52 protein-coding genes and 4 pseudogenes (2 of these 56 cut by a window edge) are annotated in these 55,530 nt (G+C 70.3%); 18 read left to right on the top strand and 38 right to left on the bottom strand.

The genetic code is table 11. From position 1 onward, the window contains the following. The 4 genes from ACFYM2_RS12360 to ACFYM2_RS12345 all read right to left on the bottom strand — a co-directional run. On the bottom strand, positions 1–382 hold the beginning of the coding sequence (locus ACFYM2_RS12360; RefSeq protein WP_388835664.1) for an inositol monophosphatase family protein. 419 nt of this gene lie to the left of the window's left edge; the window shows 382 of its 801 coding nt (coding positions 1–382); it begins with the start codon at positions 380–382; the stop codon falls past the left edge of the window. Between the two features lie 38 nt (positions 383–420). Next, positions 421–1,269, bottom strand: a complete 849-nt coding sequence (locus ACFYM2_RS12355) for a carbohydrate-binding protein (protein WP_388835661.1) — start codon at positions 1,267–1,269, stop codon at positions 421–423. 164 nt (positions 1,270–1,433) lie between these two features. After that, the gene (locus tag ACFYM2_RS12350) at positions 1,434–2,351 is read right to left on the bottom strand and encodes a helix-turn-helix domain-containing protein (protein ID WP_388835658.1); all 918 of its coding nucleotides are present in this window, start codon (positions 2,349–2,351) and stop codon (positions 1,434–1,436) included. A 194-nt stretch (positions 2,352–2,545) separates the two neighbouring features. Continuing rightward, complete coding sequence (locus ACFYM2_RS12345) at positions 2,546–3,655, bottom strand: SMI1/KNR4 family protein (protein WP_388835655.1); 1,110 nt, start codon at positions 3,653–3,655, stop codon at positions 2,546–2,548. Between the two features lie 519 nt (positions 3,656–4,174). Between ACFYM2_RS12345 and ACFYM2_RS12340 the strand changes: the two genes are divergently transcribed. Further along, positions 4,175–5,410, top strand: a complete 1,236-nt coding sequence (locus ACFYM2_RS12340) for an acyl-CoA dehydrogenase family protein (protein WP_388835652.1) — start codon at positions 4,175–4,177, stop codon at positions 5,408–5,410. A gap of 101 nt (positions 5,411–5,511) precedes the next feature. Next, complete coding sequence (locus ACFYM2_RS12335) at positions 5,512–5,970, top strand: Rrf2 family transcriptional regulator (protein WP_358997747.1); 459 nt, start codon at positions 5,512–5,514, stop codon at positions 5,968–5,970. Between the two features lie 61 nt (positions 5,971–6,031). On the opposite strand, the gene uvrA is transcribed toward ACFYM2_RS12335, so the two are convergent. Then, positions 6,032–8,518 carry an excinuclease ABC subunit UvrA gene (uvrA, locus tag ACFYM2_RS12330; RefSeq protein WP_388835649.1) on the bottom strand — a complete coding sequence of 829 codons (2,487 nt, stop codon included), beginning with the start codon at positions 8,516–8,518 and terminating at the stop codon, positions 6,032–6,034. 179 nt (positions 8,519–8,697) lie between these two features. Here uvrA and ACFYM2_RS12325 point away from each other — a divergent pair, with 179 nt between their 5' ends. From ACFYM2_RS12325 to ACFYM2_RS12295, 7 genes are all read left to right on the top strand, one after another. Continuing rightward, a complete protein-coding gene (locus ACFYM2_RS12325) occupies positions 8,698–9,858 on the top strand; it encodes a mandelate racemase/muconate lactonizing enzyme family protein (protein ID WP_358997741.1) in 1,161 nt (386 codons plus the stop codon). Further along, positions 9,855–10,868 carry an alcohol dehydrogenase catalytic domain-containing protein gene (locus ACFYM2_RS12320; RefSeq protein ID WP_358997738.1) on the top strand — a complete coding sequence of 338 codons (1,014 nt, stop codon included), beginning with the start codon at positions 9,855–9,857 and terminating at the stop codon, positions 10,866–10,868. Before ACFYM2_RS12325 ends, ACFYM2_RS12320 begins: the two co-directional genes overlap by 4 nt. An 82-nt stretch (positions 10,869–10,950) precedes the next feature. After that, positions 10,951–11,937 (top strand): hypothetical protein, encoded by a 987-nt coding sequence (locus ACFYM2_RS12315; protein ID WP_388835646.1) that lies wholly within the window; start codon positions 10,951–10,953, stop codon positions 11,935–11,937. Further along, the gene (chvE, locus tag ACFYM2_RS12310) at positions 11,937–13,052 is read left to right on the top strand and encodes a multiple monosaccharide ABC transporter substrate-binding protein (RefSeq protein WP_388835643.1); all 1,116 of its coding nucleotides are present in this window, start codon (positions 11,937–11,939) and stop codon (positions 13,050–13,052) included. The genes ACFYM2_RS12315 and chvE overlap by 1 nt, the downstream gene beginning before the upstream one ends. A 32-nt stretch (positions 13,053–13,084) precedes the next feature. Next, a complete protein-coding gene (mmsA, locus tag ACFYM2_RS12305) occupies positions 13,085–14,605 on the top strand; it encodes a multiple monosaccharide ABC transporter ATP-binding protein (protein ID WP_358997732.1) in 1,521 nt (506 codons plus the stop codon). Positions 14,606–14,610: 5 nt separating this feature from the next. Next, on the top strand, positions 14,611–15,846 hold the full coding sequence (gene mmsB, locus ACFYM2_RS12300) for a multiple monosaccharide ABC transporter permease (protein ID WP_388835640.1): 1,236 nt from the start codon (positions 14,611–14,613) through the stop codon (positions 15,844–15,846). 37 nt (positions 15,847–15,883) lie between these two features. Next, on the top strand, positions 15,884–17,038 hold the full coding sequence (locus tag ACFYM2_RS12295; protein WP_388835637.1) for an aldose epimerase family protein: 1,155 nt from the start codon (positions 15,884–15,886) through the stop codon (positions 17,036–17,038). A 55-nt stretch (positions 17,039–17,093) separates the two neighbouring features. Here ACFYM2_RS12295 and ACFYM2_RS12290 read toward each other — a convergent pair whose 3' ends face one another. The 3 genes from ACFYM2_RS12290 to ACFYM2_RS12280 form a co-directional block, all read right to left on the bottom strand. Beyond that, positions 17,094–17,936, bottom strand: a complete 843-nt coding sequence (locus ACFYM2_RS12290; RefSeq protein ID WP_388835634.1) for an SMP-30/gluconolactonase/LRE family protein — start codon at positions 17,934–17,936, stop codon at positions 17,094–17,096. Continuing rightward, the gene (locus ACFYM2_RS12285) at positions 17,933–18,703 is read right to left on the bottom strand and encodes an IclR family transcriptional regulator (protein ID WP_388461867.1); all 771 of its coding nucleotides are present in this window, start codon (positions 18,701–18,703) and stop codon (positions 17,933–17,935) included. Before ACFYM2_RS12285 ends, ACFYM2_RS12290 begins: the two co-directional genes overlap by 4 nt. Positions 18,704–18,888: 185 nt before the next feature. Continuing rightward, a complete protein-coding gene (locus ACFYM2_RS12280; protein WP_388461869.1) occupies positions 18,889–19,404 on the bottom strand; it encodes a DUF1203 domain-containing protein in 516 nt (171 codons plus the stop codon). 138 nt (positions 19,405–19,542) lie between these two features. Here ACFYM2_RS12280 and ACFYM2_RS12275 point away from each other — a divergent pair, with 138 nt between their 5' ends. After that, positions 19,543–20,100: a DUF488 family protein gene (locus tag ACFYM2_RS12275; protein WP_388835631.1), complete on the top strand. Its 558-nt coding sequence runs from the start codon at positions 19,543–19,545 to the stop codon at positions 20,098–20,100. Positions 20,101–20,190: 90 nt separating this feature from the next. Here the strand turns inward: ACFYM2_RS12275 and ACFYM2_RS12270 are convergent, their stop codons facing one another. The 3 genes from ACFYM2_RS12270 to ACFYM2_RS12260 form a co-directional block, all read right to left on the bottom strand. Beyond that, positions 20,191–20,832 (bottom strand): carbonic anhydrase, encoded by a 642-nt coding sequence (locus tag ACFYM2_RS12270; RefSeq protein ID WP_358997712.1) that lies wholly within the window; start codon positions 20,830–20,832, stop codon positions 20,191–20,193. Positions 20,833–21,041: 209 nt separating this feature from the next. Continuing rightward, positions 21,042–22,106 carry a hypothetical protein gene (locus ACFYM2_RS12265; RefSeq protein WP_358997709.1) on the bottom strand — a complete coding sequence of 355 codons (1,065 nt, stop codon included), beginning with the start codon at positions 22,104–22,106 and terminating at the stop codon, positions 21,042–21,044. Between the two features lie 76 nt (positions 22,107–22,182). Next, on the bottom strand, positions 22,183–23,352 hold the full coding sequence (locus ACFYM2_RS12260) for a PP2C family protein-serine/threonine phosphatase (RefSeq protein WP_358997706.1): 1,170 nt from the start codon (positions 23,350–23,352) through the stop codon (positions 22,183–22,185). Between the two features lie 238 nt (positions 23,353–23,590). Between ACFYM2_RS12260 and ACFYM2_RS12255 the strand changes: the two genes are divergently transcribed. Further along, positions 23,591–25,462, top strand: a complete 1,872-nt coding sequence (locus ACFYM2_RS12255; protein WP_358997703.1) for an alkyl sulfatase dimerization domain-containing protein — start codon at positions 23,591–23,593, stop codon at positions 25,460–25,462. Here the strand turns inward: ACFYM2_RS12255 and ACFYM2_RS12250 are convergent. Continuing rightward, a complete protein-coding gene (locus tag ACFYM2_RS12250) occupies positions 25,452–26,657 on the bottom strand; it encodes a PucR family transcriptional regulator (RefSeq protein ID WP_388835627.1) in 1,206 nt (401 codons plus the stop codon). The genes ACFYM2_RS12255 and ACFYM2_RS12250 overlap by 11 nt on opposite strands. Positions 26,658–27,078: 421 nt before the next feature. Here ACFYM2_RS12250 and ACFYM2_RS12245 point away from each other — a divergent pair, with 421 nt between their 5' ends. Next, positions 27,079–27,582, top strand: a complete 504-nt coding sequence (locus ACFYM2_RS12245; RefSeq protein ID WP_388835624.1) for a MarR family winged helix-turn-helix transcriptional regulator — start codon at positions 27,079–27,081, stop codon at positions 27,580–27,582. A gap of 15 nt (positions 27,583–27,597) precedes the next feature. On the opposite strand, the gene ACFYM2_RS12240 is transcribed toward ACFYM2_RS12245, so the two are convergent. The 7 genes from ACFYM2_RS12240 to ACFYM2_RS12210 all read right to left on the bottom strand — a co-directional run bounded on the left by ACFYM2_RS12240 (position 27,598) and on the right by ACFYM2_RS12210 (position 34,055). Beyond that, a complete protein-coding gene (locus ACFYM2_RS12240; protein WP_388835621.1) occupies positions 27,598–28,797 on the bottom strand; it encodes a PP2C family protein-serine/threonine phosphatase in 1,200 nt (399 codons plus the stop codon). A 238-nt stretch (positions 28,798–29,035) separates the two neighbouring features. Beyond that, a complete protein-coding gene (locus tag ACFYM2_RS12235; RefSeq protein ID WP_388835619.1) occupies positions 29,036–30,295 on the bottom strand; it encodes a PP2C family protein-serine/threonine phosphatase in 1,260 nt (419 codons plus the stop codon). Then, positions 30,292–31,314, bottom strand: a complete 1,023-nt coding sequence (locus ACFYM2_RS12230; RefSeq protein ID WP_388835617.1) for a SpoIIE family protein phosphatase — start codon at positions 31,312–31,314, stop codon at positions 30,292–30,294. Before ACFYM2_RS12230 ends, ACFYM2_RS12235 begins: the two co-directional genes overlap by 4 nt. After that, positions 31,299–31,760 (bottom strand): ATP-binding protein, encoded by a 462-nt coding sequence (locus ACFYM2_RS12225; protein ID WP_388461882.1) that lies wholly within the window; start codon positions 31,758–31,760, stop codon positions 31,299–31,301. The genes ACFYM2_RS12230 and ACFYM2_RS12225 overlap by 16 nt, the downstream gene beginning before the upstream one ends. After that, entirely contained in the window at positions 31,744–32,148 is a 405-nt protein-coding gene (locus ACFYM2_RS12220) for an STAS domain-containing protein (RefSeq protein WP_358997682.1), read from the bottom strand. Before ACFYM2_RS12220 ends, ACFYM2_RS12225 begins: the two co-directional genes overlap by 17 nt. Then, on the bottom strand, positions 32,145–33,017 hold the full coding sequence (locus ACFYM2_RS12215) for an STAS domain-containing protein (RefSeq protein WP_388835614.1): 873 nt from the start codon (positions 33,015–33,017) through the stop codon (positions 32,145–32,147). Before ACFYM2_RS12215 ends, ACFYM2_RS12220 begins: the two co-directional genes overlap by 4 nt. A 516-nt stretch (positions 33,018–33,533) precedes the next feature. Continuing rightward, positions 33,534–34,055: a MarR family winged helix-turn-helix transcriptional regulator gene (locus ACFYM2_RS12210; protein ID WP_388461948.1), complete on the bottom strand. Its 522-nt coding sequence runs from the start codon at positions 34,053–34,055 to the stop codon at positions 33,534–33,536. A gap of 100 nt (positions 34,056–34,155) precedes the next feature. Between ACFYM2_RS12210 and ACFYM2_RS12205 the strand changes: the two genes are divergently transcribed. Then, positions 34,156–35,331 carry a PP2C family protein-serine/threonine phosphatase gene (locus ACFYM2_RS12205; protein WP_358997677.1) on the top strand — a complete coding sequence of 392 codons (1,176 nt, stop codon included), beginning with the start codon at positions 34,156–34,158 and terminating at the stop codon, positions 35,329–35,331. Between the two features lie 16 nt (positions 35,332–35,347). Here ACFYM2_RS12205 and ACFYM2_RS12200 read toward each other — a convergent pair whose 3' ends face one another. From ACFYM2_RS12200 to ACFYM2_RS12160, 9 genes and pseudogenes are all read right to left on the bottom strand, one after another. Then, positions 35,348–35,599, bottom strand: coding sequence for a hypothetical protein (locus ACFYM2_RS12200; protein WP_388461885.1), 252 nt, complete (start codon positions 35,597–35,599; stop codon positions 35,348–35,350). Between the two features lie 17 nt (positions 35,600–35,616). After that, positions 35,617–35,883, bottom strand: coding sequence for a hypothetical protein (locus ACFYM2_RS12195; RefSeq protein WP_388461886.1), 267 nt, complete (start codon positions 35,881–35,883; stop codon positions 35,617–35,619). After that, a pseudogene (locus ACFYM2_RS12190) lies at positions 35,880–37,330 on the bottom strand (sensor histidine kinase). Before ACFYM2_RS12190 ends, ACFYM2_RS12195 begins: the two are co-directional and overlap by 4 nt. Next, positions 37,327–38,024: pseudogene (locus ACFYM2_RS12185) on the bottom strand (response regulator). The pseudogenes ACFYM2_RS12190 and ACFYM2_RS12185 overlap by 4 nt, the downstream one beginning before the upstream one ends. Positions 38,025–38,182: 158 nt before the next feature. Continuing rightward, on the bottom strand, positions 38,183–38,659 hold the full coding sequence (locus tag ACFYM2_RS12180; RefSeq protein WP_388835611.1) for an acyltransferase family protein: 477 nt from the start codon (positions 38,657–38,659) through the stop codon (positions 38,183–38,185). Continuing rightward, positions 38,626–39,414 carry an acyltransferase family protein gene (locus ACFYM2_RS12175; RefSeq protein ID WP_388835608.1) on the bottom strand — a complete coding sequence of 263 codons (789 nt, stop codon included), beginning with the start codon at positions 39,412–39,414 and terminating at the stop codon, positions 38,626–38,628. Before ACFYM2_RS12175 ends, ACFYM2_RS12180 begins: the two co-directional genes overlap by 34 nt. Positions 39,415–39,428: 14 nt before the next feature. Beyond that, positions 39,429–40,313, bottom strand: coding sequence for an SGNH hydrolase domain-containing protein (locus tag ACFYM2_RS12170; protein WP_388835605.1), 885 nt, complete (start codon positions 40,311–40,313; stop codon positions 39,429–39,431). Between the two features lie 367 nt (positions 40,314–40,680). Beyond that, positions 40,681–40,938: a hypothetical protein gene (locus ACFYM2_RS12165; protein ID WP_358997665.1), complete on the bottom strand. Its 258-nt coding sequence runs from the start codon at positions 40,936–40,938 to the stop codon at positions 40,681–40,683. Positions 40,939–41,191: 253 nt separating this feature from the next. Then, positions 41,192–41,737: a helix-turn-helix domain-containing protein gene (locus ACFYM2_RS12160; protein ID WP_358997662.1), complete on the bottom strand. Its 546-nt coding sequence runs from the start codon at positions 41,735–41,737 to the stop codon at positions 41,192–41,194. A gap of 85 nt (positions 41,738–41,822) precedes the next feature. Between ACFYM2_RS12160 and ACFYM2_RS12155 the strand changes: the two genes are divergently transcribed. Next, positions 41,823–42,230 (top strand): nuclear transport factor 2 family protein, encoded by a 408-nt coding sequence (locus ACFYM2_RS12155; protein ID WP_388835602.1) that lies wholly within the window; start codon positions 41,823–41,825, stop codon positions 42,228–42,230. Positions 42,231–42,342: 112 nt separating this feature from the next. Here ACFYM2_RS12155 and ACFYM2_RS12150 read toward each other — a convergent pair. Together ACFYM2_RS12150 and ACFYM2_RS12145 are read right to left on the bottom strand one after the other, a co-directional pair. Beyond that, positions 42,343–43,002 (bottom strand): annotated as a pseudogene (locus ACFYM2_RS12150) (NADPH-dependent F420 reductase); the annotation flags it as partial. Between the two features lie 57 nt (positions 43,003–43,059). Further along, a complete protein-coding gene (locus ACFYM2_RS12145; RefSeq protein WP_388461893.1) occupies positions 43,060–43,860 on the bottom strand; it encodes an inositol monophosphatase family protein in 801 nt (266 codons plus the stop codon). Positions 43,861–43,990: 130 nt separating this feature from the next. Between ACFYM2_RS12145 and ACFYM2_RS12140 the strand changes: the two genes are divergently transcribed. Continuing rightward, on the top strand, positions 43,991–44,941 hold the full coding sequence (locus ACFYM2_RS12140) for a LysR family transcriptional regulator (RefSeq protein WP_388461895.1): 951 nt from the start codon (positions 43,991–43,993) through the stop codon (positions 44,939–44,941). A 152-nt stretch (positions 44,942–45,093) separates the two neighbouring features. Continuing rightward, positions 45,094–45,336, top strand: a complete 243-nt coding sequence (locus tag ACFYM2_RS12135; RefSeq protein ID WP_388461897.1) for a DUF5133 domain-containing protein — start codon at positions 45,094–45,096, stop codon at positions 45,334–45,336. Between the two features lie 132 nt (positions 45,337–45,468). On the opposite strand, the gene ACFYM2_RS12130 is transcribed toward ACFYM2_RS12135, so the two are convergent. The 6 genes from ACFYM2_RS12130 to lanL all read right to left on the bottom strand — a co-directional run bounded on the left by ACFYM2_RS12130 (position 45,469) and on the right by lanL (position 51,529). Beyond that, on the bottom strand, positions 45,469–45,897 hold the full coding sequence (locus ACFYM2_RS12130) for a MarR family transcriptional regulator (RefSeq protein ID WP_358997647.1): 429 nt from the start codon (positions 45,895–45,897) through the stop codon (positions 45,469–45,471). Continuing rightward, positions 45,897–46,313, bottom strand: a complete 417-nt coding sequence (locus ACFYM2_RS12125) for a polyketide cyclase (protein ID WP_388835599.1) — start codon at positions 46,311–46,313, stop codon at positions 45,897–45,899. The genes ACFYM2_RS12130 and ACFYM2_RS12125 overlap by 1 nt, the downstream gene beginning before the upstream one ends. A gap of 140 nt (positions 46,314–46,453) precedes the next feature. Beyond that, a complete protein-coding gene (locus ACFYM2_RS12120; protein ID WP_388835596.1) occupies positions 46,454–47,371 on the bottom strand; it encodes an ABC transporter permease in 918 nt (305 codons plus the stop codon). After that, a complete protein-coding gene (locus ACFYM2_RS12115; RefSeq protein ID WP_388461903.1) occupies positions 47,368–48,477 on the bottom strand; it encodes an ATP-binding cassette domain-containing protein in 1,110 nt (369 codons plus the stop codon). Before ACFYM2_RS12115 ends, ACFYM2_RS12120 begins: the two co-directional genes overlap by 4 nt. 125 nt (positions 48,478–48,602) lie before the next feature. Then, entirely contained in the window at positions 48,603–48,758 is a 156-nt protein-coding gene (locus ACFYM2_RS12110; RefSeq protein ID WP_189389786.1) for a VenA family class IV lanthipeptide, read from the bottom strand. Positions 48,759–48,829: 71 nt separating this feature from the next. After that, positions 48,830–51,529 carry a class IV lanthionine synthetase LanL gene (gene lanL, locus ACFYM2_RS12105; RefSeq protein ID WP_388835593.1) on the bottom strand — a complete coding sequence of 900 codons (2,700 nt, stop codon included), beginning with the start codon at positions 51,527–51,529 and terminating at the stop codon, positions 48,830–48,832. A 1,234-nt stretch (positions 51,530–52,763) separates the two neighbouring features. On the opposite strand from lanL, the gene ACFYM2_RS12100 reads away from it, so the two are divergent. Beyond that, positions 52,764–52,985, top strand: coding sequence for a hypothetical protein (locus ACFYM2_RS12100; protein WP_388835590.1), 222 nt, complete (start codon positions 52,764–52,766; stop codon positions 52,983–52,985). A 267-nt stretch (positions 52,986–53,252) separates the two neighbouring features. Here ACFYM2_RS12100 and ACFYM2_RS12095 read toward each other — a convergent pair whose 3' ends face one another. After that, complete coding sequence (locus ACFYM2_RS12095) at positions 53,253–53,882, bottom strand: hypothetical protein (protein WP_388835587.1); 630 nt, start codon at positions 53,880–53,882, stop codon at positions 53,253–53,255. 106 nt (positions 53,883–53,988) lie between these two features. On the opposite strand from ACFYM2_RS12095, the pseudogene ACFYM2_RS12090 reads away from it, so the two are divergent. After that, positions 53,989–54,436: pseudogene (locus ACFYM2_RS12090) on the top strand (nuclear transport factor 2 family protein). A gap of 412 nt (positions 54,437–54,848) precedes the next feature. Here the strand turns inward: ACFYM2_RS12090 and ACFYM2_RS12085 are convergent. Then, on the bottom strand, positions 54,849–55,530 hold the 3' portion of the coding sequence (locus ACFYM2_RS12085) for an alpha/beta fold hydrolase (protein ID WP_388835584.1). It continues 131 nt past the right edge of the window; 682 of the gene's 813 nt are visible here — the last part of the coding sequence; the start codon falls outside the window, past its right edge — the gene reads right to left on this strand; its stop codon occupies positions 54,849–54,851.

The following is a 55,530-nucleotide window of genomic DNA, read 5'->3' as shown; positions in this document are numbered from 1 at the left end:
CGGTGAAGAAAATCTCCCCGCTGAACGGATCGGCCACCGCCGCCGCCCCGCCGAGCAGCGCCACGTTGACGGCCACCAGCATGTTGCCGACGGCGTAATTCAGCGTGCCGCACAGAGGATCCACCAACCACTGGCGCGCGGCGTCGACGGCGCCCCGCCGGCCGCCTTCCTCGCCGAGCACCGCGTCATCGGGGCGGGCGGCACGGATGACGCCAAGGATCCTCGCCTCGGCCTCCACGTCGGCGGTGGTGGCGAAGTCCCCGGCACCCTTGTCGATGCGGGCCAGCCGCTGGCCGTACAGGTCGCGGATCACGTCCGCGCCGGCCCTCGCCCCGGCTATGGCGACCGCGGCGTCGTCGAAACCCGCGTATGAGTTGATCACGCCATGCAGACTATCGAGACGAGGCCGCCGCTTCGGCGTCAGTCGCGCTGCCAGAGGGCTGGGACGTTCGGCGGCTCCCAGCCGGTGATGGCGGTGTGGGCCTGGAGGCAGCGGTACGGGGAGCCGCCGTAGGTGACCATGTCGCCGGCACGGTAGGACGTGCCCGCCGTCCAGGTGCCCGACGGAGGTGTGGTGGGTGGGGTGGTGGGCGGGTTGGTGGGGCCTTGGGGCGCGTCCAGCACGAAGTCGTACGTGCCTTCCCGTGCGGGGCCGACCTGGCGGACGTTCATGAGCAGACGCGCGTCGAAGATGGTGTCCGTGCTGTTGCGGGGTTCCCCGGGGAAATACAGCTGGGTGGTGATGATCGGCCGGCCAGGGGATTGCAGCTTGACGTGGATGTGCCGGGTGCGGCCCGGGTAGAGCCCGGGCACGATGGTGGTCAGGCTGAACGCCCCCTGATCGGTGCTGAATTGATGGCCGCGGAACGCGTACCCGGTGTTGTCGTAGTCGCCGTTGTCGTCGGCCTGCCAGAAGTCGAGGAGGGCTCCGGCGATCGGCCGGCAGGTCCGGCTGAAGACGTATCCGGTGACCGTGAGGCGTGTGCCCGGGGTGCTGTCGGTGATCAGTGAGGCGCGCAGCGGGGAGTTGGGTTTGAAGTAGGGACCTTCGATCTGCTCGACGGTCGTCTCGTCCCCGTCATGGCACTGCGGAGTCACCTCAAGGGGCCTGGTGGCCGTGGCGCGGTCGCGGGCCAGGGCCACTCCCCCTCGGACCAGTAAGGGGGCCGCGCTCAGTGCGGCAGCGGCGCGTAGTACCGCTTTGCGGCTGATCCGGGGGGAGTTGGCGCTTTCGGCGGGTCCTTCGAGCGGCTTTTCGTCAGCAGGCATCGCAGGTCTCCTGTGGGAAGGGGGTGGGGCCGGGGGTGCTGCGCGTCGGCCGTCTGGCGCCTGTGGTCGTGGAGCGGCGCGCCACACGGCAGGAGCTGCCGCAGGGCGGTCGTGGCCCCTGCCAGTAGGACGGCGGGCCGGGCCGCCTGCGGCCTGCACTCACGTTATGAGCCGCCCCCACCGGCGGCGATGGACTCGATCCGGGGATCATGGTGATTTCCTCCGGTGCCGGACCGGAACGTGCCGGGCGACATGCCGGTTTCCCTCCGGAAGAACCGGCAGAAGTATGCGGGATCGCGAAATCCGATCGCTGCGGCGACCTGACGTATGGTCAATTCCGTTGCCACCAGGAGCCGTTTGGCCTCCAGGGTGCGGCGCAGACGGATCAGCCCGCCCGGGGTCAACCCCGTGGCCTGCCGCACCGACGCCTGGAGGTGACCTGGGGAGATGCGCAGCTCTTGCGCGTACGAGTCGACCGATCGGCGAGTGCCGCCCGGGAGTTCGAGGAGCCGGGTGAAGTCTGCCGCCACCTCCGTGGCCCGGTCGCGCGGAGTGGCTTCCACGCTGGGTGGGCAGGTTCGCAGGGCTCGTACGATGAGGATCTGCAAACTTGCGCGGAGGAGCAATGGGTAACCGGGGAGCAGGGCCCGGTACTCGGCCTCCATGTCCGCCAGGAGTGCTTCGATGGGTCCTGACTGGTCGCCAGGGCAGTGGCCGGGTTCGGCCGCCAGTGTGCGCAGTGACGTCACGTTCTGCGACCGGGAGGGGAGAAAGTCCTCGTTGAACAGAACCACTTGGCCGGTGAGCTCTTCGGCGTCAACCCAGTGGTGCACTTGGCCGGGAGCGATGACGCACAACTGCGGTGGGTGCAGGGGGCGGTGCACGGAATCCAGTACGTGGGTGCCCCGGCCGCCCGTGACGTAGACGATCTCGTAGAAGGTGTGACGGTGCGGGAAGTTGGCGCGTGACAGCGCTCCGATCGTGTCGAACGTGCCGATGGCGAAGGGCAGCAGATGCGGCAGAGGGACGTCCAGGCGATGCAGCGGGATTTCGAAGCGTCGGGTGTGGCGTGGCTCCTCCATCCCGGCAGTCTGGGACAACGCTCTCTGTCAGGTCCAGACCAACGGCGTAATCCGGCCGAAGTAGCGCGAACAGCTGGCGCGGCATACGTACCGGGCCCATCCGGCTGGGCAGCGGCGTTTGACGGTCAGGCCGCCGCCCAGGGGACAGACGAAGACCCCCCGCACGGGCCAGAAGAAGTGGAGGCCAATCCAAGCTAATCCGAGCCGCGGCGGCCGTTGATGACGGCGCGTACGGCGCGGTCGCCGCGTGGGTCGGCCATCAGCCGGGCGATGTCCCACCAGCGCAGGAGCAACGCCGGATAGTGCGGCAGAACCGCATCCATGAAATCCCGGTTGAACCGTGCGCGAACGCTTTCATGGCTCAGGGCGGCACTGATGTCGTCCAGGGACGGCGGAACGTGGCGGATGGCGGGCGGCAGCGCGGCCTCGTACTCCGGCGCCAGCTTGTGGCCCGGCTGGGCCATGATGTTGCCGCCCAGCGCTGCGGCGACCTCGTCCTCCAGCTCGTTCTGGACCTGCACGCAACGCTCCCACCAGCGGTCCCGAAAAGCGCCCAGGGACTCCAGGTCGGCCAGGTCGACGGCGTCGCGCTGCTCGTCGAACTCCGCGCGCTCATCACTGGGCAGAGCTGCCCGGATCGCGCCGAGAGTCTTCGCGGGGTGGCGCGGCGGAGCCTCGCCGAGGTGGCTCACCCACCGGTCAGCGCCCTCATCGTCAGAAGGTGGTCCCCACACCAGGGCGCCGCCCCTCATACCGGGCTTCTCCGGACCGGCGGCCGCCAAGGGGGCTTCCAGGCTGACCGCCATGAGCTCCAAGTAGGCGGGCAGCGACGCGTACTCCTTCTCACGCTCGCCGTACCTGCTCCACCGGCACACTTCCCCGGTCTCCCCGTCCAGGTAGAGGCCGGGGCCGGTTTCGTCAAAGTGGGAGGAGCAGAACGGTATCCACGACGGCTTCCACAGCACCAGGGGACTCTCGTCCTCGGCGGCGTCCTCGCCGTACTCCTCCTGGGACCGCGTCTGGATCTGGTGGGCCTCGATCACAGCGTCCAGCGGCATCAGGGTCCAATCGCCCAGCATGACCCCCGTACCCCGCACGCCGTCCTCGCCAGCAGAGAGCCGCCACAGCGCCTTCAACTCCTGCGGAACGCTTACGCCGAGGGTCGCTTCCAGGGCCGCGATCTCGTCATCGCGGGCGCCGGGTCTGAGCGCCGCGTACGACGGCGGCGCGTACTCGGCCAGCCATTCCACGATCCTGCTCCATGCCCGGGTGACGCGCACATCCGCTGGTGTGTCAGTGGTCATGGTCACCACGTTCGCACGATGTCCCGACTCGGCACTCAGCGGGGCTCGGACTCGTTGCGGGAGCCGTCCGCCGTCGATGCGTCCAAGTGCCGTCAGTGGCCGCCCCGTTGAGGTTCCATCACGGCGCCGACAGGTCGGCCTTGCGCTTTCGACAGCCGCACCGCCAGGGCAGCGCTGGTTCCCAAGCGCTGCGCCGGGCCCGTCCGCCGACCCGCCCCGACGCCCGGCGACACAACCTCCCTGGCCTGCATCCCCCATATTTCCCATTGAATTACTAGGAAAACGTTGACGGCCCGCCCGGCCGGTGCGCAGGATGGGCGCATGGGCCCCACGCAGCAGCGACTCATACGCCGCCGGCACGTCGACTTCGGTCGCGTCGTCAGCGCCGCCTGTCCCACATAGGGCGCGCCGCTCACACCTCCGCGCCGAGACCACGCATCGACGGCCCTGGCGCACCTGCCCGCGCGGCTCGTGAGCCCAACTCCGCTCCCCGCCGCCAACCTTGAGGAGACCACCGCCATGGGCGTTGCCACCGCGCCGTCCGTACCCGTCACGGAATTCGACCGGAACGAGCCCAGCCGTACGCACTGGCAACGAGTGGCCCGTGAGAGCGCGGACGACCTGGCCACGGACGCGGTGGCCAGGGAACAGGCGGGCAGGGCCCCCTTCGACGAGGTGTCCCGGCTGCGGGAGGCGGGGCTCCTGACGCTCCTCGTCCCGCGCGAGCTCGGGGGCGGCGGCGCCGACTGGCCGACGGCCTACGCCGTCGTCCGGGAGATCGCCGCCGCCGACGGCGCGGTCGGTCAACTGCTCGCCTGTCACTACTTCCTGTCATGGAGCGCCCGGTTGTTCGCCGAGCCGGCCCGCGCCGCCGAGATCGAGCGGAGGACCGTGGCGGAGCGGTGGTGCTGGGGCGGCGGACTCGGGCGTCAGGAGCTGCCGCTGACGCTGACCAGGAAGGCCGGCGGCTACGTGCTGGAAGGCCGCCAGAGCTATGCCACCGGTGTCCTGGTCGCCGACCGCCTCGCGGTGCGGGCCGAGCGGGCCGACACCGGACAGCCCTTCGCCGTCGTCGTCGATGCCACCCGTCTCGGCGTGCGGATCGACGAGGAGGCCGACACCTTTGGCCAGCGGCTCGCGGCCGGCGGAACCGTGGAGTTCGACGCCGTACCGGTCACGGCCCGCGACATACTGGGCTCCCTGTCGGCGGACGAGGACGTCCTGTCACCCCGGGCCGCCCTGTCCTCGCCGGTAGGGCGGCTCCTCTCGGTCCAGCTCCTCCTCGGCATGACCGAGGGGGTGCTCGCCGAAGCACGTGATTACAGCAGGGCGGGCCACTCCACCTGGCACCCGGACTGGCCGCTCGGCTCTCCCCAGGACCCGCAGGTACTGACCACCTACGGAGAACTCACCGTCCTGGCCCGCTCCGCGGCCGCCCTCGCCGATCAGGCCCTGAAGGCCGTGTGCGGTGGGCTGGCTCGCGGTGACGAGCTCACCTATGACGAGTACGCGGAGGTCTCCGTCCTCGTGGCCGTGGCCGAAGCCGCAGCTTCCAGGGCGGCGCAGGAGTCCACCGCCCGCGCTCTGGACATCATCGGCGCCCGCTCCGTCTCCTCGCGCCTGGGCTTCGACCGCTTCTGGCGCAACGCACGGGCCCACACGCTGTACGAGCCCGTCAGCCACCGGCTCCGCGACGTCGGGGACTACTTCCTCAACGACGCCCACCCGCCGTTCGTCCTGCCCCTGAGACCCTGACCGACGTCAGGGCGGCGTCGTACGGGCCGGCGGCAACAGCGCTCGGGCGCTTCGGCCACCTGCCCCGGACGCACACGCGAGCCACACGGAATACTGAGCACATGAGGATTTCAGCCAGGGCCGACTACGCGGTACGCGCCGCCTTGCAGCTCGCCGCGGCACCGGATGCCGGGCCATTGAAGGCCGAGGCCATCGCCGACGCCCAGAGCATCCCGCACAAATTCCTCGAAAGCATCCTCAACGACATGCGCCGGGGCGGTCTCGTGCTCAGCCGACGCGGCGGCAACGGCGGCTACCGGCTGGCCAGGGCCGCCGCGTCCATCAGCATCGCCGACGTCATCCGCGTCGTGGACGGTCCGCTGGTCTCGGTACGCGGTGTGCGCCCGCCGGAACTGTCCTACACCGGCCCCGCCGAGTCACTGCTCCCCCTGTGGATCGCCCTGCGGTCCAACGTGCGGGAGATCCTGGACGGTGTGTCCCTCGCCGATGTCGCCACGGCTCAACTGCCGGCGCCGGTATCGGAGTTGGCCGACTCTCCGGGAGCCTGGGTGAACCCCTGAACAGTGGTGTGCCGCCCCGCGCCCTCCGCCCGACCCGTGCTCTCTGCCCTTCGCACCGCCGTCAGGAGCGCGCGAGCCGGGCCGCGAGATAGGGCGCCGTGGCGCTGCGGCGGGACTTGGCCACCTTGGCCGGCGGGCCCGCCGCGACCACGCGGCCGCCGGCGTCGCCGCCGCCCGGTCCGAGGTCGATCACCCAGTCGGCGGTGGCGATCGTGTCCAGGTCGTGCTCAACGAGGACGACCGTGTTGCCGGCGTCGACGAGCCGGTGCAACTGCCGCAGCAGCAGTGCGACGTCCGCGGGGTGCAGCCCCGCCGTGGGTTCATCGAGCAGATAGAGCGCGTGCCCGCGCCGAGCGCGTTGCAGTTCGGTGGCGAGTTTGACGCGTTGCGCCTCGCCACCACTGAGCTCCGTGGCGGGCTGGCCAAGACGCAGATACCCGAGCCCCACCTCGCGCAGCGTCTCCAGACTGCGCGAGGCGGCCGGGACGGCGGAGAGGAATTCGGCGGCGGCGTCGACGGACAGCGCCAGCACCTCCGCGATGTTCTTGCCCTGGTAGGTGACTTCCAGTGTTTCGGTGTTGTACCGGGCGCCCCGGCAGGTGGGGCACGGCGCGTAGGTGCCGGGCAGGAACAGCAGCTCCACCGCGACGAAGCCCTCGCCCTGACAGGTCTCGCACCGGCCGTCGGACACATTGAAGGAGAACCGCCCGGCCGAGTAGCCGCGCGCCCTGGCCTCGTCCGTCGCCGCGTACACCTTGCGCACCGCGTCGAACAATCCCGTGTACGTGGCCAGGTTGGACCGGGGAGTCCGGCCGATGGGCCGCTGGTCGACCAGCACAAGACGGTCGAACGACTCGACCCCCGACGCGTCCTGGACATCGAGGACATCGACCTCGAGGCGCGTCCCATCGGGCTCGTCGGGCTCATCGGGTACGAGTCCGAGGTGCCCGCGGACGACCTCGGCGAGCACCTGGCTCACCAGGGTCGACTTCCCGGAGCCGGAGACGCCTGTGACCGCCGTCAGCACGCACAGCGGTATATCGACGGACACATCGCGCAGATTGTGCCGCGAGACGCCGCGCAGCCGCAGCCAACCCTGCGGTGTCCGGGGGCGATGATCGAGCGGTTGGGCGCGCCCGAACAGGTACTGACTCGTGGCCGAATCCCCGACCCGCTCGAGCCCGGCGACCGGGCCGCTGTACAGCACGCGGCCCCCGCCCTCGCCGGCGCCCGGGCCGATGTCGACCACCCAGTCCGCCCGCCGTACGACGTCCATGTCGTGCTCCACGACGAACAGCGAGTTGCCCGCCGCCTTGAGGCGGTCCAGCACGTCGAGCAGCGGTTCCGCGTCGGCCGGGTGCAGGCCGGCGGAGGGTTCGTCGAGGACGTAGACGACGCCGAAGAGACCGGAGCGCAGCTGGGTGGCGATCCGCAGGCGCTGCGCCTCGCCGGGCGACAGGGTGGTGGAGCGGCGCCCGAGACTGAGGTATCCAAGGCCCAGGTGAAGCAGTACGTCGATGCGCGCGACCAGATCGCCGCAGATGCGGACCGCGACCTCGGTGGTCTCCCCGGACCGGGCGGTCGACGTGGCGGCGTCGGCCTTGGCGCGCCTCGCGACGGGCCGCAGCGATGCCAGGACCTCGGCGAGCGGCATCGCGTTGATCTCGGCGATGGAACGTCCGGCGAAGGTCACGGCCAGCGCTTCGGGACGCAGCCCGCTGCCGTGACACTCGGGGCAGGGCACACTCCGGACGAACCGGAGCGCCCGTGCGCGTGTCTTCTCGCTCTTGGAGTCGGCGAGCACATGCATGACGTGCTTGCGCGCGCTCCAGAACGTGCCTTGGTACCCGTAGTCGACGCGCCCCTCCTCCGGCTCGACGTACACGGAGGGCTGCTCGTCCGTGTACAGCAGCCAGTCCCGGTCCTTCTTCCTGAGCCTGCGCCACGGTCGGTCGATGTCGATCCCCAGGCCGTTGACGACGCTGCGGAGGTTGGCGCCCTGCCAGGCACCCGGCCAGGCGGCGATCGCCCCTTCCCGGATGCTCAGCGAGGGGTCCGGGACGAGCAGGTCCTCGGCGACATCGTGCACGACGCCGAGCCCGTGGCACTGCGGGCAGGCGCCGGCCGCGGTGTTGGGGGAGAACGACTCGGCCTCCAGCCGTGCGGCGCCGGGCGGATAGGTGCCGGCCCGGGAGTACAGCATGCGCAGCAGGTTGGAGAGCGTGGTGAGGGTTCCGACCGTCGAACGCGAGCTGGGCGATCCGCGTCGCTGTTGCAGCGCCACGGCGGGTGGCAGCCCGGTGATCTCCCGCACGTGCGGTGCGCCGGCCTGCTGCAAGAGCCTGCGGGCATACGGTGCCACGGACTCGAAGTAGCGCCGCTGGGCCTCCGCGTAGAGCGTGCCGAAGGCGAGCGAGGACTTGCCCGAACCCGAGACGCCGGTGAAGGCGACCATCGCGTCTCGCGGAACGTCGACGTCGATGTTCCGCAGATTGTTCTCCCTGGCGCCCCGGACCTGCACGAAAGGGCTGCGCGCGTCCTTGTTCACCCCTCCTGATTACCCGATCGCGCCGGGGACCGCGCGACGGACGCCGTCATGTGCGGAGCGCGGCGGTTCCTGCGCGACCCATTGACACGTCCGGCCGCGCATCACTACGGTCGCGCCAGTATTTCGAACGTGTGACGAAATTTCGAACGTCACAGACAGCGGCCTCGGGAGCAACTGCCTTGCGAATCACGGGAATCAGCACCCATGTAGTCGGAACCCCCTGGCGTAACCTCACCTACGTACAGGTCCATACGGACGAGGGCCTGACCGGCGTCGGCGAGACCCGCATGCTCGGTCGCACCGACGCCTTGATCGGCTATCTCCGCGAAGCCGAGGCCAACCACATCGCGGGCTCCGACCCGTTCGCGATCGAGGACCTGGTCCGGCGGATGAAGTACGGCGACTACGGGCGGGCCGGCGAGATCGTGATGTCGGGCATCGCGGTGGTGGAGATGGCCTGCTGGGACATCAAGGGCAAGGCGCTCGGCGTCCCGGTGTGGGAGCTGCTGGGCGGCCGGGTGACCGACCGGGTCAAGGCGTACGCCAACGGCTGGTACACCACCGAGCGCACACCGGAGGCCTACCACAAGGCGGCGGCCGCCGTCGTGGAGCGGGGTTACCGGGCGCTGAAGATCGACCCGTTCGGCACCGGGCACTTCGAGCTGGACCGTCAGCAGTCGTTGTACGCGGTCTCGTTGATCGAGGCGGTACGCGACGCCATCGGGCCGGACACCGAGCTGATGCTGGAGATGCACGGCCGGTTCTCGCCCGCGACCGCCGTCCGTCTCGCCCACGAACTGGCGCCGTTCGAGCCCGCGTGGCTCGAGGAGCCGGTCCCGCCGGAGAACCTGAAGGCACTGGCGAAGGTCGCGCAGAAGGTCGACATCCCGCTGGCGACCGGCGAACGCGTCCATGACCGGATCGAGTTCCGCGAGCTCTTCGAGTCGCAGGCCGTGGACATCATCCAGCCGGACGTCGGCCACCTCGGCGGCATTCTGGAGACCAGGAAGCTCGCGGCGACCGCGGAGACCCACTACATGCTGGTCGCACCCCACAACGTGGGTGGTTCGGTCCTGACCGCGGCCTCGCTCCACGTCGCGGGCTGCACGCCCAACTTCAAAATCCTGGAGCACTTCAACGACTTCGCGGACGCGCAGATCAAGGAAGTGGTCAAGGGCGCCCCCCAGGTGGTCGACGGCTACTTCGAGCTGCCCCAGGGGCCGGGGCTCGGTGTGGAGCTCGACGTGGACGCGGCGGCCGAATTCCCCCAGCAGCAGGCCCGGTTCGACCTGTGGGCCGAGGGCTGGGAGAAGCGCGACCCCTCCGGTGCGCGGCGATGAGCAGCCGCGCCATCGTGGTCGACGCGCCGGGCAGCCACCGCCTGGTCACCGGTCCGCGCCCGGAGCCGGGCCCCGGCGAGGCCGTCGTGCGGGTCGCGGCCGCCGGGATCTGCCTGAGCGACCGCGAAGTGTACGAAGGCCGCCGCGCCCCCGGTTACGTGCGTTACCCGCTCACCCCCGGCCACGAGTGGTCGGGAACCGTGGAGGCGGTCGGGGCGGGTGTAGATCCCGGGCTGGTGGGGCGCGGGACGGTCGCCGAGGGCTTCCGCAGCTGTGGGACCTGCGAGCGGTGCCGCTGCGGCGAGACCTCGCTGTGCGACGCCGCGTACGCCGAGACCGGCTTCACGCACCCCGGCGGCTTCGCCGACCACGTGGTGGTCCCCGCCCGGCTGCTGCACCCGCTGCCCGACGACGCGGATCTGCGCGCGGCCGCCCTGCTCGAACCGGCCGCCGTGGTCGCCGCCGCCGTACGGGCCGGGGCGCCCGAGGCGGCCGAACGGATCGCCGTCGTGGGGGCGGGCACGCTCGGCCTGCTCGCGGTCCAGTTCCTCGCCGGGTACTCCCCCGTGGAACTGACGGTGATCGACCCCCGCCTCGAACGGGCCGAACGGGCCCGCGCCATGGGCGCCACCGAGGCCCGCGCGCCCGAGCGGCCGGCCGATGTGCGCGGCCGCTACGACCTGGTCGTCGAGACGGCCGGAGCGCCGCCCACCGCCGCCGACTCCTGCCTGCTCGCCCGGCGCGGTGGCCGCGTGGTCCTGACCGGGATGTTCGCGGCGGATGCCCGGGGAATCGACCCGGCGCACCTGTCGGTCAGCCAGCTCACCGTGCGCAGCGTCTTCGGGGCGTCCCGCGCCGCCTGGTCCTTCGCGGTCCGGGCGTACACAGCGGGGCGGATCGATCCTGCCGCGCTGATCACCCACGAGTTCCCGCTAGACCGGTACGCCGATGCCCTCGCGCTGGTCGGCGGCGGGGACCCCGCGACCGGAAAGGTCCTGCTGCGCCCGTAGGCGCGGCTTCATGCCCCATGACCCGAACCTTGTTCGAGATATCGAACCCACTCGCCTTCCACTCACGCAAGGAAGCCCGCCTGTGACCGACACTTCAGCCCCCTGCCCCCAAGAGACGCGGCCCCGCCGCCCCGGCGAGCGGGCCCTGACGGCGCTCGGCCTCGCCGCGCCCGCCGACGACCCCGCCGACTCCTCTCCCCACGTCTTCCCCGACGGCGGCGCCTGGCGCACCGAGATCCCCTCGGTCGAGGGGCCCGAGGCACTGAGTGTCGTCCTCAAGGAGTCCACCCGCCTGCATGTGCCCGTGCACCGCGTCAGTCAGGGCAGCGGAGTGTGGATGCTCTCCGACGCCGAGATCACCGACATGGCCGGGGCATGTGCGGCACGCGGTATCGAGCTCTGCCTCTTCACCGGCCCGCGTGGCACCTGGGACACCGGCGGCTCCACGCGCACCGGCTCCGGCGGCGCCGGACTGCGCGCCCGGGGCCACGACGCGCTCGCGGGATGCGTCGAAGACGCCCTGCGAGCAACGGAGTTGGGAGTTCCCTGCCTGCTCGTGGCCGACGAGGGCGTGCTGTGGACACTGCACCGGCTGCGCGAGCAGGGGCTGCTGCCGGCGGACACCACGCTGAAGGTCTCGGCGCTGATCGGCCCGGTCAACCCCGCGTCGGTCTCGGTGTACGAACGGCTCGGCGCGGACTCGGTGAACGTCCCCTCGGACCTGACGGGTCATCACCTCACCGAGATCCGCCGGGTGTCGGGCGTGCCGCTCGACCTGTACATCGAGGCCCCGGACGACCTCGGCGGCTATGTGCGCATGTACGAGACGGCCGAGCTGATCCGCAGGGCCGCGCCGCTGTATCTGAAGTTCGGCCTGTCCAGGGCGCCCGGCATCTACCCGTACGGCGCGCATCTGCGGGACACCGCCCTGGAAACGGCGCGCGAACGCGTGCGCCGGGGCCGCCTCGTGCTGGACCTGCTCGCCCGGCACGGCGCCGACGGCGGCATGTCCCCGCTCGGCTCCCGTCTGCCCGGCCCCCTCAACCGCTTCTTCCTCCAGAAGGACTGATGACCATGCGCCACACCCGCAGAGCAGCCCTCGCCCTCATCGCCGGCTCCCTGGCCCTCGCGCTCACCGCCTGCGGCCAGAGCGGCGACGGCGGCAGCAAGGACACCAAGAAGGGCGGCAAGGGCTCCACCATCGGCATCGCCATGCCCACCAAGTCCTCCGAGCGGTGGATCAACGACGGCGACAACATGGTCAAGCAGTTCCAGGCGCTCGGCTACAAGACCGACCTCCAGTACGGCGAGGACAACGTCGACCAGCAGGTGGCACAGATCGAAAACATGATCACCAAGGGCGTGGACGTGCTGGTGATCGCGGCCATCGACGGCCGGGCGCTGAGCGACGTCCTCAAGCAGGCCGCCGACCAGCACATCGAGGTGATCTCCTACGACCGGCTCATCCTCGGCACGCCGAACGTCGACTACTACGCCTCCTTCGACAACGAGAAGGTCGGCGTGCTCCAGGCCACCTACATCCTCGACAAGCTGGGCCTCAAGGACGGCAGCAAGAAGGGGCCGTTCAGCATCGAGCTGTTCGCCGGATCACCGGACGACAACAACACCCGCTACTTCTTCCAGGGCGCCATGAAGACGCTCCGGCCCTACCTCGACAGCAAGCAGCTGGTGGTGCGGAGCGGGCAGACCCAGCTCAACCAGGTGACCACGCTGCGCTGGGACGGCGCGACCGCGCAGAAGCGCATGGACGACCTGCTGACCAAGGCGTACTCCTCGGCGCGCGTGGACGCCGTGCTGTCACCGTACGACGGGATCTCCATCGGCATCCTGTCCTCGCTGCGTTCCGGCGGATACGGGACGGCGGCGAAGCCCTACCCCGTCGTCACCGGGCAGGACGCCGAGGTGGCATCGGTGAAGTCGATCATCGCCGGCGATCAGACCCAGACCGTCTACAAGGACACCCGGGCGCTGGCCAAACAGGCCGTGCAGATGGCCGATGCCGTCCTGAACCACAAGACCCCCGAGGTCAACGACACCAAGACGTACGACAACGAGAAGAAGGTCGTGCCCTCCTTCCTGCTCAACCCCGTGAGCGTCGACAAGTCCAACTACCAGTCGGTGCTGGTGGATTCGGGATACATCAAAGCGAGCGCCCTGAAGTGAGTGCTCCTGCTTCGGAGGCGCCGGTCCTCCACATGCGCTCCATCGTCAAGACGTTCCCGGGGGTCCGGGCCCTGTCCGACGTCTCGCTCACCGTCGCCGCCGGCGAGGTCCACGCCGTGTGCGGGGAGAACGGCGCGGGCAAGTCCACCCTGATGAAGGTCCTCAGCGGCGTCCATCCGCACGGGAGTTACGAGGGCGACATCCTGTTCCAGGGCGAGCCGTGCGCCTTCAAGGACATCCGGGCGAGCGAGGCGCGCGGCATCGTCATCATCCACCAGGAGCTCGCGCTCATCCCCTACCTGTCGATCGCCGAGAACATCTTCCTCGGCAACGAGCACGCCACCCACGGGGTGATCAGCTGGAACGAGACGCTGAAGCAGGCCGCCCGGCTCCTGAAACGGGTCGGTCTGAACGAGCACCCGGGAACCAGGGTCGCGGACATCGGCGTCGGCAAGCAGCAGCTGGTGGAGATCGCGAAGGCCCTCTCCAAGGAAGTCAGACTGCTCATCCTGGACGAGCCGACAGCCGCCCTCAACGACGAGGACAGCGCCCATCTCCTGGGCCTGATAACGGAGTTGAAGCAGCAAGGCATCACCTCGATCATCATCTCGCACAAACTCAACGAGATCGCCGCCGTCGCCGACTCGGTCACCGTCATCCGCGACGGGCGCACCATCGAGACCCTGGACGTGAGGGATCCCGCCACGACCGAGGACCGGATCATCCGGGCCATGGTGGGCCGCGACCTCGACCACCGCTTCCCCGACCGGACGCCGTACGAGGGGGATCCGGGCGCGCATCCGGCCCTCGAGGTACAGCACTGGAGCGTGCACCACCCCATCGACCAGCAGCGCAAGGTCGTCGACGACGTCACTCTGCGGGTCAACCGGGGTGAGATCGTCGGCATCGCGGGCCTGATGGGCGCCGGCCGCACCGAACTCGCTATGAGCGTGTTCGGCCGCTCCTACGGGCGGGGCATCAGCGGCACGGTGCGCAAGGACGGCCGCGAGATCCGCACCCGGACCGTGCCCGAGGCGGTCGGCCACGGCATCGCGTATGTCACCGAGGACCGCAAACAGTACGGCCTGAACCTCATCGACACCATCGCCCGCAACATCACCACCGTCGCACTCGGCAAGGTGTCCCGGGGCGGAGTGGTCGACGAGCACGAGGAGCGCCGCGTCGCGGAGTCGTACCGCGGGTCCATGAACATCAAGGCACCCACCGTCTTCGAGCAGGTGGGCCGGCTGTCCGGCGGCAACCAGCAGAAGGTCGTGCTCAGCAAATGGATCTTCGCGGATCCCGATGTGCTGATCCTCGACGAGCCGACCCGCGGCATCGACGTGGGTGCCAAGTACGAGATCTACACCGTCATCGACCAGCTCGCGGCTCAAGGCAAGGCCGTCGTCTTCATCTCCTCCGAACTCCCCGAACTGCTCGGCATGTGCGATCGCATCTACACGATGGCGGCCGGCCGGCTCACCGGTGAGATCGCGCGGGCGCAGGCGAGCCAGGAAGTGCTGATGCGCCACATGACCACGAACAAGAGGTAGTCGCCATGGGTCCGGTCTCCACCGACACCCCCCGGAGCGCCCCCTCGGCGCCCGGCTCCCCGCGTCCGGCGCCCGGTGCGCTGCTGCTTGCCGCGGCGCGCCGCAACATGCGCCAGTACGGCATGCTGGTCGCGCTCGGCCTGATCGTCGTGCTGTTCCAGATCTGGACCGGCGGGGTGCTGCTCAAGCCGAACAACGTCACCAACCTGGTGCTCCAGAACAGTTACGTCCTCGTCCTCGCCATCGGCATGATGATCGTCATCGTCGCCGGCCACATCGACCTGTCGGTCGGCTCGCTCGCGGCCTTCGTCTCGGCGGCCTGTGCGGTCATGATGGTCGAACACCATGTGCCGTGGGTGCTCGCCCTGGCCGTGGCGCTGCTCATCGGGGCGCTCGCCGGCGCCTGGCAGGGCTTCTGGATCGCGTACGTCGGGATTCCGTCGTTCATCGTCACCCTGGCCGGGATGCTGCTCTTCCGCGGCGGCACCCAGATCCTGCTCGGTTCGCGCTCGCTCGGCCCGTTCCCCGACGGCTTCCAGAAGATATCCACGGGCTACCTCCCGGCGCTCGGGCCGGACACCAACTACCACAACCTGACCGTGCTGTTGGGCCTTGTCCTGATCGCCGTCGTGGTGGTCCAGGAGTCGCGGTCGCGGCGGCGCCAGCGGGCGTACGCACTCGATGTGCTGCCCCGGGGCCTGTTCGTCGCCAAGCTGGTGGCCATGATCGCCGCCGTGCTCGCGTTCACGATGACGCTGGCCAGCTACCGGGGTGTGCCGGTGGTGCTGCTCCTGCTCGCGGCGCTGCTCATCGGCCTGGGCTTCGTGATGCGCAACGCGGTCGTCGGGCGCCATGTGTACGCGCTGGGCGGCAATCAGGCGGCGGCGAAACTGTCCGGCGTCAAGGACAAGCGGGTCACCTTCCTGGTCTTCGTCACCATGGGTGTGCTCGCGGCGCTGGCCGGCGTCGTCTTCGCGGCCCGTCTGAACGCGGGCACCCCCAACGCGGGCGTGAACTTCGAACTGGAGGCGATCGCCGCCTCGTTCATCGGCGGCGCCTCGATGAGCGGGGGCGTGGGCACGGTGTTCGGCGCCATCATCGGCGGCCTGGTCCTCGGCGTACTCAACAACGGCATGTCACTGGTGGGCGTCGGTTCGGACTATCAGCAGGTCATCAAGGGGCTCGTGCTCCTGGCCGCGGTGGGCTTCGACGTCTACAACAAGCGCAAGGTCGGTTCGTGAGTCCTTCCGATTCCCCTCTGCTCGAAGGAGCCGCACCATGAGCACCAGCAGACGCACCGTACTGGCGGCCGGCGCCGCTGTCGGACTGGCCACTACGGCCCTGGGCGCCACCGCCGCTCACGCCGCGCCCCGCCACTCCCCCTCCAGGAAGCACTTCGGCACCCTGGCCGACGGCACAGCGGTGGACGTCTGGAGCGTCTCCAACGGCGGCATCCGGCTCCAGGTCCTGTCCTACGGCGGCATCATCCACTCGCTCGAAGTCCCGGACGCGGACGGCCACTTGGCGAACATCGCGCTCGGCTTCGACAATCTCGCGGACTACGTCGCGAAGAGCCCGTACTTCGGCGGGCTCATCGGACGGTACGGCAACCGCATCGCCGCGGGCCGCTTCACTCTCGACGGCCACACGTATCGACTCCCGCTCAACGACGGGGCGAACAGCCTGCACGGCGGCACCCGGGGCTTCGACAAGCAGATGTGGCACGTGGAGCCGTTCACCCGCGGCTCGGACACCGGCCTCGTCCTGACCCGGACCTCGCCGGACGGTGAGATGGGCTACCCGGGCACCTTGAAGGTCCGCGTCACCTACACCCTGACCGCGCGCGGCGCCTGGCGGATCGACTACGAGGCGACGACCGACCGGCCGACCGTCGTCAACCTCACCAGCCACACCTACTTCAACTTGGCGGGCGAGGGCAGCGGTTCCGTGGACCACCACACCTTGGAAGTGGCCGCCTCACGCTTCACACCCATCGACGCGGGCCTCATCCCGACCGGCGAACTGGCCCGGGTCGCGGGCACGCCCTTCGACTTCAGGCGCGCCAAGCCGGTAGGACGCGACATCCGCGAGGGCCACCAGCAACTGGTCCGCGCCAAGGGCTTCGACCACAACTGGGTACTCGACAAGGGGATCACGTCCGCGCCGCGCCACGCCCTCACCCTCAGTGAACCGGCCTCGGGCCGCGTGATGCGGATGTACACCACCGAGCCGGGCCTCCAGTTCTACAGCGGCAACTTCCTGGACGCCACGCTGGTGGGCACGTCGGGCCGCGCCTACCGGCAGGGAGACGCCCTGTGCCTGGAGGCCCAGCACTTCCCCGACTCCCCCAACCAGCCGGCGTTCCCCTCGACGGTGCTGCGCCCCGGCACGACGTACCGGACCTCGACGGTGCACTCCTTCTCGACGCGCTGAGCACAACCGTGCGCCCCACCGGATTCCGGTGGGGCGCACGGTATGTGACGGTGACTCAGCCCGCGAAGGCGAAGCCCGGCAGCCCTCGTCCCGCGCCCGGGAGCACCAGCACCGACCCCGCGAGGGGATGCGGGGCGCTCTGCCCGACGCGGGCGGTGGTGATGTACAGGTCGGTGAGGTCGGGGCCGCCGAACGCGCAGGCGGTGGGGCAGCGCACGGGCAGGGGGACGATCAGGTCGAGAGTGCCGTCCGCCGCGTACCGCCGGACCGCGCCGCCGCCCCACAACGCCACCCAGACACCGCCCTCGCCATCCACGGCGAGCCCGTCGGGATGCCCGGCGGTCGCGGGTATGGCGGCGAACGGCCGCCTTTCGTCAGCGAGTTGGCCGTCGAAGTCGAAGACGTCGATGCGTCCGGTCGGGGTGTCGATGTAGTACATGAGCCGGCTGTCCGGGCTCCAGCCGATGCCGTTGCTGACGCTCGCGTCGCCCAGGACCTCGGTCACTGTGCCGTCCGGGCCGATCCGGGACAGTGTGCCGCCGCCCGGCGCCTCGTCATAGCGCATGGTGCCGGCCCACAGCGCCCCGTCGGGGGAGACTGCCGCGTCGTTGGCGCGCCGTCCCGCGACGGGGCCGCGCACCAGCCAGCTGAATCCGCCGTCGGGTCCGTACAGTCCCACTCCGTCCCGCAGGTTGACGACCAGACCGCCACCGGCCCTCGGCTTCGCCGCGCCGACGTGCTGTTCGGTGGCCATGACGGTACGCCGGCCGTCACTGGGCGCGTAGGTGTGGATGCGGGAGGAGAGGATGTCGACCCAGATCAGCCGCCCGGTCACGGGGTCCCAGGTGGGCCCCTCCCCCAGTACGGCCGCTTCCCGGACCGCGAGGTCCCACCTCATCGCATCCCCCGGTGGCCCAGGCGTTCGGACAGGTCGGCCGCGCCCTTCTGGGCGAGCTCGGCCAGCTCAGCCTCGCGCCGCTCACTCCACCTGACCATCGGCACGGAGACCGACAGCGCGGCGACGACCCGCCCCGCGCCGTCCCTGACCGGCGCGGCCACACAGCTGACGTCCGGATTGGACTCCTGGTGCTCGACGGCGACACCCCGGGCACGGATCGCGTCGAGAGCGGTGCGCAGGGCGGCGGGGTCGGTGATGCTGGCGGCGGTCATGGCGGTGAGTTCGCGCCCGGACAGGCGCGCGTCGAGTTCGGCCTCGGGCAGCGCGGCGAGCAGCATTTTGCCGACGGAGGTGCAGTGGGCGGGGAGCCTGCGGCCGGCGGCCGAGACCATGCGGACGGCGTGGGTGGAGTCGACCTTGGCGATGTAGATGACGTCGGCGTCCTCCAGGATCGCGACGTGGACGGTCTCGTCGCAGGTCTCGGCGACCTCGCGTGCCACCTGTTGCCCCTCGGCGGCGAGGTCGAGCTGTTCGGCGTAACGGCTGCCGAGCTGATAGGTGCGCACACCGAGGCGGTAGCGGCCGGGCTGCTCGGGCACGGGCGCGAGGTAGGAACGCGCGGACAGGGTGGTCAGCAGCTCATGGACGGTGGTGCGCGGCAGTCCCAGCCGACGTGTGACATCGGGCGCGGAGAGGCTGCCTTCGCTCTCCAGGAAGAGTTCGAGGACGTCCATCGCCCTGGTCACCGCGGGAACCAGTCGGCCCATGCTCGGCCACCCACCCTCTGTGTTCGAAACTACGATCATCGACCGACATGACGAACACAGGCTATCCACTGCGGTGTTCGCCCGGCAATGGCCCCGGCCGGGGATCCCCCACCCGGCCCAGGCCCCGGCAGCGGCCGGCCCCCGCCCCGCCGGCCCCTGACGGCCGACGCGACCACTCCGCACGACTACCCCTCGGCAAGCGGCCTTCGCACCTCGAAGTGGAAGCACCCGTATTCAAGGGCCCTGACGTGTACGAGCACGACGTCAGGATCGTTGAACGCGTCGTCGAGGGCCGCGTCGAAGGCAGTCGCGGCGTCGGCCGGAATCTCCAGAAGGCGGCCGCCCGCGATATGGCCCCGGGCGTCATAGCGCCGCACGGTCCGCAGAGCGCCCGGCCGCGCGAGGGGGTAGGCCTCACCCGGGGTGAACCCGTCGCAGGCGTCGGCGTGAATGAAGACGGGACCCTGCTCGTCGTACGCGCCCGGATCCACGCCCCTCATGGCGGTCCAGCGGCGCAACGGGGCGTACGAAACAAGGGCGATCCGCTCGCCGGGCGTGATGGACCGCAGGCAGCAGCGCAGTGGAGAGCCCTCGTCGTCGCTGGTCGCGAGGTACGGGGCGCAGGGACGGCCCGCGTCGTCGACGGACCGCAGTTCCTTCAGGACGGCTGTGTCAACGGGGAGCACGGTGTATTTGGTCATGCGCCCAGGCTGGATCGGCGCATGGGCTGTCGCTGGCGGGAATCGGACGTCACTTTGGTGTGTGCGCCCGCGCGCACCCCGAGTGGCCCTGCGGGCAGGCGGGCTCTCGCGCTGCGCCTTACGCGCTTTTTTGCAAGCATGAAGGGTGTGTCGGCCCACCCGTTGATCAGCTTCGGCCACAGCACGACGACTCGCGATCAGCTGACCGCCCTGCTCCTGGGCGCGGGGATCGAGTCTGTGGTGGACGTCCGTACCGCGCCCGGCAGTCGGCGCAACCCCGATGTGATGCGCGAGGAACTGGCTCGATGGCTGCCGGGACATGGCGTCGAGTACCGGTGGGAGAAGGACCTCGGCGGTTTCCGCACCGCCTCCCCCGATTCACCTGACGTGGTGTGGCGCAACGACTCCTTCCGGGGGTACGCGGGCTACACGCGTGACCCTCGTTTCCTCAGCGCGATGGACGATCTCCTGCCGCAGGCCGCCCTGCGCCGGACGGCTGTCATGTGCGGCGAGGCCGTCTGGTGGCGCTGCCACCGCAGGATCATCGCGGACTTCACGGTTCTGGCCCGAGGCGTACCGGTTCTCCACCTGATGCCGGACGGCAGGCTCACCCCGCACCGGCCGACCGCCGGCGTGCGCCTGCGCGACGACGGCCTCCTCGTCTACGACGACACGGCCGGCGCGGCTTCTGCCTGACGAGCCGGTGTGCTCCCTTCTCATCCCCTGCTTGCCCTGCTCGCACGACGCCACCCGGATCGGCTGGCACGGGCGCGTTCGCCGACAGGATCAGGAGGCGACGTTCTCCGGCACCTCCACGCCCCGCGCGGTGACCAGACGCGCCGTACCGTCGACCAGCCGGTAGGACAGGCCCACCACCGCGGTGCTGCCCGCGGTCACCGCGTCCGAGAGAACCCTGGAGCGGTCGAACAACAGGTCCACGGTGTGCCGTATGTGCTCGGCGATGAACTCCTCGTCCTGCGTGTGGCCCGCCGCATGCGAGGCCAGCACGCTGGGAGTGACCCGCTCGATGACATCACGGACGTACCCGACGGCCGTCGTGCCGTCCTGGACGGCGGCCCGGGCGGCCGCGACGGCGCCGCACGCGTCGTGACCGAGCACCACGACCAAGGGACACCCGAGCACGCTCACGCCGTACTCGACACTTCCCAGCACCTCCGGGCCCATGACGTGCCCGGCCGTGCGCACCACGAACAAGTCCCCGAGGCCCCGGTCGAAGATGATCTCGGCGGCCAGCCTGGAATCGGAGCACCCGAAGAGGACGGCGAACGGATTCTGCCCGGGTGCGACCTCCGTACGACGCGCGGCACCCTGATTGGGGTGCTCGGGCGAGCCGGTCAGAAACCGCTGGTTGCCGGCCAGCAGCATCTCGAGCGCGGCCCGGGGCGTTGGTGTCTGCACATGGGTCATGACACGCAGGCTATCGCCCGCCGTAGCAGACTGGATGGTCGAGCCCGTCGGGACAGGATGGTGGAGCCCGGTCGGCAGTGCGTCGAGGGCGCCAGGGAGTCAGTATGTACTCGGCCAGTCAGGCGACGCGACGCGCCTCGACACGGGCGTGATGGTTCGACGGGCGGCTCGGTGCGCATCGGCGAGGCACGTCCTCGGCACGCCACCGGTCAACCGCTGATGGTGGCGAGTCCGGCGATGCCGGCGGCGTACATGACTACGACGGCGAGGCTGTCGATTCCCATCCGCAGATACTGGCGTCGGGGCCTGAAGATGAGTCCGGCTACGTAGACGCTGGTGAGGACGGCGCCCAGGGCGGTGAGATAGATGTCGGTGTGGTGGGCGGCGGGCAGCACCGGCTTGCCCGAGATCAGGGTGGCCAGCAGGAACAGGACCGGAAGGAAGGCGTTGCCGCCGAAGATGTCGCTGATGGCCAGTTGGTAGTCACCCAGTTTCGTCGAGGTGAGGCCGGTGCTGACCTCCGGCAGGGAGGTGGCCGCGGCCAGCACGGTGGCACCGAACAGAATGCCGGACAGGCCCTGGCGGCCGAAGAACTCCTCGCCGCTGCGTTCGATGACCACGCCGGCGACCAGTGTCGCCAGGGCGGCGGCGGCGAAGACGAGAGCGGCACGAGTGGTGCCGACGCCCTTGGCGGTGGCGGACTTCTCCTTCTTTCCCTTGGAGTGACCGCGCGGCTCAGGCTGGGCGTCCGGGGCATCGCCGCCCGCGTGCCACGGCAGGCCCTTGCCGGCCCGGTTCGCCAGCAGCAGCCCGACGATCCACAGCGCGCCGATGGCCAAGGAGGCGGGGTCGAGGCGGGCGAACGACAAATCGCCGGGCAACTGCGTGCCCATCACGACAACGGCCAGCACGACGATCACCAGGACACCCTCAAGGACCAGGACCAGACTGGCCGCGAGCCGGGTCAGCGGGGCGCGGGGGCGCACTCCGGCAGCGTCGAGCACCACCAGGACCACGGTCTGGAGCGCGATACCGCCCAGGATGTTGCCCACCGCGACATCGAGCTGCCCGCTCATGGCGGCGCTCACGGTGATGGCGATCTCCGGGAGGTTGGTCGCGATGGCCAAGAGGATCAGCCCGCCCAACGCGCTGCCCAGGTGCAGCCGTTCGGACAGCACATCCGTCGTGTCGGACAGCTTGATGCCCGCGTACCAGATCACCGCCGCACTCGCGAGGAACAGCACCAGCAGCAACGGCGAACTCAAAGATCCCATGGCTCGACCGGTACCCGCAGCCAACGGTCCCATCACACCCGCACACGGCACCTGACCGTGCCGGCGGCGGCGTGCCTTACGGGGTGCGAGGACCGTGCCAGTCCAGGCACAGCACGGTGGCGTCGTCCTGTACGTGGCCGTCGCAGGCGTCGCTGACCGCCGCGACCATGGTCCGTACGACCTCACGCGGATGCTCCGTGACGGTGTCGCGCATGAGACCGCGCAAGTCGACGCTTGCCGCTTTGCGTTCCTGCATGCCGTCGGTGAGGAGAACGAGGCGGTCGCCGGGGCGCAGATCCAGGTCCTGTACGTCATAGGCGCCCTGCACCGGAACCCCGAAGGGGAGGTTGACGTGCAGTTTGACTTCCTCGACCACGCCGTCGCGCAACCTCAGCGGCCAGATGTGGCCGGCGTTGACGAGCTGGGCTCTGCTCCCGTCCAGGGCAATACGCAGCAGCTGACCGGTGGCGAAGGTGCGGCGACCGTGTTCGAGCAGGGCCAGGTGTGTCCGGCGGGCCTGTTCGGCGAGATCCAACCCGGCTCGGCGGGCGCCCCGGGAGGCGTTGACCAGGAGGGTGGCCATGAGAGAGGCGTCGACGTCGTGGCCCATGGCGTCGGTGATGGACAGGTGCAGCATGTTCTCATCGAGGCTGTAGTCGTAGGTGTCACCCGCGATGTCGGAGGCGGGAACCAGGGCGCCGGCGAGGGAGAACTCGGCGGACTCGCACGAGGGCGCCGACGGCAGGAGCTGGCGCTGGATCTCCGCGGCCAGGGTGACGGAGGTGGTGCGGTTCCCCCAGTGATACAGGTCGGTGAAGCGGCGATCGGTGACGATGATGTAGGCGAGCGCGTGGGCGACCTCTTCGACCTGCTCCAGGACGTCCTGGGTGACGTGGTCCAGGCGTACCTCCAGCACCCCTATCGCGTCGCCGCGGTTGGAGACCGGCGCGAACACCCGCTGCTCACGGGCACCGTTCGCCACCGCCACCACCTTCTGGGTGCGCAGGACCTCGTTGTAGACGCTGCCGTCCAGAGGAATCCTGTCGGCGCCACGCTCCTGAGGCGCCGTCCCCTCCTCGTTGACCCGCAGCAGGCGCCTGCCGACGACGTCGACGAACAGGAACGACACATAGCGCGCGCCGAACCGCTCCCGCAGATTCTGCGCCACGACGTCGAGCGAGCGCACGGGCGCCGCGGCCTCCGCCGCTGCCAGCACGTCGCCAAGTCCGATCCGATCACGCTCCACAGCGACCTCCCTGAGTTCAGATCAGTCTCCTTCCCCTCACCGCCCCGGGCATCACAGCCTCTACACATGCCGAAGGCCACACCGGCTCGACGCGGAGACTGATCACCAGCGCGTACGCGGCCATCGCCTGGCGTCCGGCGCTGCGGCTCCGGTCCCGGCTCCGGCTGTGACGTGTCAGCGGCTTCTCTGTGACGGGTCCTCGGGTGTTTTCCGCCCGGGGCCGTGACCATCGATGAGTATGAAAGGCAACGAGCATGCGCCCAGAGACCACCGTCTGGCCTGGGAGGACGATCAGGACTTCGCCGACGCGGACCGCGGTCTTCTCGGCCGGCTCGAGCCGGGCAGGGTGAGCGACACGGACGGAGGTTTGGTCTGGGACGCGGATGCCTACGGCTTCCTGGACGATGACTGTCCGCCCACCGCGCACCCCTCACTGTGGCGGCAGAGCCGCTTGGTGTCGCGGCAGGGGCTGTACGAGGTGGTGCCCGGGATCTATCAGGTGCGCGGCCTCGACCTGTCGAACATCTCCTTCGTGGAGGGCGAACGCGGTGTCATCGTCATCGACCCGCTGATCAGCGCGGAGGTCGCGGCCGCCGCGCTGGCCCTGTACCGCGAGCACCGCGGCGAGCGGCCAGTGACAGCGGTGATCTACACGCACTCCCACGTGGACCACTTCGGCGGAGTACGTGGCGTCGTCGACGCGGCCCAAGTGGCGGCCGGGCGGGTGCCGGTCATCGCGCCGGTCGGATTCCTCGAACACGCGGCGAGCGAGAACGTCTTCACCGGCACGGCCATGGCGCGCCGGGCCGGTTACATGTACGGGGCGTCGCTGCCCAAGGGGCCCGCCGGACAGATCGGGTGCGGTCTGGGGCAGACCACGTCCACCGGCAGCGTCGGCTTGATCGCGCCCACCCTGGACGTCACCCGTACCGGTCAGGAGGAGACCGTCGACGGGGTGCGCATCGTTTTCCAGCTCACTCCGGGCACCGAGGCTCCGGCGGAGATGAACTTCCACTTCCCCGAGCTGCGGGTGCTGTGCGCCGCAGAGAACGCCTGCCACACCCTGCACAACGTCCTCACTTTGCGCGGTGCCCTGGTCCGTGACCCGAGCGCGTGGGCCCGGTATCTGACCGAGACGATCCGGTTGTTCGCCATGGACATCGACGTCGTCTTCCGCTCCCACCACTGGCCGACCTGGGGACAGGAACGCGCCGTCCGCTTCCTGGAGGAGCAGCGCGACGCCTACGCGTACCTGCACGACCAGTCCGTACGGCTGATCAACGCCGGGCACACAGGTGCGGAGATCGCAGAAGAGCTGCGTTTCCCTCCCGGCCTGGAGCGCGCCTGGCACGCGCGGGGTTACTACGGCTCGTTGAGTCACAACGCCAAGGCGGTCTACCAGCGGTACATGGGCTGGTTCGACGGCAACCCCGCCCACCTGTGGCAGCACCCGCCGACGGAGGCCGCCCGCCGGTACGTGGAGTTCATGGGCGGCGCCGACGCTGTCGTCGCCAAGGCGCGTGCGTCCTACGACGCGGGGGATCCGCGGTGGGTCGCGGAAGTGCTGGGCCACGTCCTGTTCGCCGAACCCGAACACGCCCAGGCGCGCGCTCTTCAGGCCGAGACGTTCGAGCGGATCGGGCAGGGCTCCGAGTGCGGCCCGTGGCGCAACTTCTACCTCATGGGCGCCGCCGAGTTGCGCGAGGGCATCCTCGGCACGCCGACGCGTTCGGCGCCGGACATCCTGGCGGCGCTCACCGTCGAGCAGATCTTCCAGTCGATGGCGGTACGGCTGAACGGTCCGCGCGCCGCCGAGGCCGGGCGGCTGGTGCTGCGCTGGGAGTTCACCGATACGGGTGAGAACTGGACCCTGCTGCTGTCCAACGGCGCGCTGACCCCGATGCGGGGTGACGCACCGCGCGGCGAACGGCCCGTCGCCACCTTGCAGTTGGCGCGTACCACCCTCGATGCGGTCCTGGGCGGCCGCACGACGTTCGCCGCCGAGATCGCGGGCGGCCAGGTGGCGCTCGACGGCGACGCTCAGGCGCTGCTGACCTTCGCGGGACTGCTGGACGCGCCCGATCCCGACTTCGCGATCGTCACCCCGTAGCGTCGGCGGCTCGCACGGACAGGGCCGCGAGTGCGAGTGCCGTGTCCCTTGGTGAGCCGAGGTCGAGGCCGGTCAATTCCTGAATCCGGGTGAGCCGGTTGTCCACCGAATTGGGGTGGAGGCGCAGCACGCGCGCGGTGGCCCGGCGGTCCTGTCGCTGGCCCAGGTGGGTGCGGAGGGTCTGGAGGAGTTCGGGGCGGCCGTCCAGCGGGGTGAGGAGGGCCGCGATCCGGTCGCTGGCGTCGCTCGGCCGGGACACGTGGTACTCCAGCAGGACGTCGTCGAGCCGGTGCAGGCCTGCCGGCCGGCCGCACGCCCGGGCCACGCGGACCACCTCCGTCGCTTGCCGGGCGGCCGCCGGAATGTCCTGTGCCGACTGTGCCCGGGCGCAGGCCAGCCGTGCCTCCGGGCCCGCCGCCTCGCGCAGTGCGTCAAGAAGCCGCGGGGGTGCTTCGTCGCATCCGGGGACGACGACATGGCCGCCCCCGCCATCCAACAGAGCGAGGGTTTCGGTGCCGAACGCCCGGTCGAGCGCGGTCTGGGCTCGGCGAAGCAAACGCCTCACCGCCACCGGCGAGCGCTCGCCGGAGGGCGCCGGCTCTATGAAGTGCGCGTACAGCACCAGCGTGGGCCCGTCCACCACGGGGTCGTCCGGATGCCTGGCTCCTTCGAGCAGGGCGCGGGCGCGGGAACGGCGCTGCTCCTGCCGTTCCGCGACGAGAGCGGCCTGCTCATCGAGGTAGCTCTCGGTCACGGCGCCCACGACTCGGTCCTCCGCGGTGAACAGCGCCTCGGCCAGCTCGGCCAGGGCGTCCTGCTCCTCGGGGGCGGCAGTCTCCCGCAACACCCGCCACAACTCCCGCGCCCCCAGGCCGTACGTGCGCAGCAGCAGATGCAGCGGCATGCCCTCTTCGGCGCGCTGGGCGGCACGCTCCTGGAAGTACTCCAGGGCGTACGGGGCCGCTCCCGCGTCGGTGCCACGCAGGAACAACCGCATCGCGTGCCGGGCCGTCGCCGCGATCTCCACGTCTTTGACGTCGGCGGGCAAGCCGGAGTACCCGCGCAGTTGCTCGAACACCTCACGGGCCATGCGCCGGGCCAGTTCGTTCACCTTCGGCTCGCAGCGGGCGGCCAGGGCCACCGCGGCCGGGGAGAGGCCGGCCAACCGTCCGTGGTCGCGCGGATCTTCTCGCACCCTGGCCCACCTCGCCGCCGACTGTGAACGGTCACCGTACCCGCCGTACACGACCGTGGCCCTGCCGGGTGTCGTCCTGGTCGGCGCGGCCATGGTGTCCGTCCTCGTCTTCCCGCTCCTGGCCCTCAGGCTCCGCGCTCGGGGGGAGCCCCGGCCGTCCGGCTTGCAGGACGAAGCACCGCGTGTACGTTTGCGATGGCCCGATGGGGACATACGCACGAGCAGCGTGTCCGGCGGGGCGCGTGGCGGAATTTCACCTGACGGACGCGGCGCACGCTTCGACCGTGCGGCAAACAACGTGAACAGGCATGTATTCCTCAGCAGGGGCATATTGGGTGGAGACCGCTCGGGGAGCTCCTGTTGACGAGAGCGATGAGCCCCTGAAGGGGACGTGCACCTGCTCAGTGGGAGAGACGGCCACATGGACCGTGCGGGATCTTCGGACAGCGATTCCCTGCACGCTGTCGCCCGGCAGGTGTCCGAAGCGGCAGAGGCGTTGGTCATCGCCTGGAACGGGGCGGCGCAGACGGCGGTCCCGCGCCTGTCCGGCCTCCAACTGGAGGCTCTGTCGGTCGCCCGCCGGTATCCGGGCATCAACCTCACCGGCCTCGCCGAACGCATCGGGGCCACGTCTCCCGCGGCCAGCAGGCTGTGCGACAGGCTGGAGGCGGCGGGGCTCCTCGACCGCCGGCGCACCTCGGCCAACCGCCGCGAGATCGAGCTGACGCTCACGGCGTCCGGCCGGGAGATGCTGGAGGCCGTGTCCGAACGCCGTCTCACGGCGATCAGCGACATCCTCCAGCGGGTGACCGTGACGCAACGAGGAGCGCTCCTCGCGGGGCTGCGGGCCTTCACGGAAGCCGTGGAAGCCGTGGAGGCTGTGGAGGCCGTGGAGGCTGCGCAGGACGCGGTTCCCGAGCCCTGAACCCAGGCCCACCGCTCAATGCGCCGACGGTTGCTTTCCTCGCCAGTCCAGACAGACGACCGCCGCGTCGGCGGGGAGTTCCTCGCCCCCGTGGTACTGCATAAGCCCGTCCACCACGGCACGCGCCGTTTCATGGGTCGAACCACCGCGAGCGGCGGCGATGGTCTCCCGCAGCGCTTGTTCGCCGAAGGGATCGCTGCCGGCGTTCTGGGCGGCGTGGACGCCACTGCTGACAATGATCAATCGGTCGCCGGGGTCGAGGGAGAACCGCTCCGCGCGGTACTGGGTCTCTTCGAACATGCCGAGCGGCAGCTGGGCGTCGAGCTGGACGCGTTCTACAACGCCACTGCGCATGCGGAACAGTTGAGGAGAACCGGCGTCCACGACAGCCGTCCGGCCGGTCGCCAGCTCAATGCGCAGCAGCAGGGTGGGGGCCGACATCTTGCCCACGTACTCACCGTAAACCGCCTGGTCGGCGAGGCATGCCTGGTCCTCGAGCGAGATGCCGGCGCGGCGTGCGTTGCGCAGGGCGTTGACCGCGAGGTTGGTCAGAAGGGCCGCCTGGGTGCCCTGGCCCTGGCCGTCGGTGACCGTGATGGTGAGCGCGTCGTCGGTGACGCTCCAGTCGAAGTTGTCACCGCCCACGGCGTAGGCCGGCTCCAGGTGGGCGCCGAGAGTGAATTCCTCCCGCGCGAAACCGCGCCCCGGCAGGAGCTGCCACTGCATCTCGGCGGCGAGTGTGAGGCGCCGACGACGGCGCGCCTGGAGATAGAGGTCGGTGTCCCGCTCCGCGACCAGCAGCTCGTGTCCCAGGGCGGTGGCGAAGGCCGCGAGGTCCAGCACGCCCGAAGCGCCCTGGATCGCCGACTCGGGCAGGCGGATGGAGACAATGCCCAGCCGGTCGCCTCGTACCGTGATCGGTACGTGCACCAGCACCATGTCCGGCTCATCGGTGACTTCGACGACGGGTGCTTCGGCGGTGAAGGCGCGGCCGGCGGCGCTGCCGTCCCGGATGGTGGCCGCCTCGCCGGTGTGGGGCAGGTGCGTCACGGGCTGGAGGACGGTCAGACCGTAGTCGGCCAGCAGCAGCGTCACGTTCCTGGCTTGTACGTACTGGGCCAGCAGCGAGCGCGTCGTGGCCAGCAGGGCCGTCGGGGGCGCCTGGCGAAGGGCGTTTTCCGCGAGGCCGAGCCAGCCTGCCGGGTGCCTGTTCATGGCCTTCTTTCCCGTACACGAGCGGGCCTCGCCCCGGGCGGGCCGGACCATCGCTGTGTGTTCATCGACCGCACCCCATCTTCCTCACTTCCCGGCGGGAGTCCACCGGTCAGGCACGTCCATGGGGAGTGTTGCCGCCCGGCAATCGTATCCGGCGGGCGATGCCGACGACGGGCGGACGGCGCGGGGCTCGGTCCGGCGGGTTCTGCGGACCCGGGCGCATGATGGCCCGCCCGCTTCACCGCGGCGTTCCGTGCGGTGGTCTTGGGATACGGATGGCGAGGGCGAGGGTGTCGTCGGGGTGCAGGACGACGGTGTGCATCTCGGCGGCGATCGCGGCCGGGATGTCGGCGAGTGGCTTCGCGGCGTGCCGGCGTGCCGACGCGACGAGCCGTTCTTCGCCTTCGAGCGGGTTTCGACGGCTCTCGGTGAGCCCGTCGGTGTACAGGATGAGCAGATCGCCGGGGTCCAGCCGGGTCCGCAGGACCCGTTCGCTGCCAGGCATGGGGAAGCCGACGCCTCTGCCGGGTACTTGCAGGTAGCGGGCGCTGCCCCCGGCTTGGAGCAGCAGAGCCGGCGGGTGGCTTCCGTTGGCCAGCTGCACCTCGCCGGTGGCGGGGTGGATACGGGCGAGGAGCGCTGTTGCCATCAGGGCCGGGTCCAGTGGCATGAGCAGGTCGTGGGCGCGGCCCAGGATGGATTGCAGCGGATGTCCCTCGAGCGCGAGGGTACGGACCGCGTGCGTGACGTCGAGGGCGCTTCTGGTGCTGCGCACCCCGTGGCCGAGCGCGTCGACGATGGTGATGTGGAGTGTTCCGTCCGCCAGGGTGAACCAGTCGTAGAGGTCTCCCCCGGTGGGGGCGTGCGGGTCGGCCGGCTCGTAGTGGACGGCCAGTTCCAGGCCCTCGACTCGCAGCGGCGCGGGTCGCAGCGCGTCTTCGAGTTCCTTCAGCATGGACCCGTGTGCTTGACGCAACTGCTCGTCGCGTTCCTCGAGTTGGACGTAGAGGGCGAGGACGCCGCCGTTGGTTTCGGCCAGTTCGTGCTTGAGGCGGCGGTGCTCGGCCATGAGGACGTCGGCGTGGGCGAGCGTCGCGCGCAGTTCCTCATCCACCGCCTCCGCCTCGCTCTGCGTCGCGTCGCCCGGCTGGGGGCGGCCGAGGCGCTGGGGTGCGCTCTCCTTGGCCAGCGGGACGCGCCAGGTCACGGACGTCGCCGGTGTCGTGGGGGCGGGGGGCAGGGGCAGGTCCGTGGCGGTGAGCGGGCCGAGGGTGTGGGGCGCGGTGAGGGTGGCGGCCATGACAGGCGTCCCGCCGTCCCGGTCCGTCTCGACGTCGGTGACGAAGGTGACGGGCCGGTGGGCGGCGAACTCCGGTGCGGCCACGTCGGCTACCGACAGCACGAGGCGGGAGCGGACCTCGGCGGGCAGTCCGTAGCGTTGAGCGGCGCGGCGCACCGCCCTGCGCAGGGCGGGCAGCGCGCTGAAGGTGCCGTTCATGGGTGCCTCGGGAGGGGTCTGACGGCGAGGACCGTCGCGTCGTCGCGGGAGCTGCGGTAGTTGTGCGTCACCCAGGCGGTGAGCAACTGCGGGGGCAGGCGCAGCGTGAACAGGGAGGGGGCGTGGGTCCAGCGGGCGTCGATGCCGTCGGTGTGCAGGACGGCCGTGGTGCCCGCCGGCAGCGGGATGGCGTGGGTCTGGGGCGTGGGCATGCGCCATCCCACGACGCCGGGCTGTCCGGTCAGCCGGTGGTGGACGCCTTCGTGGGACAGGGCCACGGCGCGGATGTTGCCGATCCCGCAGTACAGGGCGCGTTCGCCCTCCAGGCGCAGAGCGGCGACGGCGGCGCCGCGGGTGTGGCGCAGGGCTCGGTGCAAGGTGGCGAGGATGTCGGGCAGCGGGCGCGCGGCGGCGGCCCGGAAGGCACGCAGCGCGCTCTGGGCGGCTTCGGCGGCTTCGGGCCCGTGGCCCAGGCCGTCGATGGCCACCGCGGTCCGGGTGCTGCCGTTGTCGATCACGGCGCCGGCGTCCCCGCAGTGCTCCTCGCCGTCGGCGGGCAGACACACCAGGGCCGTGCTCTGGCGGGCTTCGGCCGGGTCATCGGGGCGGGTGAGGCGCGCGCACGCGAAGGTGCCCGTCCCCACCTGGGTACGGATGGTGAAGTCGCTCGCGATGCGGTTGACCGCGCCGAGACCCGCTCCCAGGGTGCCGACGGTGGTGTACCCGTCGGTCAGGCAGCGTTCCAGTTCGGGCATGCCCGGGCCCCGGTCCACGGCCAGGATCTCCACGCCGCTGCCCAGCGCGAGGGGCTGGATGTACAGGGCCCCGTCCCTGGCGTGCTTGTCGATGTTGCTGGCCAGCTCGGAGGTGAGCACCGCCGCCTGGTCCGGGAGCGCGCCGGGCAGCCCGCACCGCTCGCCGAGGGAGCGGGCGGCGGCGGCCGCCATGTGCACCGCGCTGTGGTGGTCGATGCGGACATGGGCTGCGGCGGTGGGGGGCGGTGTCACTGGTCGGTCCACCGGGTGACGATCACGGTCGTGCCTTTCCCCACCTCGGTACGCACCTCGAAGTCGTGCATGAGCCGACGCGCGCCACCCAGCCCGTGGCCGAGTCCCGCCCCGGTGGTGAATCCGTCGGCGAGCGCGGCGTCGAGGTCGGGGATGCCGGGGCCGTCGTCGCTTATGGTCAGGCGCAGTCCCGTACCGCCGGCCCGGCTGAGGTGTTCGATGGTGAGGGTCCCGCCCCCGCCGTGGATGTAGGCGTTGCGTGCCAGTTCGCTGGCGGCCGTCACGACGCGGGTCTGGTCGATGATGCCGAAGCCCGCTCTCACTGTGGCCGCGCGCACGGCGTGCCGGACCGCCAGCAGATCCTCTTCCGTGCTCAGCACCTGGAGTTCGGGCGCGGGGTTCTGCTCCCGCGTCCACGCAGGGGCGGCCGCAGTGGTGCGGTCAGCGAGTTGGGTCATGGTCCGCCCCTCCCGGGGGCTGCTGGTGCCATCCGAGTGCCGCCATGCCCTGCTCCGCGTTCAGAGCTGTTTCGACCCCGTCGAGTTCCAGTCCCAGTTCGACCAGGGTGATGGCCACGGCGGGCCGCAGTCCGGCCACGATGACCCGGGCTCCCAGCAGGCGTGCCATGGAGGTCATTTCCATCAGCACGCGCGCCACGAAGGAGTCGATCATCTCGAGCCGTGAGATGTCGATCAGGACACCGCGTGCCTCCTCCGCGGATATGCGGTGCGTGAGTTCGTCGGTGAAGGCCAGAGCGGACTTGTCGTCGAGTTCGTTGAGCAGCCCGGTGATCAGGACGTCGCCCAGACGCAGAATCGGGACCCCGCCCGTCGGCTGCTCCCTCACCGACGCACCACCGCCTGACGGACAGGATCCGACGTCAGTTTGATCGCCTCGGACAGGGCGTCGGCCAGGCTCGCGCGCGTGAGGATCTTCGACAGGTCGATGCCGAGTTGCGCGATGGTCTGCGCGATCGGCGGCCGGATGCCGCTGATGACACAGTCCGCGCCCATCAGACGCACCGCGTTGACGGTCTGCATCAGGTGCTGGGCCACCGCCGTGTCCACGGTGGGTACCCCGGTGATGTCGATGATCGCGACCTGCGCCTCGTGTTCCTGGATCGCCTGGAGCAGGTTCTCCATCACGACTTGCGTACGCGCGGTGTCGAGGGTGCCGATGAGCGGCACGGCCAGGACATGCCGCCACAGGCGCACCACCGGCGTCGACAGTTCAAGGAGCTGCCGGCTCTGTCGGCGGATGATCTCTTCCCGGCCCTCGACATAGGTGTCGAACGACAGCGCCCCGGCCGCGTCCAGCAGCCGGTTGACCAGCAGGACGGCCGCGAACAGCTCGGCCGCGTCATCGCTCGCGCCCTGAACCGACTCCAGCACGGCCTCCTTGAGGGCCAGGACGGCCAGCGACGTCGCGGTCGGCGTCGCGCCGCCCCGGGCCCGGCGCAGCGAGAGGTCGATCACCGCCTGGCGCAACTCCTCGTGCGCGTTCACCACTTGGGCCACGGGAAGGGCGGTGTCCAGCCCCGCGATGAGGGCGGTGACGAGCGCGTCGGCCTCTTCACGCAGTTCGCGCTCGCCGATGCCCGCTCTCAACTCGTCCTGGGCCAGCTGCAGCTCCACCCATCGGTCGGCTACCGTGTCGGCGTTCGCCCGCAACGCTTTCCCCACACGTCGGCGTACCGCGGTCTCGCTGATACCCACCCGGATCCCTTTCGTCGGCCCTGCCTGTGGGGAGGGACGCTCAGGCTCTTGAGCCGGATATGCGTCGCCCGCCAACTGTTGTCGTGTGGCAAATATACGCACGGGTGAAGCGAACGGGAAAGGCCCACCCTCCCACGACTCGACAAAGGCCGTGGCGGCCGCCGGAAACCCCCATGACCGGAGGCGCCGGACAGGGCGGCGCGGTCGGGCGTCCGGCGCTCGCTACGGGGGGACGCCGGGCCGTGCCATCATCCGCGCATGGAACTCGTTCCGCCGGAACCGGCCGTCAACCGCAGCCGCGACACCCAAGGAGAGGGGCGACCCGGCGCGACGAAGACGTACGGGCAATCACCCAGGGACCGCCCCCTCGAACAGTTTCCCCTAGGCAACACTTGCCATTTGACAACAATGATGCGGAGCCGCACTCTGGACGCGGCCGCGGTCGCACGTGCGCCCCGAGCCGCCGTGGAGGACTGACAACTGTGAAACTGATGGGCGTGGGCCTGTGCGGCGGCGTCAAGCAGTGCCCGCCGATTCGCCGCGTATGTGCCGGGTGGCGTCTCGGGTGGCGTCCTTCTCGCGCAGCACCGCCGACCGGAAGCAGGCGAGCCCTTGCGCGAAGGCAGACCGCTCGGCGGGCGTCATCCCGGCTACCACCTCGGCCAGCGAGGCCTCACGGCGCGCCCTCAGGTCCTTGAGGTAGCGCGTCCCCTTGCCGGACAGGCGCAGTTCGACCTCTCGTCGGCTGTTCGAACTGGGCGTTCGCTCGATGAAGTCGAGCGCGTGGAGACGGTCGCACATGCGGCTGACCGACGAGGGGGCCGAACCCAGCTCTTCACCGAGGGCGCGCAGATTGATGCCGTCGTTGTCCGCGAGAATGTACAGAACCCGCAGCTGAGAGGTCGATACTGGAGCGGTCGGCGCCAGGTCCCTGCTCTGGCCCCACAGCACCTCAAGCACCTCGATCGCCTCGCGGGCGGCGAACGCGGCCGCTTCCGGGCGGCCGGCCGAGCCCTCGTCGAAGTGTCCGCTCTCCACAGGCACGGTCTTCAGCCGTCTTGGCAGTCGCTGAGGCACAAAAAGACCCTCCCGCTCCTCTGCGTCTTCATCTTCATCCTGAATAGGCGGTATCCGAACGGTGGACAGATTCACGGCGGCGGAACGCGCGCTGCGCCAGGCGGCGCCGCACGCTCTGCTGCAAGCGGTGCAGGACGCTCTTGCCACGCACTACGGAGCCGTCTCCGTCGACCTGCTCATGGCCGACTACGCGATGACCATACTGCAACCCGTCAGCGAGCTCCCCTACACCGCCGAACCGATCCCTGTCCACACCAGCTCCCCGGGGCGAGCGTTCGGTGCTCAGCAACCCTACGTCGTGGCGGACGAGCGCGCTGGCCTGCTGACCGTCCATCTGCCCGTCAGCGTGCGCGGGGACCGCATCGGCGTGCTCGCGGTGGTGCTGCCGCGCGACAGCTACGAGGGCCCGGCCGAGCAGGAGCTCAGCGACATCGCCGAAGTGCTCGGGCACGAGATCGTCGTGGGCGAGCGCGACACCGACGTCTACCTCCAGGCGCGGCGTGCCAACCGCCTGACCCTGGCCGCCGAAATGCAGTGGCAACTGCTGCCCGGCCGCTCCTGCTCCCGCCCGGAGTACGAGATCGGAGCCCAGCTGGAGCCCGCGTACGCGATCTACGGCGACAACTTCGACTGGTCCTCCTCCGCCGACCACCTCACTTTGGTCATCACCAACGGCATGGGGGAAGGCATCGAAGCCGCCCTTCTCACCAACCTGGCCGTCAACGCGCTGCGCAACGCACGCCGGGCCGGTCTGTCCCTGTCCGACCAGGCGTGCCTCGCCGACCAAGCCGTCTACGGCCACTACCACGGCCACGCGCACCTCTCCACCCTGCTGCTCCGCTTCGACCTCGACACGGGACGGACCCAGATCGTCGACGCGGGCTCCCCCCGCATGTGGCGTCTGCGCCAAGGGAAGGCCGAACAGATCCACTTCGAGGCGCAGATGCCGCTCGGCATGTTCGAGGACACCCCCTACACGACGGAGTCCTTCCAGGTCGAGCCCGGGGACCGGCTCGTCTTCGTCAGCGACGGCGTCTATGACGTCGCCTCCCCGGCAGGGGAGCGTTACAGCGAGAAGGCCCTGATGCGAGCCCTCACCAGCACCCGCCTCCTGCCCGCCTCCCAGGTCCCGCGCGCCGTGCTGCAAGAACTCGCCGGCCACCGCGGTCCCATCGAGGCCGACGACGACGCCATGGTCGTCTGCCTCGACTGGAACGGCCGTCCCGACCAGGCCTGAGACCAGGCCTCGCCCCCTACGACGCGTCCGGCACCGGTAGGACGTTGCCGGACGCGGTGCACCGCACGGTCCAGATGCCGGGGGTGGCCGCCTCGTGGACGCGTACGTCCACGGCGGACGGCTGCTTGCCGCCGGGGACGACGGCGTTGGCGACGGTGCAGACGAGTTGGGTCACGCCGAGGCCACCGCCGTTCATCCTGGCCACCGGCACCGGAAGGTAGAGGTCCACCGCTCCCGACCCGGCCGTCGCAGTGGGACGGCCCGGCATGGGGGGCACCTCGGTGATCAGGCCTCGGGCTCGTTCCGCCGCGTCGGGGCCCGCCAGGAGCAGATCCAGCGCCTGCTGCGGGCCAGCGGGGGCGTCACCCGCCGCGCGACGGCCTGTACACCGTAGGGGCCGACGAAGTACACCTGCGCGTAGGAACGTACGCTGCCCGGCGCGCGCAGACCCGACGCCGGCGGCCCGGCGGGCACCGGACCCGACGTGCCCACTCCACAGCCCGCGCCGACAGCCATCAGAGCGGCGGCGAGGGCTACGGCGTGCCGCCTCATGACGTCTCCTCCCCCGTGCCCATGGGCAGGACCAGGGTGAACACGGCCCCCCGTCAGGGGAGTTGGCGGCCGTGAGGGTGCCGCCGTGCAGGCGTACGTTCTCGCGGGCGATGGCGAGGCCGAGGCCGCTGCCCTCGGAGCGGGCGCGCGCCGCGTCGGCCTTGTAGAAGCGGTCGAAGACGTAGGGCAGTACGTCCTCGGGGATGCCGGGGCCGCGGTCGGCGACCTCGACGACGAGGTCGCCGTTGGTGACGTGCGCCGTGACACCGACGGGCGGCGCCCCATGACGCAGCGCGTTGCCGATCAGGTTGGCGAGCACGACGTCCAGGCGGCGGGCATCGACTCGTACGCGCACGTCCCGCGCCCCCGCGAGGCGCGTCACGACTTGCTGCGGCTCGCGCCAGCCACGTACGGCGAGTGTCTTGTCCAGGAGCGTACGCAGGCTGATCTCGTCCAGTTCGAGGGCAGCCGCGCCCGCGTCGAAGCGGGAGATCTCCATCAAGTCCTCGACCATGCGGGCGAGTTTGCGGGTCTCTTCGCTGATGAGCAGGACCGCGTCGGCGGTGTCCGGCGGCAGCTCGCCGGAGTGGGCGTCCTCGTCGAGCGCGTCGGTGACGGCGGCCATCGCGGCCAGCGGGGTGCGCAGTTCGTGGGAGACATCGGCGGCGAAACGCCGGGCGTTGGCCTCCATCCGGCGCAGCTCCCTGTCGTCCCGCTCCAGGGCCGTGGCCATGGTGTTGAACGTGCCGGTGAGCTCCGCGAGTTCGTCCTTGCCCGTGACGTCGAGGCGGGTGTCGAGCGCGCCCGAGGTGATCTTCTCGGCCGCCGCCCGCAGATGACGTACGGGGCGCAGTACGCGTCGGGCCGCGAACAGGGCCGCCACGGCCGCGAAGGCGAGCGCGGGTACGGCTCCGGCCCAGGCCGCGGTGATCAGGGCCGAGATGTCGGTCTGCTCGGTGCGCAGGGTGTACGTGGCGTACACGACGAGGCCCGACGGCTGCGGGGCCGCCGCGCCCTGGCTGTCGTAGTTGACGGGCATGGCGATGAGCAGGCGCGGGCCGTCGCCGCCGTCGGTGCGTTCGTACAGGGTGGTGTTGCTCTTGCGGGCCGCGTCGCGCACGGCGGCGCTGATGGGGCTCGCGGTACCGATCGGCGGCCCGTCGTCGCGGGAGACCGCGGTGTGCCAACCGCGGGCGCCGCCGACGCGGTCCAGTTGTTGCGCGAGCGCGCGCAGGTCGTCGTCCGTGGGCGCGGCCGGCAGGTTGGGGGCGAGGGAATCGATCTGGAGCCGCAGGTCGTGCGCGGCCGTGTTCTGGCTGCGCTGGAGGATCGCCGCGCGGGCCTGGCGGAAGGTGAGGGCCGCGGTGATGAGCGCGCTGAGCGAGGCGACGAGCAGGAACGCGACGACCAGGCGCGTGCGCAGGCCGCGCGCCGATCGCAGTCTCACTCGGACACCGGGCCGAACCGGTAGCCGAAGCCCCGCACGGTCTGGACGTAGCGGGGGTTGCGCGGATCGTCCTCGATCTTCGACCGTAGCCGCATCACACAGGCGTCCGCCAGGCGAGCGTCACCGTAGTAGCTGTGCTCCCAGACGTCCTCCAGGAGTTGCTGCCGGCTGAAGGTCCGGGCCGGAGCGGCACTGAGGAAGAGCAGCAGTTTCAGCTCGGAGGGGCCAGCGCCACGACGTGGCCGAGCTTGTGGACGCGCAGCGAGTCGCGGTCGATCTCCAGATCCCCCGCCACGGTCGGGCCCGTCGGCGCGTCGGCGCCGGCCTGGGCGGGGGCGACGCGCCGCAGCACCGCGCGCATCCGGGCCTCGATGAGCGCGCCGCTGGCCGGTTTGACCACGTAGTCGTCGGCGCCCGCTTCGGGGCCCACCACGACGTCCATGTCGTCGCCGCGCGCGGAGAGGATCACGATGGGGATCTGACCGGTCTCGCGCACGCGGCGGCACACCTCCAGGCCGTTCACGCCGGGCAGCATCAGATCGAGGAGCACGAGGTCGGGGCGGAAGGCCTCCAGGGCCTCCATGCCGTCCTCGCCGGTGGCGACCGCCTCCGTCTCGTGTCCGTAGCGGCGCAGTCCCAGGACCACACCGCGGCGCACCGCCGGATCGTCCTCGATCAACAGCACGCGCGTCATGAACGGGTCCCTTCACCTGCACCGGATGGAATGCACATTCAACACAAGAACGGTCATGGCCGCGCGGAGCCACGGGGGGGGTGCCGAGCCGTTCCCCGTGAGGTCCGGAACCGGTCGGCCCGGCACCCGCGCGAGCACCCCTGTCGCGAAGGGCGGATTCACCTCAGTTGATCGACGTCGACCGTGCCCGCGCCCGCAGCAGGGACCGGGATCAGCAGCCACAGAGCGAGTCCCGCGAGCGCCAGGGCGGCCACGGCGGCCGGACCCCGGCGGCCGCGCGCCCAGCCCGAGCGGAAGCGGACCGGGTCCTCGACGTACCGCTTCGTCGCGGCGGCCGCAGCGAGCGACACCCCGACGGCCACGGCCAGGGCGCCCCACTCCCCCAGCCAGGACAGACGCGGCAGCAGCACCAGATAGACGGGCCAGTGCCACAGGTACAGGCTGTAGGACCACTCGCCCAGGCGGCGCGGCAGCCGGCTCCCCGCGAATCGTGCCGCATGTGTGCCGGGCACCTGCGCGATCACGACGATCAGCAGCGCCGCGCCCACGGAGTGGAGGAACAGACCGCCTTTGAAGAGCAGCGGCGCCTTCTCGCCGTCGGTCATGCCCCAGGCCACCGCGAGTACGACCGCCACAGCAAGCAGAGCACGTCGGCCGCGCGGCGCGGAATCCTGGCGACGAGGGTGCGTACGGGCGCGGTCGCGGCCAGCGCCCCCAGCAGCAGCGCGACGGCCCTGGTGTCGGTGCCCTCGTACGCCCGGGTGGTGTCCACCGCGGTGCCGAGCGTGACCATCAGGGCGAAAGAGGCGAGCACGCCGGCCCCCGCCACCGCGGCCACCGTTCGCTGGGCGTGCCGGCCACGGGCGACGACGGCCAGGACAGCCGGCCAGACCAGATAGAACTGCCACTCGACGCCGATGCTCCACAGGTGTGCGAACACGCGCGTGTCGGAGGCGTTCCAGTAGCCGATCCGGTCGGTGATGTAGTGCCAGTTGACCGCTTGGGCCGCCACCCATGGCACATCGCCCAACGCGAAGCGCAGTTGCTCCACGGTGCCCAGTGCCCAGACGGCCAGGACGGTGACCACCACCACGACAACCAGTGCCGGCAGCAGGCGCAGGGCCCGGCGGACCCAGAACGCCGCGAGCGCCACCGGGCCGCTCCCGCGCGTGCCGCCGAGCAGCAGCCCCGTGATGAGGAACCCCGACAGGACGAAGAAGAGGTCCACACCGAGGAATCCGCCGCTCAACTCCCCCGCGTGGAACAGGAGAACGGCCGCGACCGCGAAGCCGCGCAGACCGTCGAGCGCGGCGATGTGCGCCCGGCCGCCATTGGCGCGCGGCGCACGCGGGCCGGGCGAGGCGGTCACCGTGGGAATCGCTACGGACATGGGTGGCCGGTCCCTCAGCTGCCGCACTTGAGGTTGCCGTACCGGGCGTCCCCGGTCCACTCCCCCTGGGCCCAGGCGTCCACGGGCGCGGGCGTGAATCCGGCCTCGCCGCCCAGCTGTTCGGTCAGCCACTTGGCGAAGGCGGCCGCCCCCTGCTGGCAGTTGTGGATGCCGTCCGAGGAACGCTGGGCCTTCTTGCCCGCCGCGTCCGTACCCCACAGCTGGGCGGAGTCGAGGAATACCGCCGCGCCGTCGCTGTTCTTGGCCGCCGCCTCCGCCGCCTTGGGGGCGGTCCGCATCTGGGGCTCGTACTTCTTGTAGAAGTCGTCGATCTTGATGGGCGGGGCCGTCACCAGGACGAGTTTGGCACCGGCGTCCTTGGCGGTTTTGGCGAGCTTGTCATAGGCGGCCCGCTGCTTGTCCTCGGATCCCCAGTCGTACGTGGTGACCTGGTACGCGATCACGGTGGGCTTGAACGAGCCGATGTTCGCGGCCAGTTGCTTCCAGGTGTCCTCGGATATCTTGCCGGTGATCTCGTCACCGCCGTCCACGACCGTGCCACCGCCGTCGGACGAGGCGTCCTTGAATTCCACCCCGCCGGCCTTCAGGGCGGCGGCCAGCGCGGGGGCCTCGGCGCCGGTGATGGAGTCTCCCACCCACAGCACCTTCGTGCCGTTGCCGCCGGAGCCCGGCTTGGACTGCGCTGCCACCTGGCCGGCGCTGCTCCCCGAGTCCTTGTCCTGCCCGCCGCAGCCGACAAGCGCGACGCCGAGCACGGCGGCGAGAGTGGTTGCGCCCGCGACGCGGCGAGCGAGGCGGCGGGAGGGCCGCTGGGCAAGGTGGGGGGCGGGACGGAGGGCGGGACGGAGGCCGGTCGAACCGGAATGGTTGCTGTTCATGCAGGCAGCGAACCAGCACACATCGGGCGTACGGCCCGTTGTCATCGATCGCTCACACAACGGGGAAGGAGCCGTCAAGGAGCAGGGGGCCGGTACTGCGACAGGGGGTGGGAGGGGGCGGGCTCCGGTGGCCCCGGGGAACGGTCGTGATGACCGTTCCCCGGGCCACCGGCCGCTGGTGCGGCCGACGGGGAGACGACAAGGAACGGACGCTGCGGCGGCGTGCGGCGACGATACGAGACGCCGCGCCGAGCGATCCCTTTACCGGCTTACCGGCCTACCGACTTACTGGCCTGCCGACTTACCGGGCTGCCGACTTACCGGGCTGCCGACTTACTCGGCTTACCGGCTTACCGGCTTACCGACGTCAGCGAATGACGACGAGGTGGCTCTCGCCGCCGCCCACCGCGGTGGAGGTGGCCCAGCCGTATCCCTTGCGAGCGGTGTGGACGTGGGAGGTGCTCGCGAAGCCCGCCCAGCGGCCGGCGACGAAGGGGTGGTGTCCGGAGACGACACCCGTGGAACGTCCGCCGGTGGCGACGTCCGCGTAAGCGGGGGCGGCGGCACTTCCCAGTGCCAGTACGGTGACGGAGACGGCCACGATCCTGTTGAGCTTGCTCTTCATAAGAGAGTTCCTCTCCACGGGGGATATCTCGACCAGCGCCTGAGCTGATCCTGTTCGAGCGAGACTTGAGCGAGACCCGAGTCAGGAAGTCTCCTGGCGGTACGCCCAGGCCTACGCATCTGGTCTCCCACCCCTCTTTCCTGACGCGAGAAAACCCGACACCTACTCCGCACCGAAACAGCTCATCCAGCCGAAAAACTCATATCAGCGCCAAAGTTGACCCACCCACGCCGGGGCGAGTTCGTCGAGGTGGCTACCTGCGGGGTTCGAGGCCGTCGAGGATGACGTCGATCAGGCGGGTACGGGTCCGCGCGTCCGCTGTGACCTGAGCGGCCCGGCCGGCCGCGATCAGCAGGGCGATCAGATCGTCGAACGACACGTCCTGGCGGACGATCCCGGCGACCTGGGCGCGCCGGAGCAGGCCGCCGACGGCCGAGCGCAGCCGGCCCATGGCCTCGGGATCGGCATCCATCCGCAGATCGCCCAGGGCGTCGGCGAGGATCAGCTTTTCGGGCGATGCGATGGCGGCGTCGGTGAAGAAGTCCCGGAACCAGGTCGGCGAAGCATCGTCCGTCCCGGCGGTCAGGGCGCGGCCGGCCAGGTGCTCGATGCGCTGCTCGTACACCGCCTTGAGCAGCACTTCCTTCGTCGGGAAGTGCCGGAAGACGGTGCCGATCCCGACTCCGGCCCGTCGGGCGATCTCCTCCGTCGACGCCGCGACGCCGTGTTCGACGAAAACCTCGTCGGCGGCCTGGAGAACGGCGGACCTATTGCGTGCGGCGTCGGCTCGGGGAGACACGAGAACCTTCCTTGACAAGCGGAGTCACCACTCCGTAATGTTCGAAACGGAGTAACTACTCCGATTCCAGCTTCTGGAGGTCATCATGCCCGACAACGCGGTTCTTGGTCCCCGTGATGTGTTCGAGCTTCTGCTGAAGTCGCTCGCCGACCGGGACCTGGCGACGATGATCGGCCTGTACGCCGAGGACGCGGTGGTGCGGCAGCCGTTCGCCAAGCCGACGGAGGTGGTACTGACCGGCCGCGCCGAGATCGAGCAGCACCTCGCCGGCTTGAGCACGGCGCCGGTGGCGCTTTCGCCTCGGAACATCGAGGTGCGCGAGACGGCGGATCCGCAGGTCGTCGTGTGCGAGTGGGACAACGACGTCACCCGGACGACAGACGGCCAGAGCGTGAGCACGCACAACATCGCCGTGCTCTGCGTCCGGGACGGGCGGGTCGTGTGGTCGCGCGACTACCACGACCACGCCGCCCTGGCCGGTCTGCTGTCTTGACCTGACGCGGTCCGCTGTCTAGGCCTGACGCCGCCTGACGCAAGCCACCCTGACGCCTGATCCAGGTTCCACGGGCCGGAAGCGAATCCGGCGCCCGCCCGTCCCCGGCGGTTCAGCGGGCTAGAGAGACCGCGAAGGGCTGGAAGCCGTTTCGGCGCAGGACGTGGGGAACGACGAGGATCATGGCCTCGGTGGCGCGGGCCGTCGTGATGTCGCCCAGGTCCTCGATCCACGTGGGCGGCCAGCCCAGGTCGCCGAGCAGACCGGCGACGGTCTGCTTCGCGGGTCCGTCGTTGCCCGAGAGGTAGGCGGTCGGTGGGGTGGTCAGCGTGTCGGGGGCGGTCATGACCATGAACAGCATGGTGTTCAGCGTCTTGACCACGTGAGTGTCGGGCAGGGCCGCCTGCAAGTGCTCCGCGAGGCTGCTGCCGGGGTAGCACAAGTCGCCGGGCAGGCCGTCCGCGGCGTCGCGGGTGGCATTGGAGACGTCGATGAGAATTTTGCCGGCGAGTTCGCCGCGCAGGCCGGACAGCCGGTCAAGGGCGCTGTCGCCGGGCGTCGCGTTGATCACGACGTCCCCGGCCCGGGCGGCGGCGCGCTGATCGGCGAAGGAGACCCGGGTGACTGCGCCTTGGGCGGTCACCTCGGTCTCTTTCACCGGCTCACGCTGCCCGAGGACGACGTGGTGTCCGGCGGCGGCGAGCTTGCCGGCGAGATGGGTGCCGACGCGGCCGGCGCCCAGGATGCCGATGGTGGTCATGGCGGTGTGGACCTCACTGTGCTGGTGGTACGGGACGGGAGCGCGAGGGGAGGTGGGAGGGGGGAGTGATCAGGCGATCGGCGCGAGCACCTTGAGGGCGGCCGCGTGGATGCCGGGCGCGGCGGCCAGGAAGTCACCACTGGCCGTGCTCCAGGGTTCGCCCGCCAGGTCGGTGACGGTACCTCCGGCCTCGGCGACCAGCAGCGCACCGGCCACCAGACCCGAGCGCACGTCGGAGAACTGCCAGAAGGCGTCCGTGCGTCCGGCGGCGACGTGGATGAGCTGCATCGTCGCGGGCACCGACACGCGCACGACGAGGCCGTTGACGAGCATGGCGGTGACGGAGTCACCGATCCGTCGGAACGTGCGCTCGTCCTCGCCGGGCTTGGCCTGGCCGGTGCCGGTGAGCGCGGCGCCGAGGTCGGTCTTGGCGGACACCGTAAGGGGCCGGTCGTTGAGACGGGCTCCGCCGCCGGCGAGGGCGGTGTAGGTGTCACCGGTCAACGGCAGGTGGACGACGGTGAGTACCGGCTGATTGTCGCGGACCAACGTGGCGGTGACGGCCCAGTCGTCCATCCCGTGGACGTGGTTGATGTTGCCCTCGGCAGGGTCGACCACCCACCACTCCCCCGGCGGGAGAGCGCCGCCGGCCAGTTCGTCCTCGGACCACAGCGATCCTTGCCGGGCCCGCAGCAGCGGCTCCCGCAGCACGTCCAGTACGGCACGGTCATTGGCGTGGATCTCATCGACGATCCCGTCCAGGCTCACACCTCGGGCGTGCGAGGTGTGGCGGTCGCGCAATATGAGGCCGGCGGCCTTCACCGCGGCCGTCACGTCGGACATGAGCGTCTGGTCTACGTCAAAAGGCATGGCTGTGCTCATGGAGGGCTCCCCTGCGGTTCGGTGGGTGCGGTGCGGCTTGTCCCGCACCCGCACTTCGAAGGTAGGCGCCTCGCCAACTAACAACAAGTGCATGCTATTTACTCGTAGAGTTACCGTCATGCAACTGGATCTGAACCTGCTCACGGCACTGGACGCCCTGCTCGAAGAGGGCAGCGTGGCCGGCGCCGCGGCCCGACTCCACGTCACCGCACCGGCCATGAGCCGTTCCCTTGGCCGCATCCGCAAGGCCACCGGGGATCAGATACTCGTCCGCACCGGCCGCAGCATGGTCCCCACCACCCGGGCGCTGGCCATGCGCGCGCAGGTGCACGCTCTCGTCCAGCAGGCACACCAGCTCATGTCCGCGCGGCAGGAACTCGATCTGGCCGGCCTCGAGAGGGTGTTCACCGTGCGCTGGCACGACGCCCTGATGGCCGCGTGCGGAATGGCCCTGATCACCACCGTTCACCGGCAGGCCCCGGGTGTCCAGCTGCGCTTTCCGGCCGAACCCGGCGCGGACACCCCCGAGTTGCGCCGAGGGGAGGTCGATCTCGAATCGAGCTCCAGCCGGCCGACGCTCCCCGACATCCGCCACCGTCTCCTCGGCAGGGACCAGTTGGTCGTCGCGGTCCGCCCGGGCCACCCCCTCGCCGAAGGCCCGCTGAGCCTGGAGCGCTACGTGGCCGCCGACCATCTGACCGTCTCGCGGCGCGGACGCCTGCGTGACCAGATCGACGACGCCCTCGGCGCGCGCGGCGGCGACGCACGACGAATCATCGCCGCCGCGCCCACCACCGACTTCGCTCTGCGCCTCGCGCTCGGTACGGACCTGGTCGTCACCCTTCCCGACGCCGTCACCCGCCCGGCCCGGGACCAGCTGGGTCTTGTCACGCTGCCGCTGCCGCTCCCGATGCCGGACGTCCCGCTGTATCTGCTGTGGCACCAGCGCTTCGACGACGACCGTGCCCACACCTGGCTGCGTGAGACCGCCGCGGAAACGGTCCGGGCGCTGTCCACCGCGCCCGCGAGCGGGGCCGTACCCTCTCCCGATGGGCCTTCCCGCACTTGAACCCGCCTTCCCCGGCCCGGAACGGGCCGGCCCTCGTCCCGTACGGCTTCTGGCTTCCGGCGACGGCCGAGGCCGGCGCTCGTACGCGACGGCGCGCATATGACTCCGAGGAGGGGGAATCCGGTGATCAAAAGCGAGAGAGGCTGCCTGAGATGCTTGCACCCCATTCGAAGACGCTGCGGGTCCTTCTGGCGCAGTACGCGGAGGCGCGTATTGCCCACGCCTACCAGCAGCACCCCCACGCGGCGGAACAGCTCAGAGACGTCGCCTCCACCCTGTGCGCGGTGACCGCCACCACCCGCGTGGAGGACGCCATCGCGGCGGCCGACATGTTCCTCGCCCAGCCGTCCACCGTTACAGGGGCCGAGGTGAACCAGGCAGACCTCGCGGCTTGACCTTCCCTGATCCGGCCGCCTCGCCAGTGCCATCTCTCGTACGCGGCCGATGAGTTGCACGTGATCGCCCCCGGATCGGTGCCGTCGGCCACGCTGCTGGTCGTCATGGACAGCCGGAAGTCGTCGCCCCGCTCACACGTCAGGATGGGCCAGGCGGCTCAGCAGGGCCACGGCGTCTTGATGCGCCACCGATTGGAAGAAGCGCGCGTCGACGTTCTCGACCGCCGCGATGGCGCGCGGGGCCAGTTCGGCGCCGGCGCTGGTGACCCGCAGGCGTTTGGCGCGGGTGTCGGCGGGGTCGACCTCGCGCTCGATCAGTCCCTTGGCCTCCAGGGCGCGCAGGACTTGCGAGGTCATTTTGACGTCGGTACCCGCCTGACGGGCCAGCGCCAGCTGGTTGGGCTGCTCGCCCCGCGTGTTCAGCCACCACGCGCAGGCGAGCAGGACGAACTGGACGTGGGTGAGGCCGAGGGGGCTGAGGGCCGCCGCGATCTCGCGTTGCCACCGCAGGGTGGCATGCCAGAGCAGGAAGCCGGGACTTTCACCCGGGTTGAGCGCCATCAGGCCTGCGCCAGCTCGACCAGGGCCGACATGGTCTCCGGCCAGTCCGCGGTGACGGCCGGACCTATCCGAGGGCCGACCTCGTCGGCGTCGGCTCCGGTGATCTCCATCCGGTACGTCACCTTGGTGCGCTGCCGCTCGCCCTGGCTCAGCCGGTGGACGGTACGCAGGAGCAGGCCGTCGAACCGCGCCTCGTCGACGAACAGTTCGTTGGGCAGCGCCTCGGCCACGAGCAGGTGCACCGGGTCGTCCTCGGCCGGTGTCATCACGATCTCGGCGCCCGCCCGGAACGGGCCACTGATCCGGATGCCCGCGATGTCGGCGTTCCAGGTTCCCCAGTTCTCGACATCGGCCCACAGGCTCCAGATCGCCTCAGGCGCGGCGTCCGTCTCGATGCTGTGCTCGTACGTCCACATGGATGGCCTCCCGACCTCGCAATGATTGATCCGTGGAGAGATTATCTGCACGCAGACTATCTGTCCACTGGGACGCATCGCCGTGAACAGGCGGCGGCCGCTTCGGACCCCGCGGCCGGGAAGCAGGGTGCCGCCAGCCGTCATTCGGGGCGGCTGAACACATGGGCGGCCCACAGCAGGGCCACGGTTCCCAGCGTCAGCAGGAGGGCGCCCTCGACCAGGAGCGGGGGCTGGAAGCTGGACCAGGTGACACCCGCGCCGCTCGCCTGACCTGGTACGCGCAGGGCGATGCAGCGGCGGAGCAGATCCACTCCGTAGGCCAGCGGGTTGGCCGCGGCCACCGTGTGCGCCCAGCCCGGGAGGTTCGCGATGGGGAAGAAACCGCCCGAGAAGAGGACCAGCGGCATCATCACCAGGCCCAGCAGCATGTTGAAGATCTCCGGCCGGCTCAGGCTCACGGCCAGGGTCAGGGCCAGAGCCGTGAGGGTGAAGGAGCACAGGACCATGGCGGCGATGAGCAGCAGCAACAGCACTGGGTCGTAAGGCAGGCCGATGGCCCCGGCCAGCGCGAGCAGGACAGCACCCTGCGCCGTGGAGACGAGGGTGCCTCCGGCGCAGGTTCCCAGGAGCAGGGTGGGACGGCGGACCGGGGCCATCAGGAGTTCGCGCAGGTAGCCGCTCTGGCGGTCGGTGATCAGACGGATCCCGACCATGATGGTCGGCGTCTGCACCGTCATCATCAGTACGCCGGGGAAGAGGTAGCTCTGATAGCCGACGCCCAGGGACGCGGTGGGGATCAACGTGGCCAGTCCGCCGCCGAGGACGAACAGGTAGATGACCGGTTGCACCAGCATCAGAGCCGTGTGGACGGGCTGGGACGCCAGGCGCAGCAGGTCACGGTGGACCAGCGCGTGGATCGCGCGCGCTTCGTGGCGAAGACCTGAGACCTTTTCCCGGCCGGCGTCGGCACTGTCGGCTGCGTCGCCGGAGACGTCGGAGCGGTCGGGACGGTCGGGGCCGGAGTGGGCGTCCGGCGTGTGCAGGGCGGGCGCGGTCATGAGGCCTCCTCGGTGGCGTCCGCGATGGGATCCGACGGCGCGGCGGCCGTCGCCCGGTGGGTCCCGGGGGTGTGGATGCTGCGGCCGGTGTGGTGGAAGAAGACGTCGTCGAGCGTCGGCGGGGTCGCGGACGCGGCGTGCACCGCGATGGCATGGGCCTCAAGTGCCGCGCACAGACGGGGAATCCAGGTGCTTCCGTCGGAGATCCGCAGGGTCACCCCTTCGCTGTCCCCGGTGACGGTGACGCCTGGCGGCACGGCGCCGGCGACGATCTGCCGCGCGGAGGTGTCGTCGCTGGTGCGCAGCTCCACCCGGTCGTCTCCGATCGCCGCCTTCAGCTCGCAGGCGGTGCCCTGGGCCACGAGCCGACCGTGGTCGATGATGCCGAGGCGGTCGCAGTTCTCGGCCTCCTCCAGATAGTGCGTGGTGATGAAGAGCGTGCTTCCGTGCTGGTCCCGCACTACTCGCAGGTAGTCCCAGACCTGGGCGCGGGCGTGCGGATCGAGGCCGGTGGTCGGCTCGTCGAGGAAAAGGATCTCGGGCGCGTGCAGCAGGCCCCTGGCGAGCTCCAGTCGGCGCCGCATGCCACCGGACAGGGTCCGCACCAAGGACCGACGCCGGTCGGCGAGGCCCACTTTTTCCAGCGTCTCACCGGTGCGCAGCCGGGCGTGGCGGCGGCTCAGTCCATAGAGGCGGGCGTGGACGTACAGGTTCTGCTGTGCCGTCAGGTCCGGGTCGAGGGCGCTGTGCTGGAAGAGCAGTCCGACCTTGGCGCGCACCTGGTCCGGCTGCCCGATCACGTCGATGCCGGCGACCGTGGCCTTCCCGGCGGTGGGGCGGGCCAGGGCGCACAGCAACGCGATGGTGGTGGACTTGCCCGCGCCGTTGGGGCCGAGGAAGGCGTAGGTTTCGCCTCTCAGTACGTCCAGGTCGAGGCCGTGAACGGCGTGCGTGGTGGTGCCGTCGGGGCCGGGGTAGCTCTTGACGAGACCGCGTGTGCTGATCGCGAGGTCGGGCCCGGCCGCGCTTGGCGTGGCGTCCGGACTACCGGTGGCCGGCGCGAGGGGTGCCCGGGCACCAGTGTGGTCGTCGGCAGGTGGCCGCATGGTCGAGTCCTCATCTACCGGAGTTTGTCCGCGGATCCACGGCTGGGGTGCCGCTGGCCCGCAGGTCGCGGGGACGGCTCCGGCCGGTGGCCGCGGAAGCGACCACCGGCCGGAGGTTCTGGGGACTAGCTGCAGCTGACGCCCACACAGACGGTGTTGAGCAGGGTCAGCAGACCGGTGCACGCACAGGTCCCGCCGAACTGCGCCTCGTCGACGCCGACCGGGTCGGTTTCCGGAAGGGCGTGCAGGTGGGCCAGAACCTCAAGGTCTTGGTTCTCCATGGCGTTTCTCCTTCTCTGTGAGGTGATGTGCTCTGCGAGGTGGCGACAGCGGCCGGCCGAGCCGCCGTCGCTCAGCCCAGCTGCTGGATCATCCAGAGCCGGGGGCTCGGGTGGCGCGTCCGTTGCAGGAACGCCAGGATTCCGGCCGATCCGTCGCTCCAGCTCGTCGAGACGTTTCCGTGCTCGTTGGGGAAGACGACGTGCCTGCCGCGGTGGGCCCGTTCCGAGACGACGAGCCGGGCCAGCTGATCGGCCATCGCGTCGTAGACGGGGTCTTTGGAAGCCTGGGCCATGTCGAGGAGGAAGTCGCCGTTGCCCGCGAGTCCGTGGCACTGGGTCAGGGCGGCGCGGGAGGCGCGCTCCACGACGGCCCAAGCGGCCTGGCGGGCGAGATCGCCGAACCTCTCGTCCCCGGTCGCCTGCCAGAGGCGTACCAGGAACGAACCGATGCCGGCCGAGCCGTGGCACCAGTACGGCGCCGTCGGTACGTCCGTGGCCTGCGCCGGCCACTGGGCCGCGCGGCCGACCATCACGACATGGGTGGCCAGATGTTCCCCCGCCGCCAACGCCAGCTCCTTGTGCTCCGAGCAGTCGGAGATGGTCGCTGCGGCGAGAAGGAAGCAGCCGATGCCGGACGTGCCGTGGGCGAAGCCCAGATAGCGTTTGCCGGCCTCTTCGGAAACGGCCTCGGCGGGGACGGGCCAGCTCACGCCGGTCGGCTCGGGGCGGGCCGCGCGAACCAGCCGGTCGGCGTCCGCCACGACCCGTTCGGCGAGCCGATGGTCCCCGGTTCGCTGCCACATGTGGGCCGCGGCCAGTCCACTTCCCGCGCAGCCGTGGGTGATGTCGTAGCTGGGCGTCCACTCCTGCGGTGCCAACGCCAGGGCCACCGCGTGGTCCATGAGGACGCGGTCGTCGATCGCGCGTCCGGCCTCGTACAGCGCCCATGCCGTGCCGCGGCCGCCGAAGTGCAGGCCCGGGCGTATGGAGCGGGTGTCGCACCGTGCGGCGATCCAGGTGCCCGCCGCGTGCAGGATCGCGGGCAGACGCGGATCCGCGGTCGCATCGAAGTACCGGGTCAGGACCGCCAGCGGTCCGGCCGCGCCCTGCTGCACGGTGCACGGTCCGGTCTCCCCGGCCAGGGTGGACACGGGCCACAGCCGCCGGTCGTTGGCGGGCGTCATGGAATCGACGAGGTGGTCCACGATGCCAGTGATGGCCGTCTGCGTGCTGTCGCGTGACGACGTGTCCGGCCCCGCCGGGGGTACGGCGTATTCCGGCGGGCTCGGGCGCCTATCGGGGCGAGCCGCCCGCTCATTCACCGCGCGGAGCGCCGTGCGTGCGGCGGCCGGGTCCCATCGCTCGCCGGGGTCGTCCCTCGTCAGCCCGAGAATCATCTCGCTCAGACCGTCGGGCAGGCGCAGCACTTCGGCGCAGGCCGTCAACCATGTGGCGAACCGCTGCTCGGCGGGCCTGGCGGCCGGCTCCTCGGTGAGCAGGTTCGCGACCTTGCCCGCCAGGACGAAACACACGGTGGCGCCGAGGCTGTAGTAGTCGGCCGTCGGTGAGACGGGCGCGCCCACCAGGCGTTCGGGGGCGCTGAAGCAGGGCGTCCCGACCCGGGTCGGGAGCATGATGTCGTCCTTGAGGACCGCGAGCTCCAGATCGATGAGGCGCAGTTCGCCGTCGGGACGGACCATCACATTGCCGGGTGTGAAGTCCCGCAGTACGCAGCCGTGGGCGTGTGCCGCCGCGACCAGGTCGATCAGGCGCCCGGCCTGGACCAGCGCGTCAGCGCGGTAGCGCTCGCTTCCGACGTCGCGAAAGCGCTCGGCGACCCAGGTGTGCAGGGGCACTCCCGGCACTTCCTCCTGCGCGAGGAACAGGTGGCCGCCCGTCTCGAACAGCGCGAGGGGCGCGGGCGCGAGGCCGGTGCCTTTCAGCTTCTCCAGCGTGCGGGCTTCGGCGCGCAGCCAGTCACGGACGTCGGATCCGGCGGCGTTCCCCTCGACGTGCGGGCGGGCCTCCTTGAGCACGACGGGCAGGCCCGTGGTGACGTCCGTCCCCCGGTAGACGCCTCCTTTGTTGGTGTGCCGGATCGCTTCCCGCACCGAGAACCGGCCCCCGAGCAGAACGGGACTGCTCGCGGCCTTCTCCTGCTGTGGTGGCAGCGGAACCGTGGCCGGGAAGGGGCTGACCGCCCAGGCGGGCGGCGCGTACTGGCCGGTCCGTTTGTCCTCCACGGGGTTGCCGTCGGGGTCCTCGATGAACCATATGAGCAGACCGTGGTCCGACAGTCTGCGCCGGCCGACGAAGGCGCCGTAGCGGTAATGCACGAGGCTGCCCGGGGCGTAGGGCTGGTCCGAGAGGACCCGGGGACCCGCCAGGCCCGAAGTGGCGTTGTGCAGCTCCAGTGCTATGCGGGCGGCGTCCTCATCGGAGGGCGGGTATACGGTGATGAACTTCCCGGAACTTCCCCGGGGCGTCGCACGGGAGTTGAGCGCGTTCACCTGGTCGAGCGAGCGGGCGAACTTGAATATCAGCTTCTCCCCCAGCAGCACGTCCAAAGACCGTATGAGGACTTCCGGCGCCGAGGCGGCCGTGGCGGACACGTGCAGCTTCCAGCCCTGAGGGCGTTGCACAGCGGACCGGTTCGTGAGGCGGCACCACGTCTCGTCCACGTCGGTCACCCAACGCGCTCCCGTAGTCGCTTCCTCCAGTTTCCTGCGAAGCAGGGCTTCGAGATCGACCTCGATCGTGTGATTCGTCATGCCTCTTCCTCTCAACGGTGAAACCGCTGGTGGAATATGCCTCAGGTGAAAAGAAAAGGTATAGCTTGATCTCGTCTTGTGGTGACGTGTCCAGCTGGCGCACGGCGGCATTGGGACGTCGGCGGCGCAGTCCGGCGCAGAAGGCGGCGCCCGGGGCCATACGACCCCGAATGGGCCACTTGTTCGAAAATCCGGTTGCAGACTGCCGCAGCGCAGGGGGCATGAATATTGAGGTATTTCGGAGCCGTTCAGCATTTTCTGGGTGGTACGACCGTGCCGCGAGACGGTATGCCGAGACCTCGCGACTGCGTTCTTCCGAGTCGCACGATATGAATCTGATGGCGGTCTGGGGACGGGCCCGAGCGACGTCGGCCGCCGCGCGTTAATTTACCCTTCCTGCCGCCTCCGCACGGCAGGAAATGGCCCGGGCATCAGGTTCATCATTGACGGGACCCAGATTTTAGATCAATCAAGCCTATGGATCACAAACAGCGACCTTGGCCACCGGGAACGTTATCGGTTCAGGCCGTTGCCGCACAGCTTTGCCGTCGACCAGTGGACCGTAAAGAGCACAATTTCGCCACGGTTCTAACCGAGCCGGGAAGGGTAATCACGATCACGGGATGACGGCCATCGACAGCCGAAACTATTCCGCCGCCCAAGAGATTGAACCGTCAACGCGAAGGGGTGACCTTCCCTCCGCGCGACTTCTCCGCAGATTGACTGCCTCTTGAAATCCGATCAAGAATGCACCGGCTTGTCGGTGCCGAACGGGGCCCAAGCCAATTCGAGCAGCGCCGTCGTCCAAAACGCGTACCGCAGGCGTCCCGCACCCCCTTCTCCGGCCAGAAGATCGGCGCGCGGGGCGCGGTCCCGGAAGCCCGGGCGCGGGGCCGCGCGCTCCAGGCAGGGGCAGCGCACCGCCCAACACCTCGTGTACGGGGGCACGTTCACTTGCGGGGCCGCCGATGGCCGGTAAGCAGTTGCCCGGCCGGGCCGCTGCCGCGCACTGTCCGCTCCGGCCGGCCCACTTCGGAGCACGACGACGCCGCATGGGCATCGTTCCGGCAGCCCATGCGCGGGCATGGGCATCATCCCGGCAGACCGTGGGCGGGGATGAACATCGTGCTGGCAGCCCCTGCTCCGGACATCCTTCCGGCAGAGCACCACCGCCGATCCACACCCGGCCCCGCCCCGGCATGCGCGAGCCGGGTCGACGAGCCAGGGTGGAAGCATGATCGAACCACCCATCGTGGTCCACAGGCCCCTCGGGCGCGGCGGCCGCCATGTGACCGCCCTCGGCCGGGACATCGGAGTCGCCTACTCCGATCTGGACGTCATCGAATTCCTCCGACAGTCAGGAATCGACGAGACCGACGCCGAGGCCATGGTCGACGGCGACTCCCCGGAGATCGCGTGGCAGGGCGCCCCTGCGCACGAGTACGGGGCAGCCTGACGCGGGCTTTTTTGCTGTCGCCGGACCGGACACGTGGGGCCCGGACATGCGGGGCCCGGCCGCGCTCAGGCTCTGCGGCAGCGCAGGCCCACGACCCACGACCCACGACGGATCGCCATCGTAGATCGGGACTCATCGCACCAGGCGATGCCAACCAGGGACCTCGTCCGGAACCCGGCGGGCGAGCGCGTCGTACCCGCGACGGCCGCCCGCCCGCAACCGCTCACGCCGTGGCGCTCGACTCCTCGGTGGTGCCCGGACTGGTCGTCAGTTTCGCAACGGTCGGCGCGGGCCCTGGTGCTCCACGGTCGAAACGACGCGGACCAGGGCGGGAGTGGCCGGGGCAGAACCGAAGCCGAAACGCACAGGCGGTGAGACGGGCGCGAGCGGACCGAGGTCGGTGCCGCCGAGCCGGACCCGGGCGGTGACGATCGGCCGCAGGTCACCGGCCGCGTACCACTGGCGGTATCCCGGGCGCGAGCTGCCTGTGGTGCGAACGCCGGCCATCAGCCGGGCGGGGACGTCGGCGACGGCCGCCCACAGGGGGCTCCGGACCAGCGGTCGCGGAACCACCCGCAGGGCCCAGCCGAGGGCACTTCGGCGCCCGACGGAGAACCGCAGGTCCAAGGGGCCCGCCGTGACGTCCCAGACACCGTCGCGTACGACCACCTTCACCGCCACGCGTCGGACGTCGTCGAAGTGGTAGACGGCGGAGACGTACGCCGCCGTCTCCGAGGTCGGTGCCAGGAGGGTCCGCCATCCATCGGCGTGCTCCACCATGACGTCGCTGAACGAGCCGAACGGGGACCGAGGCCAGTGACCGACGACGACGCGCGTGCCCGACTCCGTTCCCACAGCGGCGATCCATCCGTCAAAGGTCAGCCGTTCGGTTTCCACCCCGTCTGCATACCGCACACACCTCGTTTCCGGGTGCGCGGCACTCCGGTCCGAGATCACCGGGGCCGGCGCCGGCCGAGGGCGCCGTGGTGATCATGCTGGCGGCATGACGATGTCATCCACTACGGACTCAGTAACCCTCCTCACCGGCATGTATGCGGCTGAAGCCGAGTATTTGGCTGTAGGAGGCCCCGGCGAGGCTTCGTTCGACCTGCCCGCCCCCTTCTTCGCGCCGGATGTCGAACTGCATCAAGCAGATGCTGCCCTACGGAGGTACGTGGCGTGGGCACAGCGGCACGAAGCAGTTCTTCCTCAGGATGGGAGACGTGTGGGAGTCGTTCGACATGGTGGAGCAGGAGATACTTGCCACCGGCGAGACTGCGGTCGTGCTCACACAGGTTCGTGCTCGTGCTCGTGCGACCGGCCGTGAACTCAGCTCTCCGATTCTGCAAGCGATCACGGTCATGGACGGGCGGATCACCGAGGTTCGTCCGTTCTACTGGGACACGCGGGCTATCGCCGACGCCTGCGCCGCCCCGACACCGACAGACTGAGGTCGACGGCAACACGCTGGTCATGGCCAATCGCCAAGGACTGCCGCCAGCACGGTCGCCTCGCAGGGGACGACAAGCTTGTCGTGTCTCGTGGCCACGACCCGGTGGCGCTTGAGGCGGTCCACCCCGCCCTCGACCGTGTGGCGCTCGCGGTAGTCGCTCGTGTCGAACTTCGACGGCCGACCACCTCGGGAGCGTCAGATGCCGTGGTCGGCCGTCTTGACGGCAACGCCGCCGGGCGGGTCCTTGTGCAGGCCCCCCTTTCGCCGCCCCCGGCCGCGTACTTGTGGGCCCGGCAGACGGTCCGGTTTGATGCCCCGCGTCATCAGCGGCGCCGGCCGGGACCACTGGCCATTCGTCAGCGCACTCCCGGCCTGACCAGCCCGGCGAGCCGGTGCGGTCACAGCACCGGTCATGGGTGGAGGTGGAGAACCTGTTTCGCCGTGTCCCGAATGGTGTTGGCCAGGGTGCCAGGAGCAGCCAGGTGGGCGATGTGTCCCTGGCCAGTGAGCGTGACGATTCGCGCATTCGGCAGGGCTGCCGCCAGGTCGGCCAGACGTTCGCGCAGGTGGGACGGGCTGAGATCGCCCTCGACCAGGGTCGTCGGTGCTTCGAGCGTCGCGAAGCGCTCAGTGTCGACGCCGAGCGCGTCGATCGCTTCATCCTCTGCGATCTGTGCCGCCGCGTACGCGGACAACGCCGCTCGCGTGTGCTGGTCGGCGAGCAGCGCATCGACCATGGTCGCGGGCATGCGGACGATGTCCCGCAAGTGGATCCGCATCGCCTCGACCGGGTCGCCCCCGTCGCACGCGGCACGGGCACGTGCTCCTGCTGTTCCTGCGACCAACTCCTTGGTCGGCATCGGCGGTTCGTAGAGGAACAGTCCGGCGAACGCCGACGGAGCCAGCAATGCGGCTTCCAGTGCGGCGACGGCGCCTGAGGAGTGCCCGACAAGAAGCACAGGAGGTTCCAGGAGATCCGCGACGGCGACAATGTCGGCTGCCTCGATGGTCATCGAGTGAGGCAGGGCAATGTCCGCTTCGGGAACGTAGATCCGTCGGCGGATCCTGACGACGCGAAAGTCGTCGGTGAGA

It is taken from the genome of Streptomyces sp. NPDC006711 (genome assembly GCF_042869775.1).
In the GTDB taxonomy this organism is placed as follows: domain Bacteria; phylum Actinomycetota; class Actinomycetes; order Streptomycetales; family Streptomycetaceae; genus Streptomyces.
Note: the sequence above shows the minus strand (reverse complement) of the source record. Positions and strands in the feature narration are given on the sequence as shown.

What these genes read in the sequence shown, in the direction of transcription:
- ACFYM2_RS12290 (WP_388835634.1), bottom strand. Translation starts at nt 17,936, where the DNA reads ATGAGGTGGGACCTCGCGGTCCGGGAAGCGGCCGTACTGGGGGAGGGG.
- ACFYM2_RS12235 (WP_388835619.1), bottom strand. Translation starts at nt 30,295, where the DNA reads ATGAACGGCACCTTCAGCGCGCTGCCCGCCCTGCGCAGGGCGGTGCGC.
- ACFYM2_RS12335 (WP_358997747.1), top strand. Translation starts at nt 5,512, where the DNA reads ATGAGGATTTCAGCCAGGGCCGACTACGCGGTACGCGCCGCCTTGCAG.
- ACFYM2_RS12130 (WP_358997647.1), bottom strand. Translation starts at nt 45,897, where the DNA reads ATGGCGCTCAACCCGGGTGAAAGTCCCGGCTTCCTGCTCTGGCATGCC.
- ACFYM2_RS12265 (WP_358997709.1), bottom strand. Translation starts at nt 22,106, where the DNA reads ATGGGATCTTTGAGTTCGCCGTTGCTGCTGGTGCTGTTCCTCGCGAGT.
- ACFYM2_RS12295 (WP_388835637.1), top strand. Translation starts at nt 15,884, where the DNA reads ATGAGCACCAGCAGACGCACCGTACTGGCGGCCGGCGCCGCTGTCGGA.
- ACFYM2_RS12355 (WP_388835661.1), bottom strand. Translation starts at nt 1,269, where the DNA reads ATGCCTGCTGACGAAAAGCCGCTCGAAGGACCCGCCGAAAGCGCCAAC.
- ACFYM2_RS12270 (WP_358997712.1), bottom strand. Translation starts at nt 20,832, where the DNA reads ATGACCCATGTGCAGACACCAACGCCCCGGGCCGCGCTCGAGATGCTG.
- ACFYM2_RS12285 (WP_388461867.1), bottom strand. Translation starts at nt 18,703, where the DNA reads ATGGGCCGACTGGTTCCCGCGGTGACCAGGGCGATGGACGTCCTCGAA.
- ACFYM2_RS12245 (WP_388835624.1), top strand. Translation starts at nt 27,079, where the DNA reads ATGGACCGTGCGGGATCTTCGGACAGCGATTCCCTGCACGCTGTCGCC.
- ACFYM2_RS12110 (WP_189389786.1), bottom strand. Translation starts at nt 48,758, where the DNA reads ATGGAGAACCAAGACCTTGAGGTTCTGGCCCACCTGCACGCCCTTCCG.
- ACFYM2_RS12280 (WP_388461869.1), bottom strand. Translation starts at nt 19,404, where the DNA reads ATGACCAAATACACCGTGCTCCCCGTTGACACAGCCGTCCTGAAGGAA.
- ACFYM2_RS12340 (WP_388835652.1), top strand. Translation starts at nt 4,175, where the DNA reads ATGGGCGTTGCCACCGCGCCGTCCGTACCCGTCACGGAATTCGACCGG.
- mmsB (WP_388835640.1), top strand. Translation starts at nt 14,611, where the DNA reads ATGGGTCCGGTCTCCACCGACACCCCCCGGAGCGCCCCCTCGGCGCCC.
- ACFYM2_RS12115 (WP_388461903.1), bottom strand. Translation starts at nt 48,477, where the DNA reads ATGCGGCCACCTGCCGACGACCACACTGGTGCCCGGGCACCCCTCGCG.
- ACFYM2_RS12175 (WP_388835608.1), bottom strand. Translation starts at nt 39,414, where the DNA reads ATGTCCGTAGCGATTCCCACGGTGACCGCCTCGCCCGGCCCGCGTGCG.
- lanL (WP_388835593.1), bottom strand. Translation starts at nt 51,529, where the DNA reads ATGACGAATCACACGATCGAGGTCGATCTCGAAGCCCTGCTTCGCAGG.
- ACFYM2_RS12155 (WP_388835602.1), top strand. Translation starts at nt 41,823, where the DNA reads ATGCCCGACAACGCGGTTCTTGGTCCCCGTGATGTGTTCGAGCTTCTG.
- ACFYM2_RS12275 (WP_388835631.1), top strand. Translation starts at nt 19,543, where the DNA reads ATGAAGGGTGTGTCGGCCCACCCGTTGATCAGCTTCGGCCACAGCACG.
- ACFYM2_RS12135 (WP_388461897.1), top strand. Translation starts at nt 45,094, where the DNA reads ATGCTTGCACCCCATTCGAAGACGCTGCGGGTCCTTCTGGCGCAGTAC.
- ACFYM2_RS12170 (WP_388835605.1), bottom strand. Translation starts at nt 40,313, where the DNA reads ATGAACAGCAACCATTCCGGTTCGACCGGCCTCCGTCCCGCCCTCCGT.
- ACFYM2_RS12200 (WP_388461885.1), bottom strand. Translation starts at nt 35,599, where the DNA reads ATGCCGGGCCGTCCCACTGCGACGGCCGGGTCGGGAGCGGTGGACCTC.
- ACFYM2_RS12225 (WP_388461882.1), bottom strand. Translation starts at nt 31,760, where the DNA reads ATGACCCAACTCGCTGACCGCACCACTGCGGCCGCCCCTGCGTGGACG.
- ACFYM2_RS12320 (WP_358997738.1), top strand. Translation starts at nt 9,855, where the DNA reads ATGAGCAGCCGCGCCATCGTGGTCGACGCGCCGGGCAGCCACCGCCTG.
- ACFYM2_RS12145 (WP_388461893.1), bottom strand. Translation starts at nt 43,860, where the DNA reads ATGCCTTTTGACGTAGACCAGACGCTCATGTCCGACGTGACGGCCGCG.
- ACFYM2_RS12240 (WP_388835621.1), bottom strand. Translation starts at nt 28,797, where the DNA reads ATGAACAGGCACCCGGCAGGCTGGCTCGGCCTCGCGGAAAACGCCCTT.
- ACFYM2_RS12165 (WP_358997665.1), bottom strand. Translation starts at nt 40,938, where the DNA reads ATGAAGAGCAAGCTCAACAGGATCGTGGCCGTCTCCGTCACCGTACTG.
- ACFYM2_RS12350 (WP_388835658.1), bottom strand. Translation starts at nt 2,351, where the DNA reads ATGGAGGAGCCACGCCACACCCGACGCTTCGAAATCCCGCTGCATCGC.
- ACFYM2_RS12345 (WP_388835655.1), bottom strand. Translation starts at nt 3,655, where the DNA reads ATGACCACTGACACACCAGCGGATGTGCGCGTCACCCGGGCATGGAGC.
- ACFYM2_RS12195 (WP_388461886.1), bottom strand. Translation starts at nt 35,883, where the DNA reads ATGAGGCGGCACGCCGTAGCCCTCGCCGCCGCTCTGATGGCTGTCGGC.
- ACFYM2_RS12255 (WP_358997703.1), top strand. Translation starts at nt 23,591, where the DNA reads ATGAAAGGCAACGAGCATGCGCCCAGAGACCACCGTCTGGCCTGGGAG.
- ACFYM2_RS12125 (WP_388835599.1), bottom strand. Translation starts at nt 46,313, where the DNA reads ATGTGGACGTACGAGCACAGCATCGAGACGGACGCCGCGCCTGAGGCG.
- ACFYM2_RS12120 (WP_388835596.1), bottom strand. Translation starts at nt 47,371, where the DNA reads ATGACCGCGCCCGCCCTGCACACGCCGGACGCCCACTCCGGCCCCGAC.
- mmsA (WP_358997732.1), top strand. Translation starts at nt 13,085, where the DNA reads ATGCGCTCCATCGTCAAGACGTTCCCGGGGGTCCGGGCCCTGTCCGAC.
- chvE (WP_388835643.1), top strand. Translation starts at nt 11,937, where the DNA reads ATGACCATGCGCCACACCCGCAGAGCAGCCCTCGCCCTCATCGCCGGC.
- ACFYM2_RS12140 (WP_388461895.1), top strand. Translation starts at nt 43,991, where the DNA reads ATGCAACTGGATCTGAACCTGCTCACGGCACTGGACGCCCTGCTCGAA.
- ACFYM2_RS12100 (WP_388835590.1), top strand. Translation starts at nt 52,764, where the DNA reads ATGATCGAACCACCCATCGTGGTCCACAGGCCCCTCGGGCGCGGCGGC.